Genomic DNA, 54,795 nt, shown 5'->3' on the forward strand with positions numbered 1-54,795 from the left:
TAGACCATCGTGTAGCCGAAGCGGCGGTGCAGTTGCTTCAATTGCGAGCGCAGCACCCACTTCATGTGCGGATCGATAACCGTCAGCGGTTCGTCGAACAGGATGGCATTGACATCCGAGCGCACCAGGCCGCGGCCGAGCGAGATCTTCTGCTTCTGGTCGGCGGTCAGGCCCCTCGCCTTCTTCTTCGCCCACGACGCCAGGTCGATCATCTCCAGCGTCTCGCGCACCTTACGGTCGACATCGGCCTCCGGCACGCCGCGATTGCGCAGCGGGAAGGCAAGATTGTCGTAAACGGTCATGGTGTCGTAGATGACCGGGAACTGGAACACCTGCGCGATGTTGCGCTCCTGCGTCGACAGATTGGTGACGTCCTTGCCGTTGAACAGCAACTCACCGTGCGAGGGGTGCAGAAGTCCCGAAATGATGTTGAGCAGCGTGGTCTTGCCGCAACCCGAAGGCCCCAGCAGCGCGTAGGCGCCGCCATCCTCGAATGTGTGGTGCACTTCCCTCAGCGCAAAATCGGCATCCTTCTGCGGGTTGGGCAGGTAGGAGTGCCTGACATGGTTGACGTCGATGCGCGCCATCTCTTCCCTCCTCAGGCCGCAAGCTTCGGCGCGGCGACGGCGCTGCCGTTGCTGTCGAAGACCATGATGTGGCGCGGATCGATAAACACCTCGATCTCGGCGTCCGGCTCGAAATCGCGGATGCCGTGGGTCAGCATGACCCAACGCGCATCGGCAAAATCGAGGTGGATGAAGCTTTCCGAGCCGGTGATCTCGGTGATCGTCACCTTGGCGCGCACCGGCACCGCGGCAGCGTTGGGCCGCTCGAGCGACAGATGATGCGGCTGAAAGCCGATCGTGTAATTGGCGTCGGCAATGCCGGCGAGTTCGGCCGGCACCGGCAGCTTGACGCCGCCCTCGAGCAGGAAATCCGGGCCCTTCTTGGCCAGCACGATGGTGTTGAGCGGCGGATCGGCAAAGGTTTTCGCCGTCACCAGGTCGATCGGCTTGCGGAAGACGTCGATGGTCGGCCCGAATTGGGTGATCCGCCCCTCGGACAGCGTCGCCGTATTGCCGCCGAGCAGCAAGGCTTCATGCGGCTCGGTCGTGGCGTAGACGAAAATAGTGCCGGCGGCGGCAAATATCTTGGGCAGTTCGGCGCGCAGCTCCTCGCGCAATTTGTAGTCGAGATTGGCGAGCGGCTCGTCGAGCAGCACCAGGCTGGCATTCTTGACGATGGCGCGAGCCAGCGCCGTACGCTGCTGCTGGCCGCCGGACAGGCTGAGCGGCGTGCGGTCGAGATAGGGTGTGAGCTTCAAAAGCCCTGCCGCGTTGCGGACTTCCTTGTCGATCTTGGCCTGGTCGGTGCCGGCGACGCGCAATGGCGAGGCGATGTTCTCGTAGACGGTCATCGCGGGGTAGTTGATGAACTGCTGATAGACCATGGCGATCTTGCGCTGCTGCACCGGCATGCCGGTGACATTCTGGCCGTCGAACCAGACTGAACCGGTGGTCGGCACGTCGAGTCCGGCCATCAGCCGCATCAGGCTGGTCTTGCCCGACAGTGTCGGCCCGAGCAAAACGTTGAGCGAGCCGTGCTGAAGCGTCAGCGACACGTCGCGGATATGCTCCACCGCGCCGACCATCTTCGTCACGTTTCTCAGTTCCAGCATGATGCCTCCTCCCAGGCTTTGTGCATCAATCGCCTTCCCTATTCCGCTGCCGCGACATGGCGCCGGCTGATGCCGCGCATGAATTCGTCAAGCGCCGAGGCCTGTTCGCGGCTGAGATGCAGACCGCGCTTGGTGCGACGCCACAATACATCTTCGGCGGTCAGCGCCCATTCGTTTTCGCTGAGGTAGCGTACCTCGGCCTCATAGAGATCGGCGCCGAAATTGCGGCCGAGATCGGCGTTCGACTTGGCGAGGCCGAGCAGCACTTGCGCGCGCGTGCCGTAAAGCCGGGTCAACCGACGCGCCAGGCGCTGGTCGATGAAAGGAAAGGCGCTCTTCAGCTTCGCCACCTGGACGTCGAAACCGGTGGCCGGGAAATCGCCGCCCGGCAAGGGCGCGTTCGCCGTCCACGGCTTGCCGCGCTTGCCGAGAAAACCTTCGACCTTTTCCAGCATCGATTCCGACAACCGGCGGTAGGTGGTGATCTTGCCGCCGAAAGCGTTGACGATCGGCGCCTTGCCCCCGCCGCCGTCGGCTTTCAGCACATAGTCGCGGGTCGCTTCCTGCGCCTTCGAAGCGCCGTCGTCGTAGAGCGGGCGCACGGCCGAATAGGTCCAGACGATGTCGGGGCGCGTCACGGCTTCAGCAAAATATTCGCTCGCCGCCGCGCAGAGATAGTCTATCTCGGTGTCGCTGATCTTCACGTCATGCGGATCGCCGGGATAGTCGCGATCGGTGGTGCCGATCAGCGTAAATTCTTCCTCGTAAGGGATGGCGAAGATGATGCGCCCGTCCTTGTTCTGGAAGAAATAGGCGCGCGGATCATCGAACTTCTTTTTGATGACGATATGACTGCCCTGCACCAGGCGCACATTGTGCACGTCGTTCTGGTCCACGGTGGTCGACAGGACGTGGTCGACCCATGGACCGGCGGCATTGACCAGCAGCCGGGCCTTGACCTCCTCGGCCTCTCCCGTCTGCACGTCTTCCACGCGGATCGCCCACAGATCGCCTTCGCGCCGCGCCCCGACGACTTTCGTGCGGGTGCGGATGGTGGCGCCGCGGTCGGCGGCGTCACGCGCATTCAACACCACCAACCGGGCATCGTTGACCCAGCCGTCCGAGTACTCGAAGGCCTTGTGAAACAGCGGCTTCAGCGGCTTGCCAGCTGGATCCTTGGACATGTCCAGTGTCCGGGTCGCCGGCAGCAATTTGCGGCCACCAATATGATCGTAGAGGAACAGGCCGAGCCGGATCAGCCAGGCCGGGCGCAGGCCCTTGGCATAGGGCAGCACGAAGCGCATCGGCCAGATGATGTGCGGCGCGTTCTTCCACAGAACCTCGCGCTCCATCAGCGCCTCGCGCACCAGCCGGAACTCGTAGAATTCGAGGTAGCGAAGACCGCCGTGGATCAGCTTGGTCGAGCCGGAGGAGGTTCCGCTGGCAAGATCGTTCATCTCGGCGAGAAATACCGAAAAGCCCCGCCCAACGGCGTCGCGGGCGATGCCGCAGCCATTGATGCCGCCACCGATGACGAAGATGTCACGGACTGCGTCCACAAAGCCCTCCCGCGATTTCGCATTGCAGCATTTTTAGGTTTTTACGAAACCGTAGCGGGATTATTTCGAAATAAGAACGAATGTCAAACGAAATATCACGGGGCTGTGATAGCGCCGCTATCCGAGCGACGTTTCAATCAATTGCACCTCGGCCTCTTCGCAGATCCGGCGCACCGACGGGATGTCGCAACGGTCGGTGATGAAGGTGTTTACCTGCGAGAGATGGCCGATGCGAACCGGCGCGGTGCGTTCGAACTTGGTCTGGTCGGACACCAGGATGACATGCCTGGCATTGGCGATGATGGCTTGCGCCACTTTCACTTCGCGAAAGTCGAAATCGAGCAACGCGCCGTCATGGTCGATGGCCGAGGCGCCGATCACCGCATAGTCGACCTTGAACTGCCTGATGAAATCGACCGCGGCCTCGCCGACAACGCCGCCGTCGGAGCCACGCACGACGCCGCCGGCGATTACCACCTCGATCGAAGGATAGATGCGCATCCTGTTGGCAACATTGATATTATTGGTGATGACCATCAGCCCGGTATGGTCGAGCAGCGCCTTGCTGACCGACTCGGTCGTGGTGCCGATATTGATGAACAGGGAGGCGTTGTCGGGTATCAGCCTGGCCGCCGCGCGGCCGATGGCCTCCTTCTCGTCGGCGGCAATCTTGCGGCGCGCCTCATACTCCATGTTCTCGATGCCGGACGGGAACAGGGCCCCGCCATGGATGCGCGTCAGCAGCCGCTGATCGCAGAGATCGTTGAGGTCCTTGCGGATGGTCTGTGGCGTCACGTTGAAATGCGTGGCGAGGTCATCGACCAGCACACGGCCATGGTCCTTCGCCATCTGGATGATTTCGGCATGGCGCGGCGACAAATACACTGAGAACCTCCCGTTTTCGTTTTTCTTGTTTGTAGCTGAAAACGAAAGCAATGAAAAGGGAGACGCCGGCTAATGAAATATCGATGATTGCAAAGGCGAACCGGGCAGATACGGCTCAGACCCGCTCCGCCACCTTGCGGGTGACAGCCGCGACTTTACCTGGCGAGCGGATCATCAGGAAATTGCCGGACCAGTATCCCGGGATTCGCCAAGTGCCTTTGATCTCGGTTGCATCACCGTTGATGATGCCGCTGTAGTGAATCGGGTGCGCCTTCAATTGGGCCTTGTCGTATGTCTTGGTAAAGGAGACGGCGTTGCCCTCTCGCTGCCCCTGCAGGCTTGCGTATCTTGCCGTGCTGGTCGCCGCCGGTTCGTGGGTCATCCCCGTCAAGCTGGTTGCCGTCTCGATCAGCGTTGCAACGAAGGAAACCGGCGGCAGTTCGCGCGGATAGAAATAGCGCCCGCTCCAGACGCCCGTCAGATTCTGGCTAACCCCTTCAGCCCTTCCGGCCATATGCTTGCTCGCAAGTCCTTGCTGGCTTGCCCCGGCGGCGGCAACCACCCGGGCAATCCCTGTCAGTCCTTCGGGGATCTTGCACACTCGCAGATGACAGTGAAGGCGGTATCGACATCGGCCGCGGTTGTCTCGAACTGGCCTGCCTGGAAGCGGATGGCGACCCGCCCATCGACACGCGTCTGCGTCAGGTAGATACGGCCGTCATTGTTGATGGCGTCGACCAGACGCAGATTGTGCTCGTCGCAGTCAGCGCCGGATGCGGCGCGATGCCGGAACGAGAACAGCGACAGCATCGGCTGGCTGGCGAGCTCGAAATCCTCCTCCTCGGCCAGGCGCGCTGCTATGCCTTCGCTCCAGGCGACGTGATTGCGGATCATGGTGCGCAGCGCCTCGAGGCCATGGGCGCGCAGCAGGAACCACAGCTTCAGCGCCCGGAAGCGACGGCCGAGAGGCACCGACCATTCGGAGTAGTTGATGATGCCGTCATGGCCGCGAGTTTTCAGATAGTCCGGCTTGATCGCCAGCGTGCGCACGAGATCCTCCGGCTGACGGACGAACTGGATCGAGCAGTCGAATTGCGCGCCCAGCCATTTGTGCGGGTTGAAGACGATCGAGTCCGCGCCCTCGACACCGGTCCAGAAATGCCGGTATTCCGGACAGATCATCGCCGATCCGGCCCAGGCGGCGTCGATATGCAGATAGAGCCCCTGGCGTTTGGCCACCGCGGCCACTTCAGCGATGTCGTCGGTGCCGCCGGTGCTGGTGCCGCCGACGCACGCGATGACGCCGGCCGGCAATAGGCCGGCCGCGCGGTCGGCAACAATCGCCGCTTCCAAAGCCGCGGTATCCATGGCGCGGTAGGTGCCGGCGACGGGAATGCGGACGACGTTTTCCTCGCCAATGCCGGCGACCCAGATGGCGCGGTCGATCGAGGTGTGCACCTGGTCGGAGGAATAGACGCGCAGCCTGCCCTGCCCGGAAAGACCCTTCTTGTTGCCCTGCCAGTCGAGCGTGCGCTCGCGCATGGTCAACACGGCGGCCAGCGTCGCCGATGATGCGGAGTCCTGGATCACGCCGGAAAAGCCTTCGGGCAGGCCGAGCGCCTGGCGCATCCAGTCGACGATGCGCGTCTCAAGCTCTGTCGCCGCCGGCGAAGTCTGCCACAGCATGCACTGCGCGGCCATCGCAGAGACCAGATATTCGGCCACCACCGAGACGGGTGCTGCATTGGCCGGGAAATAAGCAAAGAAACGCGGATGCTGCCAATGCGTCATGCCGGGCACGATCTTGGCTTCGAAATCGGCGAAGATCGTCTCCATCGATTCCGCGGCCTCCGGCGGAGAAGCTTCGATGCTCCTGAAGATCTCGCCCGGCGCTATGGCAGGTCGCACGGGCCGATCGCGAAGGCCGGCGCGGTAATCAGCGCCCCAGTCGGCGGCGCGCCTCGACCAGTCGCGGAATTGCTCGTTGTCCATGGATCCTCCCGACGCGCCGATCAGCCAGCCGCTTGAATTTTGATTAACATGTTAAATAGAGACAGGCAACCGCGACGAAGGTTCCCGCGCTACCCCGGAAAATCCGGCAGGCTGGCAAAGGCCGTCTTCAACGCGTTCGACCAGCCTTCGGAAATAGCACGATAATATCGATCGTCCTGGCCGATGCGCTTTTTCAAACCCACCATGAACGTGTCCTCCTCCAGGAACAGAAGGTCGAGAGGCAGGCCGACGGACAGGTTCGATTTCAGCGTCGAATCGAACGATACCAGCAAGAGCTTGACCGTTTCAGCCAGGCTCATCGTCCTTTCATAGGCACGGATGATGATCGGCTTGCCGTATTTGGTCTCGCCGATCTGGAAGAACGGCGTGTCGTCGGTCGATTCGATGAAATTGCCCTCGGGATAGATCATGAACAGCCGTGGCGGGCTGCCCTTGATCTGGCCGCCGAGGATGAAGGAGGCGTTGAAATAGGAATCCGCCTTTTCGCCGGCAGGCGACGAGCTGGCGATGACTTCCTTGACGGTGTCGCCGACCAGCCGCACCGTCTGGTACATGGATGGGGTTTCGAGCAGCGTCGCGTGGCGCTCGGCCACCGCCTTGGTGCGCTCGTCGAGCAGGCTGACCACGGCCTGCGTCGTGGCCAGATTGCCGGCCGACATCAGCACGATGACGCGCTCGCCTGGCTCTTCCCAGACATGCATCTTCTTGAAAGTGGAGATCGAATCCATCCCGGCATTGGTGCGCGTGTCCGACATGAACACGAGCCCACGATCGATCTTGAGGCCGACGCAATAAGTCATGGAATCTCTTCAGGCAGCAATCTTGCCGGAGACTACTGCTCTACCGTGACGGTGACTGCAAGCTGTTCCTCCGCCTGTCCCAGTCGAATTCCCGATACCGGCGAGGCGTCGCGATAATCACGGCCGGTGGCTACCCTGACATAGCGTTCATCGGGGGAAATGCCGTTTGCGGCGTCGAAGGCGACCCAGCCGAGACCCTGAACATGGGCTTCGGCCCAGGCATGGCTCGCCGCCTGCTCGATGGCCGCATCCATCATCAGATAGCCACTGACATAGCGAGCCGGAAAACCCATGACGCGGGCTGCGGTGACAAAGATGTGGCTGTGATCCTGGCAAACGCCGGTCTTCAGCGCCAATGCCTCTTCCGCCGGGGTCGTCACGCTGGTGGTGCCCGGCGTGTAAGCGACGCGCTCGACGATCAGCGCCATCAGCCGATGCAGCCTTTCGATGTCGGTACCTTTGCCGACCGCCGCGGCAAGCTCGCTTATGCCCTCACCCGGGATGGTCAAAGCTGTCTCCTGGCTGAACAGCCACAGCGGCGCAAAGCCGTGATGCGGACCCGAGACGCCCGCTGTGTCGCGCGTGACAACCTCGCCGGAGGCCTCGACGGTGATGAAGTCGCGCTCGCCCTCGACGCTCAACAGCCTGTTATCGTTGCCGAAATGGTCGTTAAAGCGGACTTCCTCGCGCGCGCCCTCGATCTTCAGCGCCCAGGACAGCACGGTCTGCGTCGGGCCACTGACCGGTAACAGGCGTAGCCGCTGCAACAGATAGTGCACCGGCGCGTCGTAGCGGTATTCGGTACGGTGGGTGATCTTGAGCCGCATGCCTATTTTCCGTTTGCAAGCATGATCTTATCCGAAAACCGGGTCTCACTTGTCGCTAGCGCGGTCCTCCGGTTCGCGATCATGCTCAATTGAACCGGTAATCTTGTGCGATCTCTTCGCCAAGCTTGGTGTTGTCTTGAATGAACCTGGCCAGGAATTCGTGCAGGCCGGTGTCGAATATGTCCTTGATCGACCCTGCCTGCAGCATCGCCTGTGTCCTGTCGACGGTGGCGTGGCAGGCATGGCGGTCGCCATAGTCGTCGCCGAGGAACTTCAGATGCTCGGCAAGAAAACGATAACAGAAGGTCAGCGAACGCGGCATGCGCACATTGAGGATCAGATAGTCGGCAATGTTGGTGGGTTTGTAGTCGGCCTCATAGACCCAGCGATAGGAACGGTGCGCCGACACCGAGCGCAGGATCGATTCCCATTGGTAGTTGTCGAGGCTCGAGCCGACCCAGGAGATCGACGGCAGCAGCACGTAGTATTTCACGTCGAGGATGCGTGCCGTGTTGTCGGCCCGCTCGACATAGGTGCCGAGCTGCGAGAAGTCGAAGATTTCGTTGCGCAGCATGGTGCCATAGAACGAGCCCCGGATCAGCGCCGTCTCGCGCTTGATGGCGTCGAGCACACTCGGCAGGTCGCGCTCGTCGATCGGCTTTGCCAGCATGCGCTTCAGCGCCATCCAGGCTTCGTTGATGCTCTCCCAGGTCTCGCGCGTCAGCGCGGTGCGCACCATGCGGGCATTGTTGCGAGCGGTCTCGATCGCCGACATCGTGCTCGACGGGTTCGAGGTGTCGCGCAGCAGGAAGTCGGCGACGTTGGCGGCGGTATAGTCCTTGTATTTCTGCGTGAAGGTGACGTCGGAGCCGGCGCTGAGCAGCACCGAATTCCACTCTTCCGACGCGCTCTGGGTGCGGGTCAGCGCCATGCGAAGGCCGGCATCGACCAGACGCGCCATGTTTTCCGCCCGCTCGATATAGCGGTTCATCCAGTAGAGCCCGTTGGCGGTGCGGCCGAGAAGCATGTGAAGTGGCCTTCGGGCTAGTGAGTAGGGAATAGTGAGTAGGGATTAGTAAGCATTTGAATCTCTGTGGAATATGGCATTTCTTGTCCCTCTACTGCCTACTGCCTACTGCCTACTGCCCTATTCCCTACCTAATCGTCCAACACCCACGTATCCTTCGTGCCGCCGCCTTGCGACGAATTCACGACCAACGACCCCTCCTTCAGCGCCACCCGCGTCAAGCCGCCGGGAACGATCTGGATTCGGTCGGAGACCAGAACATAGGGCCTGAGATCGACATGGCGCGGCGACAGGCCTTTTTCTGTCAGGATCGGGCAAGTCGACAGCGCCAGCGTCGGCTGGGCGATGTAGTTGGAGGGCTTCGCCTGCAGCTTCTTGGCGAAATCCTGGCATTCCTTCTTGGTCGCAGCCGGGCCGACCAGCATGCCGTAGCCGCCGGAGCCGTGCACTTCCTTGATGACCAGCTCATGGATGTGTTCGAGCACGTATTTCAGGCTGTCGGGCTCCGAGCAGCGCCAGGTCGGGATGTTGCCGAGGATGGCTTTGCGGCCGGTGTAGAACTCGACGATGTCGGGCATGTAGGAATAAATCGCCTTGTCGTCGGCGATGCCGGTTCCCGGCGCGTTGGCGATGGTGATGTTGCCGGCGCGGTAGACGTCCATGATGCCGGGCACGCCAAGGGCCGAGTCCGGCCGGAAGGTCAGCGGATCGAGGAAGGAATCGTCGACGCGCCGGTAAAGCACGTCGATCTGCTTGTAGCCTTCGGTCGTGCGCATGGCGACGTGGCCGTCTACAACGCGCAGATCCTGGCCTTCGACCAGTTGCACGCCCATCTGGTCGGCGAGGAAGGCATGTTCGAAATAGGCGGAGTTGAAGCTGCCCGGCGTCAGCACGGCAATGGTCGGTGCGCCCTTGGTGCTTTGCGGCCGCACTGCCGCCAGCGACTGGCGCAGCAATTGCGGATAATTCTCCACCGGCCGCACCTTGATCTGCTGGAACAGCTCGGGAAAGAGCTGCATCATCGTCTCGCGGTTCTCCAGCATGTAGGAGACCCCCGACGGCGTGCGCGCATTGTCCTCCAGCACGTAGAACTCGTTCTCCGAGATCCGGACGATATCGACGCCGATAATGTGGGTGTAGACGCCGGCCGGTGGCCGCACTCCGATCATTTCCGGCAGGAACGCCTCGTTCCTGGCGATCAGCTCCCTCGGCACGCGGCCGGCGCGCAGGATTTCCTGGCGGTGGTAAATGTCGTCGAGGAAAGCGTTCAGCGCCTGCACGCGCTGCTCGATGCCTTGCGTCAGCCTTCGCCATTCATTGCCGGAGATGATGCGCGGCACGATGTCGAAGGGGATCAGCCGCTCGGAGGCTTCCTGCTCGCCATAGACGGCGAAGGTAATGCCGGTCTTGCGGAAGACGCGCTCGGCGTCCTGCATCTTTTCGGTAAGCCTGGCCGGGTCCTGCTCCTTCAGCCAGCGGTCGTAAGCCGTATACGGTTGTCTAAGCCCGGAAACTTCCGGAAGCATTTCATCGAACGCTGCCAATCGCATGCTCCCCTGTGACGCCATTTCACTGGCGTCGCGGGAGAAAATCAAGCGCAATCGGTGATTTGGAGGATATCGGCGATCAGTATGTTCCGACTGCCCAAAATTCGGGCAGTCGGAACAGGACCTTAATCAGGCTCTGCCTTGTCGCCGGGCAAGTGCCTGATGCGGCTCTAGCAGTTCACCGGGCAAGTGCCTGATGCGGCCATAGCAGTTCACCGTTTCATGGAAACGGCGACCTGCCATGGCTTTTTGCTTTGCCGCAATTCCGGACGGAAAACCGCTTCACACTTTTCCTGGAATTGCTTTAGAATGCGCGGAAAGTGACGACCGTGAAGGTGTCCTTGATTCCGGGAATAATCTGCACTTTCTCGTTGACGAAGTGGCCGACATCTTCCTCGTCGTCGACGTAGAATTTGGCAAGCAAGTCGTAATTGCCGGCGGTCGAGTAGATCTCCGAGGCGATTTCGGCATCGGCGAGCGCGCTGGCGACCTCATAGGACTTGCCCAGATCGCACTTTATCTGCATGAAAAACGTCTTCATTGCCGGTCCCGATCAAGCTTCAGCACTCAAGCGGCCCTTGTGGCAGACTGCCGCCCGGCTTTCAAGCATCAGGCGGAGCGGGCCTTGGCGACGGCTTGTCTCAGTTCGGACACGGGCATGCCGCGCCGGTACAGGTTGCCGCCGATGACCAGGGCTGGCGTGCCGCGCAGCTTGAAAGCCGTCGCCTGGGCTTCGGTGCGGACAAGGGCAGCGTCGATGTCGGGTTCACGGATGGCGAGGTCGGCACGCACCATCGCCACATCGACACCGACGGAAGAAAGGATGTCGTTGGTGCGGCGTTCCGAAAGGCCGCGCTGGTTGGTCATCAGCGCATCGACCGCCGCGCCATAGTGTTCGCCGCTCAGCAGCGTCACCCGCGCCGCGTCGCGCGACACGTCGCCGAAGATCGGCCAGTCCTTCATCACAAGCCGGACGCCGTTGTCCTCTTCCATCAACTTCTTCAGTTCGACGAAGACGAGCTTGCAGATCGGGCATTGATAGTCGACGAATTCGGCGATGGTGACGTCGCCATCGGGGTTGCCGAGCGCTGGAATGGCGGGATCGAAGGCGACTTCCGTGACAGTCGGCCCGGTGCTTGCCCAGGCGGGCAAGGGAGCCAAAACTGCGAGGCTTGCCGCGCCCTTCAGCAAAAGGCGCCGGTCGATCGGCTGCTTGAACATGGTCGTCCCCTGGTTGCGCGAACGGGTCCCCACCCGTCCCTACGATGCGCGCCCCGCGTTAAAGGAGGCTTAAGCATGATCATGTGGCACTTGCGTGGCGAATATTGCGGTTGCTGAAACCGTGAGGCTCCGCAAACCGTATGGTATGATGCGTCCCGGGACAGGTTTTGTTGGGGGACAATGGAGACAGGCCATGCGCCGCACCGCATTCGCAGTTGTTTCATTGCTGTTCGCGTTGTTCGTGTCGGCAGCCCTTGCCGGCGACGCCGAAGTCAAGGCCGGCCAGGCCGTCATCGATGGTCAGTTGAAGGCGCTCATCGCCAATGATGGCGCCAAGGCGTACAGTTTCGCCGCTCCAAATGTGAAGCGCATCTTTCCGACCGTCGACACCTTCATGAACATGGTGACCAACGGCTATCCGCCGGTGCGCCAGCCGCAGAGCTATTCCTTCGGCAAGGTCGAGCAGATGGGGCCAACTTCGCTAATCCAGCAAGTGCTGATCGTTGGGCCCGACGGCAAGGACTATGAGGCGGTCTACACGCTGGAACAGCAGCCCGACGGCAGCTTTCAAATCACCGGCTGCAGCTTGCGCGCAGCGAATTCGCTCAGCACCTAGATGTGCTTATAGCACCGGAATATCGCCCCTCGCCCATCCCTCTGAAATGTCTGATGTGTGCGCCTCGAAGGCCTTTGCCTCGATCGCGGCGCGAATGTCCTGCATCAGCTTCTGATAGTAAGACAGGTTGTTCCAGGTCAGAAGCATCGCGCCCAGCGCCTCCTGCGAGCGCACGAGATGATGCAGATAGGCGCGTGAATAGTCGCGTGCCGCCGGGCAGTCACTCTCCTCGTCCAGCGGCCGCGGATCGTCCGCATGGCGGGCATTCCTGAGATTGACCTTGCCGCGCCTGGTATAGGCCAGGCCATGGCGGCCGGCGCGGGTCGGCATCACGCAGTCGAACATGTCGATGCCGCGCGCCACCGATTTCACGATGTCGTCCGGCGTGCCGACGCCCATGAGATATCGAGGCTTGTTGTCAGGCAATTCCGGACAGGTGATCTCCAGCATATCCAGCATCACCGCTTGCGGCTCGCCGACGGCCAGGCCGCCGACGGCATAGCCCTTCAGCTCCATCGCGCTCAGCGCCTGCGCCGAGCGCACCCTGAGTGCTGCGTTGTCGCCACCCTGGACGATGCCGAACATGGCCTTGCCGGGCTGGTCGCCGAACGCTGTCTTGCAGCGCTCGGCCCAGCGCAGCGACAGCTCCATCGCGCGCTCGATCTGCTTGAGGTCGGCCGGCAGCGCTGTGCATTCGTCGAGCTGCATCTGGATGTCGGAATCGAGCAGGCCCTGGATCTCGATCGAGCGCTCCGGCGACATCTCGTAGGCAGCGCCGTCAATGTGCGAGCGAAAGGTGACGCCCTTCTCGGTCAATTTTCTGAGCTTCGACAGCGACATGACCTGAAAACCCCCACTGTCGGTCAGGATCGGCTGTGGCCAGCGGGCGAACTCATGCAGGCCGCCAAGCCGCGCCACGCGCTCGGCGCCTGGCCGCAGCATAAGATGATAGGTATTGCCCAGAATGACGTCGGCGCCGACGCCGCGCACCTGGTCCATATACATGGCCTTGACCGTGCCGCCGGTGCCGACCGGCATGAAGGCCGGCGTGCGGATTTCGCCGCGCGGCATCTCGATGACACCGCGCCGCGCCTTGCCGTCGGTGGCGAGAATCTTGAAGGTGAATGTCTCAGCCATTGAATTCCTTGTCATGGACAGGCGCGCCTGGCGCCTGCCTGTCGAGCGACTGCCGGTATTGGATGCAGCCGCGCATGAATTTCGGCCATGGCGGCACAGCAATCGATGGATCGGTCTCTTCCGGCAGCAGGTCCCACAGGTTGGGATGATGCCAGCATAAATCATGGCCGGTAGAATCTCGGTGCTGGCGAATGCCGGCACGCAATTTCTTCACTTCGGCGATCAGGCTTTCGCGATCAAAGGCCTGCAGGTCATCGTCCATCGCTCATCTCCGCTCGATAAAGCAGGCTTGCATCTCCGTAGGAATAGAACCTGTAATCGTTCCCGATGGCATGAGCATAGGCCGCACGCATCGTATCTAGGCCGCTGAAGGCCGAAACCAGCATGAACAGCGTCGAACGCGGCAGATGGAAATTGGTCATCAGCAGGTCGGCGGTCTTGAACCGATAGCCCGGCGTGATGAAGATGTCGGTCGGGCCGGACCAGGCGGTCAGCGAGCCATCAGGCCGTGCCGCGCTCTCCAGCAGGCGCAGCGAGGTCGTGCCGACAGCGATGATGCGCCCGCCCCGCGCCTTGGCGCCATTCAGAGCGTCGGCTGTTGCTTCGCTGACCGAGCCGGTCTCGGCATGCATCTTGTGGTCAGCGGTGTCGTCCGCCTTGACCGGCAGGAAGGTGCCGGCGCCGACATGCAAGGTGACGAAGCGGCGTTCGATGCCTTTAGCGTCGAGTGCTGCAAACAGTTCCGGCGTGAAATGCAGGCCGGCGGTGGGCGCTGCCACAGCACCTTCCTCTTTGGCATAGATGGTCTGGTAGTCGGTCAGGTCGCGCGCGTCGTCGTCGCGCTTCGACGCGATATAGGGCGGCAGCGGGATGTGGCCGACGGCATGCAGCGCCTCGTCGAGAAACGGCCCCGACAGGTCGAAACCGAGCAGCACCTCGCCGGCCTCGCCCTTCTCGATCACCGTGGCGTCGAGTTGCCCGAGAAAACAGGAATTGCCGTCATGGCCGAAATGGATGCGGTCGCCGGCGGCGATGCGCTTGCCCGGCCGCATGAAGGCCAGCCAGCGGTCCGGCGCCATGCGCATATGCAGCGTGGCGTCGACCTGCGCCTGCGCTTCGCCGCGCCGCCTGATGCCTCTCAACTGGGCAGGAATGACCTTGGTGTCGTTGAAGACCAGCACGTCGCCCGTTCTGAGCAAGGACGGAAGGTCGCGCACCGCGCGGTCCGCAAAGTCTTCGCCTGGCCTGACCACCAGCATTCTGGCGCTGTCGCGCGGCTCGGCCGGGCGCAGCGCGATGCGCTCCTCCGGCAGGTCGAAGTCGAAGAGGTCGACGCGCATCAGTAGAGCCGGACGAGCAGCGCTCCGGCCAACAGCAGCACCGCGCCGGCGATGCGGCCGACCGAAATCTCGCGCACCGCCACGCCGAGAAAGCCGACGCGATCGATCAGCATGCCGGCGAAGAGCTGGCCGGCAACCAGGAACGCCATCAACGCGGCTGCACCGATGCGCGGCGTAAGAATGGTCGACAGGGTGACATAGAAACCGCCGAGCATGCCGCCGGCGATGAACAGCCAAGGTGCCGGCGCCTTCCAGTCGAGCGAGATGTCCTGCAGCCGCACAACGGCAATGGAGATGATACCAAGCACGATCGCGCCCGACAGGAACGAGAAGGCAGCAGCCGCGACCGGGAGCCCCAGGCCGCGCGCCAGCTGCGAGTTGATCGGCGCCTGGACGGCGATGAAGGCGCCTGACAGGATGCCGAGCAGCGACCAGACCACGCCCATCATCGTCGTTTGTCCTTACTTGACGTCGGCCGCGACCTTCAGCGACACGATCCTGTCGGGATCGACCACCGGCTCGCCGCGCTTGATCTTATCGACATTGTCCATGCCTTCGATGACCTGGCCCCAGACCGTGTACTGGCGGTTGAGGAAGGCGGCATCGTCGAAGCAGATGAAGAACTGCGAATTGGCCGAGTTCGGGTTCTGCGAACGGGCCATCGAGCAGGTGCCGCGGCCATGGTTGGCGTTGGAGAACTCAGCCTTCAGGTCCGGCTTTTCCGAGCCGCCCATGCCCGCACGCGAAGGCGCGAAGGTCGGCTTCGACGAATTGCCGAACTTCACGTCGCCGGTCTGCGCCATGAAGCCTTCGATGACGCGGTGGAAGACCACGCCGTCATAGGCGCCTTCGCGGGCCAGTTCCTTGATGCGGGCGACGTGGCCGGGAGCCAAATCGGGGAACAGTTCGATGACGACCTTGCCCTTGGTCGTTTCCAGGATGAGCGCGTTCTCGCGGTCCTTGATCTCAGCCATGTCGTATATCCTTTATCTCAGAAAACAGATTGATTTGATTGGTTTACTTGTCGGCGGCGATGCGTACCTTGATCATGCGGTCGGGCTCGCTGACCGTGCCGTTGTCGGCCTCGTCGCCCTTCTTGATCTTGTCCACCAGCTCCATGCCGCTGACGACACTGCCAACGATGGTGTACTGGCCATCGAGGTTCGGCGCCGGCGCGAACATGATGAAGAACTGCGAATTGGCGGAGTTCGGGTCCTGCGAGCGGGCCATGCCGAGCGTGCCGCGCTTGAAATGTTCGCTCTGCGAGAATTCGGCCGGCAGGTCGGGCAGGTCTGAACCGCCAGTGCCGACGGCCTCGGGGCTGAACCCCTTCTTCATGTTGCCGAACTTGACGTCGCCGGTCTGCGCCATAAAGCCGTTGATGACCCGGTGGAATGCGACATCGTTATAAGCGCCTTCACGCACCAGCTTCTTGATCTGCGCGACATGCTTGGGTGCCAGGTCGGGGCGTAGCGCGATGGTGACGTCGCCGTTCTTCAAGGTGATGACAATGGTGTTTTCCGGTTCGGCGGCGAAGGCCGAAACGGATGCGGTCACGAGACCGGCAAGCACGACGAGGAACGAGGCGAGCTTTTTCAGCTGCATAAGGGATCTCCGAAGGTCTTTGTTAGGGTGCATGTCGTTGCCCCAAAAACCGGCATCCACTTTGGGGCGACATGCACTATTTCGCGAATTTGGCGGTGAGCGCACCGGCAACGGCGGCCGGTACGAAGGGACGGATGTCTCCGCCCATCGAGGCTATCTGGCGCACAAGTGTGGCAGTAATGGTGCGTACCGATGGGCTGGCGGGCAGAAAAACCGTCTGCAGTTCCGGCGCCATGGTCTCGTTCATGCCGGCCATCTGCATCTCGTAATCGAGATCGGTGCCGTCGCGCAGGCCGCGGATCATGATCGAGGCGCCATGCTTGCGGGCCGCGTCGATGACCAGCCCGTCAAAGGCGACGACCTTGATCCGGTCGCCGTCGCGGCCAAATTCGGCCTTGGTCGCGGCCTCGATCAGCTTCACCCGTTCGTCGAAGGAAAACAGCGGCGTCTTGCCGGGGTGGGTGCCGATCGCCGCATAAACCGTGTCGGCGACAGCCAGCGATGCCTTCAGGACATCGAGATGGCCGTTGGTCAGCGGGTCGAAGGAGCCGGCATAAAGGGCGATGCGATCGGTCATGGGAGGTGCTTCTAGCGGGGCATTGGGCGGAAGGCAAATGCGATTGGGAACATCTGCGTGAACCTTTTCGCAGACATGAACGACAGATGAATGCCTTGATCACGAAGACTTCACGCCGCGTTCGCTAGTTTGCACTTCGGAAAATGAAACCAAAACCCGATCTAACCGTTGGATAGGCGCAGGAGAACACGCACATGCTGATCTACATGCTCGCCACCGCAATGACCGTCGCCATGCTGATCGCCACCGCATTCGGATTGCATAGCGAGGCAGAGCGCGTCCGTGTCCGCACAAAGCGGTTCGAAGGTTTCGGCGCTCGCTGGCCCCACCGTCGCCCCTGATTTATTGCTAGTTCTTGTTTGCGCCGGCCCATCGGGCCGGCGTTGTTGCTCAAACCTATTCGGTGCTGTCCGGTACGGCATCTCCGGCGCCGGCCTCAATGACACCCTCTTCGACATCCTCGTCGGCCTGCGGCTCCGAAATCCGTTCGACCGAAACCACCTTCTCGCCTTCGGCGGTGTTGAAGATGGTCACGCCCTTGGTGGCGCGGCTGGCGAAACGGATACCGTTGACCGGCACCCGGATGACCGTGCCGCCATCCGAAACCAGCATGATCTGGTCGTCATTGCCGACCGGGAAAGTCGCCACCAGCTGGCCGATCTCGGCCACCTTCGACACGTCGGTGGCGCGGATGCCTTTGCCGCCGCGTCCGGTCAGGCGGAAATCGTAGGATGACGAGCGCTTGCCGTAGCCATATTCGGTCACCGTCAGCACATACTGCTCATGCGCCTTGAGCTCTTCGTAACGGCTGTCGGAAAGCTCGGTCTCCTCGCCAATCTCCTCATTGGTGAGTGCAATCTCTTCTTCCTCGCCGGTCACCTCGGCGGCAAGCCGCCGCTCCAGTGCTGCCCGCTTGAGGTAGGCGGAGCGTTCCGCCGGCGAAGCATCGACATGCTCGATCACCGACATGGAGATGATGCGGTCGGTCTCGGCCATGCTTATGCCGCGCACGCCGACCGAATTGCGGCTCTGGAAGACGCGCACATCGCCAACGCGGAAGCGGATGCACTGGCCGGAACTGGCGGTCAAAAGCACATCGTCATTGTCTGTGCAGGTCTCGACGCCGAGAATCTCGTCGCACTCCTCCTCCAGCTTCATGGCGATCTTGCCATTGCGGTTGACCTGGACGAATTCGGACAGCTTGTTACGGCGCACGGTGCCGCGCGTGGTGGCGAACATGACGTCGAGTTCGCCCCAGCTGGTCTCGTCCTCGGGCAGCGGCATGATGGTGGTGATGCGCTCGCCCTGCTCCAGCGGCAGCATGTTGATCAGCGCCTTGCCGCGCGACTGCGGATTGCCGATTGGCAGCCGCCAGACCTTTTCCTTGTAGACGATGCCGCGCGAGGAGAAGAACAGCACCGGCGTATGCGTGTTGGCGACGAACAGCCGGGTGACGAAATCCTCTTCCTTGGTCGACATACCGGAGCGGCCCTTGCCGCCGCGGCGTTGCGCCCGGTAGAGCGACAGCGGCACGCGCTTGATGTAGCCGGAATGGCTGACGGTGACGACCATGTCCTCGCGCTGGATCAGGTCCTCGTCTTCCATGTCGGCGCCGCCGTCGGTGAGCTCGGTGCGGCGCGGCGTGCCGAACTCGTCGCGCACGGCGGCAAGCTCGTCCTTGACGATCTGTTGGATGCGGGCGCGGGACGACAGAATGTCGAGGTAATCCTTGATCTCGTCGCCGATGGTGTTCAGCTCGTCGGCGATTTCGTCACGGCCGAGCGCGGTCAGGCGCTGCAGGCGCAGTTCGAGGATTGCGCGCGCCTGTTCCTCGGAGAGGTTGTAGGTGCCATCCTCATTGATGCGATGGCGCGGATCGTCGATAAGCAGAATCAATGACTCCACGTCCCCGGAGGGCCAGCGTCGCTCCATCAACTGCTCGCGCGCCGTCTGCGGATCGGGCGCGGTGCGGATCAGCTTGATCACTTCGTCGATGTTGGCGACGGCGATGGCGAGGCCGACCAGCACGTGGGCGCGGTCGCGCGCCTTGCGCAGCAGGAATTTCGTGCGCCGGCTAATCACCTCTTCGCGGAAGCTGACAAACGCCTTCAGCATGTCGGTCAGGTTCATCACTTCCGGCTTGCCGCCGTTCAGCGCCACCATATTGGCGCCGAAGGAGGTCTGCAGCGGCGTGAAGCGGTAAAGCTGGTTGAGAATGACGTCGGCGACAGCGTCGCGCTTCAGCTCGATGACGACGCGGTAGCCCTGGCGGTCGCTTTCGTCGCGAATGTCGGAAATGCCTTCGATGCGCTTGTCGCGCACCAGCTCGGCCATTTTCTCGATCATCGAGGCCTTGTTCACCTGGTACGGGACTTCCGTGATGATGATCGATTCACGGTCGTTTCCGCGCTGTTCGACATTGACCTTGCCGCGCATGACGATGGAGCCACGGCCAGTCGCATAGGCGCTGTAGATGCCGGAACGGCCGAGCACGATGCCGCCGGTCGGGAAATCGGGACCCGGAATGATCTCCATCAGCGCCGGCAAATCGATCGCCGGATTGTCGATGATGGCGATGGCGCCGTTGCAGATCTCGGCCAGATTGTGCGGCGGGATGTTGGTGGCCATGCCGACGGCGATGCCGCCGGAACCGTTGACCAGAAGATTGGGGAAGCGGGCCGGCAGCACCTTCGGTTCGGTGTCGGATGCGTCATAAGTCTCCTGGAAATCGACGGTTTCCTTGTCGATGTCCTCCAAGAGTTCATGCGCGACCTTGGTCAGCCGCGATTCGGTGTAGCGCATCGCCGCCGGCGGATCGCCGTCGATGGAGCCGAAATTACCCTGCCCGTCGATCAGCGGAACGCGCAGCGACCAGTCCTGCGCCATGCGCACCAAGGCGTCGTAGATCGAGGCGTCGCCATGCGGATGGTATTTACCCATCACGTCGGCGACCGGGCGGGCCGACTTCACATATTTGCGGTTCCAGTGGTAACCGCTCTCATGCGCCGCATAGAGAATGCGGCGGTGAACCGGCTTCAGGCCGTCGCGTACATCGGGCAGCGCACGGCTGACGATGACGCTCATGGCATAAGAGAGGTAGGAGCTCTGCATCTCCTCGATGATGGAGATGGGCTCGATGCCGGTAGGGCCGCCGTCGGCGCCGCGCGGGGGTTTTTGGTCGGTCAAATCGGATCACAATCTAATCAGGAATCACTGACCGCTTATATAGGAAGCACGGCCGAAACTCCAATATTCGTGGTGCTTTTCCAATGAGGATTTCAGTGGTAAATTCAAATGGATACCTCTGATTGCGACGATTTGGCCATAACGCATTCGCCGCCGCCAGGGGCAAAAGCCTGCGAAGGACAGTTTTCCAAGCCAAGAGCTTATCTGGAGGCAGACAGACGCGTCAGCGGGTAGCCACCCGCCGGGCGCGATAGTGGCCAGGCGTCTCACCCATGACGCGCCGGAAACGGCGGTTGAACGTCGACAAATCGTTGAAACCGGCCTCGAAGGCGATTGCCGAGATGGCATCGCCTGACATGCGCAGCCGCACCGCCGCGCGGTGCAGCCGGGTTCTCAGCAGAAACTGATAGGGCGTCATGCCGGCGACCTGCCGGAAGGTGCGCAGGAAATGATACGGGCTGGTCGCCGTCGCGCAGGCAAGCTCGGAAAGCGAGACCGGCCTGTCGGCATTGAGCTCGATCTGCCGCACCGCCTCGGCAACCCGTTTCTGGTCGCGGCGGCTCGGCGGTCGAACGCCAGGCACCGCATCGCTGGCCACAGGCAGTGCTGCGCCGGCAACTGCTAGTGCTGCGCCGGCAATTCGCAGGCCAAGCTCTTCAAAGGCGTCGATGTCGACCATCTCGCGCGCCGCTTCCGCCTCGGCCAGCAGCGATGCCAGCGCCGGCAAGGGCGGCATATGCGGCACGCCGAAGGCGAGCTTGCTCGCGCCGGGCACGTCGCTGGCGATGCGGTCGAGATAGGCCGGAGCGAAGTGGAAGGACAGGCAACGGTCGCCGGCGCCATGCGCATGCCCGCATTCATAGCAGGCGCCGACATTGCCGAGCAGGATCGCGCCCGGCGCCAGCATGGCGGCGCCTTGCCTGGTGCGGTAGCGGAAGGTGCCGCTGGTGACAGCGGCAACGCAGAAGGTGTCGTGCGCCTCTTCGAACGGGCGGTCGCCGGCGCCGGCCGTGCACAGCACGTCGGACACATGCCAGCCCTGCCCCGATGCCAGGTTTTGTTCGCTCGTCGTCATGGCTTGAAAGATAGCAATTTTTCCCAAGCGCGACACCCGGTCGGGGCCTATCGCTTGCAGCCTCCTGACACAACGAAGGCAGCAAGTATGATCGGTACATCCTCCTTTGCCGAAGCGCTCCACAGCGACGGCCCCAACCCCGGTCTGGCTGAAAAGCTTGATCTCTACGGCCGCTTCGTCGGCGCCTGGACATTCGATGCCACGCGCCATCTCGAGGACGGCACGGTTCTCACCGGACGCGGCGAGGTGCATTTCGGCTGGGTCCTGGAAGGCAGGGCGATCCAGGATGTATGGATCCTGCCCGCGCGGGATGCCGGCCCCTCGCCTTCTCTCGGCAAATGGACTTTCTATGGCACAACGCTGCGGGCCTATGATCCCGGCTCGGATGCCTGGCACATCTTCTGGAGCGACCCGCGCAACCAATACTACAGCCGCCAGCTTGGTCGCGCCGAAGGCGACACGATTGTGCAGGTCGGCGCCGACGGCACTGGTTCCTCGGTCCGCTGGAGCTTTTCGTGCATCACCAAAGACAGCTTCCGCTGGCTCGGCGAGCGTTCGCACGACGATGGCAAGACATGGCGTCTCGAAGTCGAGTTCCTGGCGCGCCGCGTCGCCCACGACTGATGACGCAACATATTGCAAAAAGGTGACCAAAAGCATGCTTGACCATGTCTCGATCGGCGTCCGCGACACCAATTTTTCGAAGCCCTTCTACGATGCCGCGCTAAAGCCGCTCGGTTATTCCTGCCTCAGCCAGTCGCCAGGCTCACTGGGTTATGGTGCGCAAGCCGTCGCGCTGTGGGTGAACGACGCGGAGCGGCCAGTGCCATCGGACGAGAAGTCCGGTCTGCATTTCTGCTTTGCCGCGCCGACGAGGCAGAGTGTCGTCGCCTTCCATGCCGCCGCCTTGCGTGCAGGCGGCAGCGACAATGGCGCGCCGGGCCTGCGCGCCGACTATGGCGAGGACTATTACGTTGCCTTCATCGTCGATCCCGACGGCTATCGCCTGGAGGCCTATTGCAACGCTGCCGCCTAACACTGCCGGCGTCTCCGGTATCGCCATGTCAGACGGTTCCCACCGGTCGGGCTTTGCTCTACCACTATGGTGGCGCAGGGGTCCGGCCCGGCGGGAGGGGTCAGCGATGCCGAGTTTCGACAGCCTGTTCAACGCCTTCGTCACCATTCTGGTGACCATCGACCCGCCAGGTCTCGCGCCGCTCTTCCTCGCGGTGACACGCGGCATGAACCGCGAGGAACGTCAGCAGGTTTCGGTGCGCGCCTCGATCATCGGCTTCCTGGTGATGGCGCTGTTTGCGGTGGCCGGGGCGTCCATCCTGTCGGTGTTCGGCATCACGCTGCCGGCTTTCCGCGTCGCCGGCGGGTTTTTGCTGTTCTTCATCGCGTTCGAAATGGTGTTTGAGCGCCGCCAGGACCGCAAGGAGAAGATCGGCGACGTCGCCATCACCAAGGACATGATCCACAACATCGCGGCCTTCCCGCTGGCGATCCCGCTGATAGCCGGCCCCGGTGCGATTTCGGCGACTGTGCTACTGTCGGGCTCTTTTCAGGGTTTTGCAGCACAAGCGGCGCTGGTCGGCATCATCTTCGTCTGCCTTGCCATCACCTATCTGGTGTTCGTGCTGTCGGAGCGCATCGACCGCATCCTCGGCCAGACCGGCCGCTCGATCCTCACCCGCCTGCTCGGCGTCATCCTGGCCGCGCTTGCGGTTCAGTTCGTCGCGGATGGCATCAAGGCGCTGATGGCGGGGTAAGCGGCAGCCCCTGCTCCCTGCTCCCTACTCCACCGCCGTATCGACGACCTCGAAATCGTGGGTGATGACAGCCGTCTTGGCCAGCATGGCCGAGGCCGAGCAGTATTTCTCGATCGACAGGTTGACGGCGCGCTGGACCTTGTCGTGCGACAGCGCGTGGCCCGTGACGATGAAATGCATGTGGATGCGGGTGAAGACTTTCGGGTCGGTTTCGGCCCGGTCGGCGTCGAGTTCGACAACACAGTCCTCAATCGCCTCGCGGCCTTTTTCGAGGATGTGGACGACATCATAGGCCGAGCAGCCGCCGGTGCCGATCAGCACCAATTCCATCGGGCTCGGACCCGGCGTCTTGCCTTCCGGCCCGGGGGCGGTCCCCAGCACCAGTTTGTGGCCGCTGCCGGACTCGCCGACGAAGGTGCGCTCCTCGACCCATTTGATCCGCGCTTTCACGGCAATCTTCCTTTCAGAAAGCGTCACTGGCCGAAGACGACCGTGTGCATGATCCGCCCCGGCAGCAGCGTGAACACGCCGGCGCCGATCAGGGCGAAAACATACAGCGATATCATGACCCTGCGATGTTTGGCGACCCGATGCATATGCGCGTGCCAGACCGCCAGCGGCACGGCGATCAACACTAAAATCGACAAGAGATGGATCGGGCTGAACGGACCGACGAGGCGTATCTGCTGGATCCAGAAACTGGAGATGGCGACGACCAGCATCAGCGCCGCCCAAGTATAGCCGACGACACGATGGCGCGTCGTGCCTTTCGGCAGTGCCAGTTGCGTAGCGCCAATGGCCAGCGCGGCAAGGGCCGCGAAGGCGTGCCATGGAATGGGAGGGCGCGCCGACAGAAGCGGTCCGAGCGACATCGCGCCCTCTCCTCAGATATCGCTGACTATCGTCAGCTCAGAACGGGATTTCGTCGTCCAGTTCGCGCGACGAGCCGCCGCCACCGCCGCCCTTGGAACCGCCGCCACCGCTGTTGCCGCCGCGATTGAAGCTCTCATTGGGGCCAGACTGGCCGAAATCCGAGCCACGGCTCGCGCCGCCGCCGCCGGCATAGTTGCCGACCTGACCGCCGCCCTCGCCGCGAGAATCGAGCATCTGCAGCTCGCCGCGGAATTTCTGCAACACGACTTCGGTCGTGTACTTGTCGGCGCCGGTCTGGTCCTGCCATTTGCGTGTCTGCAGCTGGCCTTCGACGTAAACCTTCATGCCCTTCTTCAGGTACTGCTCGGCGACCTTGGCGATCTGGTCATTGAAAATGACCACGTTGTGCCATTCGGTCTTTTCCTTGCGCTCGCCGGAGTTCTTGTCGCGCCAGCTTTCCGACGTGGCGATGCGGATGTTGACGACCGGGTCACCAGAATTCAGGCGGCGGATTTCAGGGTCCGCGCCGAGGTTACCGACCAGAATGACCTTGTTGACGCTACCCGCCATGACACTTCTCCGCGCTCATCCGAAACAAATTTCAAGTCGTTCACCTTACAGGCCGCGGACAATCCTGGCTTGCCGCGGCTGGCTTTTCCCACAAGGTTTTTGTTCCCTTTTCGTTCCTATACTGTTAACCACGGATTGTCAAGGAATGGCAGCAATCGCCGACGCGGGCGCGTGGATTTAGCTGACACGCAGCGGCGAGAAGCGGTGTCGTCAGCGCCGTTTTTTAGCTGGTCGCAACGGACCGAAAAAGCCGCTCCACTCCATGCCCATGGCATGGGCGCGCTGTGCGATCACGGTTGGTGCCGACATCAGCCCGACTGCAGGTTCAGATTTCAGAGCCGGGTCATTCAGCAATTTCCCGATCGCGCGCCCGTGCCACCAGACCTGAGCGACGAGCGCCGCTACCACCGCGATCAGGCCCCAGGTCCCCAATCCTTCGCCGAAGATGTAAATCCCGTATGGCGGCGATAGCGCCGTACCCAGCTTGGCCAACAAGATCACGGCCACGAAACCGATGACGGCGATGGCGCCTATACCGAGGACGAGGCGGCGATAGAGCCTCAGAGCCTCGTTGAGGTTCTCGGCGGACGAAAGATCGACGTTGGAATTCATAAATACTACTCCTGCCTCGCGATGATCGGCCCATCTTGTTCCCCGTGGATTAGAGGCCCGGCAGGATCCAATCAATACCGGGCATTCAAAACACCCCTTGCCAAATCGATAAGTATCGACTTATGCTTTTGCCATGATCGAAGCAGAGATTTTTCGCGCCCTGGCCGACCCGACGCGACGCGCCGTCTACGAGCGGCTGACTTCCGGCGAGATGAGCGTGTCGGAGTTGCGCACTGGCATGAGCGTGTCGCAGCCGGCGGTGTCGCAGCACCTTGCCGTGCTGCGCGGCGCCGGCCTGGTCAGCGAAAGGCGGGCCGGCCGCAACGCCTACTATCGCGCCGATCCGCAAGGGCTCGAGCCGCTGCTCGGCTGGATCGAACGCTACCGCGCATTCTGGCCGGAGCGCATCGAAAGACTGAAGGCCGTTTTGAAGGACATGGACCAATGACCGACGAAAAGCAGACGCAGACCGCCAAGGATGCCCTCGCCTTCGAATGCGATCTGCCGGACGCACCGGAAAAAGTGTGGCGGGCGCTGACCGTGCCGGAGCTTTTGGCGGAATGGATGATGCCGAACGACATCAAGCCGGAAACCGGCAGCCGCTTTGCCTTTGCCGGGCCTGAGAAGCCGATCGAGTGCGAAGTGCTCGATGCCGAACCGGGGCGCCTGCTGCGCTATTCCTGGCGCGAGCGTTCTGAAACCGGCGATGCCAATGGGCTGGACAGTATCGTGACCTTCACGCTTGCCCGCACTGTTTCCGGTGGCACGCATTTGCGCATTGTTCATGACGGGTTTGCCGCGGCGGCAACGCCTGCGGTGGCGATGGCGGGCGCCGCCTGCCGGCTCTCGCTGCGCGCATACAAGCCCAAGCCGCCAGTCGCCGCCAACGCGCCGCGCCTGTTGCTGCGCGCTGCCTGAACCGGAAAAATCAAAACGGAGACAATGAGATGAGCGGCTTTGCCAATCTGGTGCCGATGGTGATCGAGCAATCGAGCCGCGGCGAACGCGCCTTCGACATTTTCTCGCGGCTGCTGCGCGAGCGCATCATCTTCGTCAATGGCGAGATCAATGACGGCATGTCGGCGCTGGTCTGCGCCCAGCTCCTGTCGCTGGAATCGGACAATCCCGACAAGGAGATCTCGCTCTACATCAACTCGCCGGGCGGCGTGGTGACCAGCGGTTTCGCCATCTACGACACGATGCAATATGTCAGCTGCCCGGTGTCGACCGTGTGCATGGGCTTTGCCGCGTCGATGGCCTCCTTCCTGCTGATGGCGGGAACGCCGGGGCGGCGCATCGCGCTCCCCAATGCCAGCATCGTGCTGCACCAGCCTTTGGGCGGCTTCCAGGGCCAGGCCTCCGACATCCAGCGCCATGCCGAAGGCATTTTGCGCACCAAACGGCACATGACGGAACTGTATGCGCAGCATTGCGGCCGCACCTATGAAGAGGTCGAACGCACGCTCGACCGTGATTTCTTCATGACCGCCAAGGAGGCCAAGGAGTGGGGCCTCGTCGACCATGTGTTCGACACCCGCAAAAAGGCGGCGGCCTGATCGGCGGATTGAATGCAGGCCGGTGTTCCCTCATTTCAACACCGCTGGTCTGGCCTCGCCTTGAGCGCGGCACTATAGTCTTGCCATGCGCTACCACCTGAACAGACTGACCATAGCCATTGCCATCACGGCGGCGACATCGAGCATGGCATTTGCCGGGGACAGCAGCAGCACGTCGCCGAAAGGCGCCCTGCCCGGCGTGGCCGGCGACTACCGCATCGCCAAGCCCGCGCCGCAGCCGGAGCCGGACGACGCGCTGCCTGCCGGCGAGAACGGCACGTTCAAGATCGGCGACACCGATGTCAGGATTTCCGGCAACATCACTGTCGATGTCGGCACGGGTGGGATCAAGCCGCCGCACCGGTAGCCCCTTCTCCCAGTTATTATACGGGAGAGAAACCCTGCGCCGACGACTTCCTCACAAAAGAACAGCCCCGCCGTTGCTTCCGCTAACGGTCGGGGCTTTTTTTGGATTCCAAATCCAAACTGGCCGGTAGTGTTATACCGACTTTGATTTCGGATGCTTCGCGGCGTTCAGCCGACGATCCGACTAGCCGTCTCTGATTTTTGTGGGATTCGGCAGGTCACGGTTTGTCGGGTGGTTTGTTGGATTGTCGCGATGCGTCCATTTGGACACATACACTTCAATGCCTCGAAACTACCTGGCACTTATGCCCGCCGCGGCTCCACTAGCAGGTGGAGCCTCAAGGGACTATCCGGTGGCGTCATGCTCCGCTCCTATGTCCGTTGCGACAGGTGTCAATCCGAAGCACAAATCGCAAAAACCTGCGGCGTCTCGCAGGCCGCTATGGGCGGCGAGGCCATCAAAGACGGCCGGCTCCGTTGACTCCGGCAGAGTGCGCCCCCGATTCGACGACGTCAACCTTGAATAGCCGGTTACGGAAAATGTGATCGCCGGGAGCTTGCGTCACGGTCAGTTTCTGAAACACCCTTGTCAGTTTCTGCACAGCTTTGTCAGGAGCGTGTTCGGCCTTTGTTCTTTCCGCTTGCCCCTTCGCGCGAAAGACGGTTAAACGGCCTTGGTCGAGAAGTGTGGCGTCTCTCGACGTGGCGGCAAAAATACCTACATAGGGAATGGCCGGGAAAACCCGCCGATCCCACTGACACCAGACCTGAGGCGGCGACCGGCGATGGCCGACCATAAATACCTTTCCATTCGCGGGGCACGCGAACACAACCTGAAGAATGTCGATCTCGACCTGCCGCGTGACAGCCTGATCGTCATGACCGGCCTGTCGGGCTCCGGCAAATCGTCGCTTGCTTTCGACACCATCTATGCCGAGGGCCAGCGCCGTTACGTCGAGAGCCTGTCGGCTTATGCGCGCCAGTTCCTCGAAATGATGCAGAAGCCGGATGTCGACCAGATCGACGGGCTGTCGCCGGCCATCTCGATCGAGCAGAAGACCACGTCGAAGAACCCACGCTCGACAGTCGGCACCGTCACCGAGATCTACGACTACATGCGCCTGCTGTTCGCGCGCGTCGGCATCCCCTATTCGCCGGCGACCGGCCTGCCGATCGAAAGCCAGACGGTCAGCCAGATGGTCGACCGGGTGCTGGCTGTCGAGGAAGGCACGCGCCTTTTCCTGCTGGCGCCGATCGTGCGCGGCCGCAAGGGCGAATATCGCAAGGAACTGCTGGAGCTGCAGAAGAAGGGCTTTCAGCGCGTCAAGGTCGACGGCGTCTTCTACGAGATCGCCGACGTGCCGGCGCTGGACAAGAAGTACAAGCACGACATCGACGTCGTCGTCGACCGCATCGTCGTGCGCGGCGACCTGGCGACACGGCTTGCCGATTCCATCGAAACGGCGCTGAAGCTCGCCGAAGGGCTGGCGGTGGCCGAGTTCGCCGACCGGCCGCTCGACGCCAGCCAGACCGGCGAGGACTCGGTCAACAAATCGAAGAACGAGACGCATGAGCGCATCCTGTTCTCGGAAAAATTCGCCTGCCCGGTTTCCGGCTTCACCATTCCGGAGATCGAGCCCAGGCTGTTCTCGTTCAACAACCCGTTCGGCGCCTGCCCGACCTGCGACGGCCTCGGCAACCAGCGCGCCATCGACGCCAGCCTGATCGTGCCGGACGAAAACGTCTCGCTGCGCGACGGCGCCGTCAGCCCGTGGGCGAAGTCGACCTCACCCTATTACGCCCAGACGCTGGAAGCGCTGGGCAAAGCCTATGGCTTCAAGCTCGGCGACAAGTTCAAAGACCTGACCGAAGAGGCCAAGGAAGCCGTCCTGCGCGGCACCGGCGAGCGCGAGGTCACCTTCCAATATGATGACGGCCTGCGCTCCTACAAGACCACCAAGACGTTCGAGGGCGTCATTCCCAATCTCGAACGGCGGTGGAAGGAAACCGAATCCGCCTGGATGCGCGAGGAGATCGAGCGCTTCATGTCGGCGACGCCCTGCCCGGTCTGCAAGGGATACCGGCTGAAGCCGGAAGCGCTGGCGGTGAAGATCGCCGGCAAGCATATCGGCGAAGTCACAGAGCTGTCGATCCGCAAGGCCGACCAGTGGATCACCGAACTGCCGCCACATCTCAACGACCAGCAGAACGAGATCGCGGTGCGCGTTCTCAAGGAAATCCGTGACCGCCTGCGCTTCCTCAACGATGTCGGCCTCGACTATCTGACGCTGTCGCGCAATTCCGGCACGCTGTCGGGCGGCGAGAGCCAGCGCATAAGGCTGGCGTCGCAGATCGGCTCCGGCCTCACCGGCGTGCTCTATGTGCTGGACGAGCCGTCGATCGGCCTGCACCAGCGCGACAATGCCCGCCTGCTCGACACGCTCAAGCATCTGCGCGACATCGGCAACACGGTGATCGTCGTCGAGCATGACGAGGACGCCATCCTGCATGCCGATTATGTCGTCGACATGGGTCCGGCCGCCGGCATTCATGGCGGCGAGATCATCGCCCAGGGCACGCCGCAGCAGGTGATGGCCAATCCCAACTCGATCACCGGTAAATATCTGTCGGGCGCGCTCGAAGTCGCCACGCCCGGTGTCAGGCGCGAGGCCAAGAAAAACCGCCGGCTGAGGATCGTCGGCGCGCGCGGCAACAATCTCAAGAACGTCACTGCCGAAATCCCGCTCGGCACTTTTACCGCCGTCACCGGCGTGTCTGGCGGCGGCAAATCGACCTTCCTGATCGAGACGCTGTTCAAGGCGGCGTCGCGCCGCATCATGGGCTCGCGCGAGCATCCGGCCGATCACGACCGCATCGAGGGCCTCGAATTCCTCGACAAGGTCATCGACATCGACCAGTCGCCGATCGGCCGCACACCGCGTTCGAACCCGGCCACCTACACCGGCGCCTTCACACCGATCCGCGACTGGTTCGCCGGTCTGCCCGAAGCCAAGGCCCGCGGCTACCAGCCGGGGCGCTTCTCCTTCAACGTCAAGGGCGGCCGCTGCGAAGCCTGCCAGGGCGACGGCGTCATCAAGATCGAGATGCACTTCCTGCCCGACGTCTACGTCACGTGCGACGTCTGCCACGGCAAGCGCTACAACCGCGAGACGCTCGACGTCCTGTTCAAGGGCAAGTCGATCGCCGACGTCCTGGACATGACGGTCGAGGAAGGCGTCGATTTCTTTGCCGCCGTGCCCGGGGTGCGCGACAAGCTGGAGACGCTGAAGCAGGTCGGCCTCGGCTACATCCATATCGGCCAGCAGGCGACGACGCTGTCGGGCGGCGAGGCGCAGCGCATCAAGCTCGCCAAGGAATTGTCGCGCAAGGCGACCGGCAAGACGCTCTACATCCTCGACGAGCCGACCACCGGCCTGCACTTCCACGACGTCGCCAAGTTGCTGGAAGTGCTTCACGAACTGGTCGACCAGGGCAACACGGTGGTGGTCATCGAGCACAATCTCGAAGTCATCAAGACCGCCGACTGGGTGCTCGACCTCGGCCCCGAAGGCGGCGATGGCGGTGGCGAACTGGTGGCACAGGGCACACCGGAAGCCATCGTGCGCGAAAAGCGCAGCTACACCGGCCAGTTCCTGAAGGAGCTTTTGGAGCGGCGGCCCGGAGGCAAGCGCGAAGCGGCGGAGTAACTGACAGACCGGTCGGGCGCCTGGAGAGCTTTGAATGACAGTCCGACAGGCGCTTGCCGGTGATCTCGACGCAGTCGTCTCGCTGACGCAGACCGCCTATGAGCACTACACGCCCCTGTTAGGCGCGCCGCCGCTCCCAGTCACCGAGGACTATGCGCCACGCATCGAGCGTGGCGAGGTCTGGCTCTTGGAGAGCGGCGCGGAACTCGCCGGGCTGATCGTTATTGAGCGCCATCCCGATCATGCGATGATCTTCAGCGTCGCGGTCTCCCCCGCTTTCCAGGGCAGGAAACTCGGCACCGCGCTGCTCGACTTCGCCCAGGAACAGGCGCGGCTATGGGGGGTGCCGGAGGTGCGGCTCTACACCAATTCGCGCATGGAGCGGAACATCGAGATCTATACGGCCTATGGCTTCCACGAAACGGGCCGCCGAGCCAATCCCCACCGTCCCGGATGGACCGTGGTCGACATGATCAAACCGGTTGGAAAAATAGCCTGACCGCATTTTTAGAACTGGGAGGAAGACGATGATCAGCCAAGGAACAATCCGCGCCGGGATGGGCGGCTGGACTTTCGAACCCTGGGATACGTCCTTCTACCCGGACAAGCTTTCCAAGGCCAAACAGCTGAGTTACGCCACCCGCCAGGTACCGAGCATCGAGGTCAACGGCACCTACTATTCCAGCTTCAAGGAGCCGACCTTCGTCAAATGGGCGGGCGAGGCGCCGGACGGTTTCGTCTATTCGCTGAAGGGCAATCGCTTCGTCACCAACCGCCGCGTGCTTGGCGAAGCCGGCGAGTCCATGACGCGCTTCCTCGGCTCCGGCATTGCCGCGCTGGGCGACAAGCTGGGCCCGATCCTGTGGCAGTTCGCGCCGACGAAAAAGTTCGACGCCGACGATTTCGAGGCCTTCCTGAAGCTGCTGCCGGAAAAGCAGGATGGCGTGGCGCTGCGCCATGCGCTGGAAGTGCGCAACGACAGTTTCAGCGTGCCGGAATTTGTGGGCCTGGCGCGCAAATACAAGGCGGCAATCGTCTATGCCGACCATGCCAAATATCCTGGTATCGCCGACATCACCGGCGATTTTATCTATGCGCGGCTGCAGACCGGCAGCGACGACAATCCGGATTGCTATACGCCGAATGGCCTGGACGAATGGGCAGCGCGGGTGAAGACCTGGGCGCAAGGCAAGCAGCCGGCCGATCTGCGGCGCGCCGATCCGACTTTCGACGCGCCGGTGAAACCGCGCGATGTGTTCGTCTATTTCATCACCGAGGGCAAGGTGCGCGCGCCGTTCGGCGCCATGGCGCTGATGAAGCGGGTGAGCTGATCGGTTAAAGCGCGTCGCGCTGAAACGGATTCATACGACGCGATTTAAGTCTTTGATGCATGCCGTTGTCCCAGAACCGCGGCACACTTCTGGGCGACATGCATTAGGAGCAATTCCAGGAAAAGTGCGGACCGGTTTTCCCGGAAAACCGGGTAGCGCTTTCCCTTGAAAAGGGTTTCAACCCAGAATTGCTACGATCAACCGAAGCGTGATAGCTTATGCGCATCGTAACCTTATCGATACCTCCATCCTGCATAAATCCGGTGCGGGTCCTTTCTAGAGGCCGGCCGCCGCGCGCAAGGACGAGGGCATGTCGCTCGACTACAGTTCCCTTCTGTTGGCTGTTGGGTTTTCCGCCGCTTGCCTCGGCCTGACGCTGTTCGGCATCTGGCTTACCGCGCGCTCGGAAAAATTCCTGCTGACCTGGGCGGTCAGCGTGCTTCTGATCGTCGCCGACGTCTTCGCCTACCAGGCCTATATCGACGCGCCCGGACGCCTGCTCGGCCTCGCCAGCTTCACGTTCCTGCTGCTCGGCTTCGCGACCATGCTGGGCGCGGCCCATCAGTTCACGACCGGCCGCTCGCCATTGCCGCGCATCGCTGTCGGCGCCGGCGTCTCGCTGGCAGTCGCCTTGCCGCCGATGGCGCTTGGCTATGACGGGCTGGGCTTCATGCTGGAGAATGCCTTCGCCGCGCTGCTTTTGTTTGCGACGGCCTATGAATACTGGAAGGGTCGTACGGAATTCCCGGCCCCGATCCTCGGCATTGCAGGGCTCTACACCGCCACCGCAATTTCCTTCGTGCTGTGCTCCGGTGCACTTGTCTGGGATGGCAGGCTGGTGCTTGGCCATGCGCCGAGCAACTGGGCCGAGGATTTCAGCCTCATCGTCGTCATCGCCTGCATGACCGGCATCGGCGCGCTCTCGCTGGCGCTCAACCAGGGACGCCTGGCGCAGCATCATCGCCGCGAAGCGCTGACCGATCCGCTGACCGGACTGCTCAACCGGCGCGCTTTGTTCGACCTGCACGGCAAAACACCGGTCCGGTCCTTCACCGCCGTGATCGTGTTCGACCTCGACGGCTTCAAGGCCATAAATGACGAGTTCGGCCATGCCACCGGCGACGAGGTGCTGAAACTGTTCGCCAAGGATTTGACCGCCAATCTCCAGCCGGGCGATGTCGCCGCGCGCATGGGCGGAGAGGAATTTGCATTGGTGCTCGATCGCACCTTGCCTGAAAAGGTGGAATTCATAGCCGAGCGGATCCGGGCCAGTTTTGCCATGCGCCGGATCGATACCGAGACCCGCCTGCTGTCCTGCACCGTCAGCGCCGGCTACGCCTTCGGCAGCGAGGGCGGCACCAAATTCGACAAGGTGCTCAGCGCCGCCGACAAGGCGCTTTACGGCGCCAAGCGCGGCGGCCGCAACCGTGTGCTCGCCTTCCGGCGCGCCGGGTAGGCTGGGCTGATATTCAGCCGGCCTGAACCTCACCACACGTAAAACAACACCCCAAAGCGCGTCGCATGAGGCCGTTCAGGCGCGACGCGCTTTTAGGCCGCTATGACGATCTCGTTGTAAGTGTCGAGGTCGACGTAGAAAACCTTGGTGATTTCGCCGATCAGCTCATCCTGCTGGTAGCCTTGCGAGCGCAGAATGTTGATGGCGGTGATGATGTCGACACGCTCTGTCAGCCGTCGTTTCTGGTGGTCCTCGACGAACCGTTCCATAGCCCTATTCTCCTGGCAAGATTATCTGAACGCATTGACCGACAATCAGAACTGCGAGGGAAGCTAGGGTGGCTTGCTTGCGTGGAACTTGCAGGCTGAGCCAGCATATTCCCTCGATCTGCTACAGAACCAGACTGATACGGAAGCGGCCGACTCACCGAGGCCTAGGAAAGACTAGCATGCAGTATTCGGCGTGCCAGAGGTGGCGACCTCGGACGAAAGTCCGACGCAACGGCGCGCGGACCTTCGCGACTTCATCATCCTTGGGCGTAGCGACGCGAAGCGGAGCGAAGACCCAGGGATCCATGCCGGGACGAAGAAGCGTCATTAACGGTGCAGAATGTGGAATGGCCAATGTGCCGCAGAAGCGATCTTGTTCTGCATCGCGGCACTCTTTGGCTGATGTCGCGGCATGGATTCTGGGGTCTGCGCGCGTCGCTCCGCTCCTTGGCTCCGCCCTAGAATGACGAAGTGATTGTGGGCATTTCAGCCAATCTTCGACGTGTACGATCCGTGCAGCCGTCGACCTGCGTTAAACCGTCAGAAACTTCCTGACGTCCGCCCGGTCGAGATCTTCGGCCGGGCCGGTGTGGACGATCTGGCCGCGGTCCATGATGTTGACCTCGTCGGCGAGCTCGCGGCAGAAATCGAGATATTGCTCGACCAGAAGCACCGCAATGCCGGCCTGATCGCGCAAATAGCGGATGGCGCGGCCGATGTCCTTGATGATCGAGGGCTGGATGCCTTCGGTCGGCTCGTCGAGCACCAGCAGTTTCGGCCGCATGACGAGCGCCCGGCCGATGGCGAGCTGCTGCTGCTGGCCGCCTGAGAGATCGCCGCCGCGCCGCCCCAGCATCTGCTTCAGCACCGGAAACAGTTCGAAGACATGCGCCGGCACGTTGCGGTCGGCGCGCTTCAACGGCGCAAGGCCGGACTCCAGGTTTTCGCGCACCGTCAGCAGCGGAAAGATCTCCCTGCCCTGCGGTACGAATGCGATGCCCGACCGGGCGCGATCATACGCCGCGCTCCGGTCGAGCGCCTTCCCCTCGAAGGCAACGCTTCCGCTCGTCAGCCGGTGGTGGCCGACGATCGATCTCATCAAACTGGTCTTGCCGACGCCGTTGCGGCCGAGCACGCAGGTGATCTTGCCGGCACCCGCCGTCAGCGACACACCGCGCAGCGCCTGAGCAGCGCCGTAATGGAGCGTGGCGTTGGAAACTTCGAGCATGTCAGCGCCTTCTCCAGAAGCGGAGGAACGGAAAGTCGAAGCGATGGAATTGCACCCGCCAGACCATGCTCATCTCCCGAGATAAACTTCGACGACCCGCTCGTCGGCCGAGACGAAATCGAGCGAGCCTTCCGACAGCACCGAGCCCTCATGCAGGCAGGTGACCTTGACGCCGAGTTCGCGCACGAAATGCATGTCGTGCTCGACGACGATGACCGAATGCTCGCGCGCTATGTCCTTGAGCAGCCGCGCGGTTTCCTCGGTCTCGGCATCGGTCATCCCTGCGACCGGCTCGTCAACCAAAAGCAGCTTCGGGTCCTGCGCCAGCAGCATACCGATCTCCAGCCACTGTTTCTGGCCATGGCTGAGATTGGCTGCCAGATCGTGGCGCTTGTCGCCCAGCCGGATGATGCCGAGGATGTCGTCGATCTGTCTGGCTTCGGCGGCCGAGCGGCGATGGAACAGCGCCGGAAAGATCGAGCGCGGGCCCTTCAGCGCCAGCATCAGATTGTCTTCGACGCTGTGGCTTTCGAAGACGGTCGGCTTCTGGAATTTGCGGCCGATGCCCATCATGGCGATCTCCGCCTCGTCGTGCCGGGTCAGATCGACCTGGCCGTCGAAGAACACTTCGCCCTCGTCGGGCCGGGTCTTGCCGGTGACGATGTCCATCATCGTCGTCTTGCCGGCGCCGTTGGGACCGATGATGGCGCGCATCTCGCCCTTGTCGAGCACCAGCGACAGATTGTTGATGGCGCGGAAACCGTCGAAGGAGACCGAGACGCCGTCGAGATAGAGGATGGTGTTGGACTTCGACATCGCTCTATTCCGCCGGCTGCGGTTCAGGCCCGGACGCGGACCAGGCACCGGGCGTTGTTGCTGCGCTGCGCACGATCTTCGATGGCGGCGGGGCATCAGGGTCTGTGCCCGCTTCCTCTGCAATCGCTGCAGCCCGCATCGCCCGAGCGTTACCGCGCCAGGAATCCCACATGCCGACGATGCCCTTGGGCAGGAACAGGGTTACGGCAACGAACAGGCCGCCGAGCGCAAACAGCCAGAATTCCGGCAGCAGGCCGGTGAACCAGGATTTGCCGGCATTGACGAGCAGCGCACCGACGATCGGGCCGACAATGGTGCCGCGCCCACCGACGGCTGCCCAGATCACGACTTCGATGGAATTGGACGGCTCGAATTCGCCGGGATTGATGATGCCTACCTGGGGCACATAGAGCGCGCCGGCGATGCCGGCCATGACAGCCGAGACGGTAAAGGCAAACAGCTTCACGTTCTCCGCCCGCCAGCCGAGGAAGCGGGTGCGGCTCTCGGCGTCGCGCACCGCCATCAGCAGCTTGCCGTATTTGGAGCCGACGATCGCCCAGGTGATGAAGACGGCGAGCGCGAGTATGATGGCGCTGGCGGCAAACAGGGCGGAGCGGGTGGCGTCGGCCTGCACGTTGAAGCCCAGAATATCCTTGAAATCGGTCAAGCCGTTGTTGCCGCCGAAACCCATGTCGTTGCGGAAGAAGGCGAGCAGCAGCGCGTAGGTCATCGCCTGGGTGATGATGGAGAGATAGACGCCGGTGACGCGGCTGCGGAAGGCGAACCAGCCGAAGACGAAGGCGAGCAGGCCGGGCACCGCCAGCACCATGATGGCGGCGAACCAGAAGTGGTCGAAACCGGTCCAGAACCAGGGCAATTCCTTGTAGTTCAGGAACACCATGAAATCGGGCAGGATCGGATTGCCGTAAACGCCGCGCGAGCCGATCTGGCGCATGAGGTACATGCCCATCGCATAGCCGCCGAGGGCGAAGAAGGCGCCATGGCCGAGCGAGAGGATGCCGCAATAGCCCCAGACGAGATCGAGCGCCAAGGCAAGCAATGCATAGCAGAGGTACTTGCCCGTCAACGCGACGATGTAGGACGGAATATAGAACGCGCTTTGCGGCGACACTGCGAGGTTGAGCAGCGGCACGATAATGGCGGCCGTCAGCAGGATGAAAATAGTGATGGCGATGCGACGGTCGGCACCCGCGGCGAAGAAGCGTCCCGTGATCATGTTTCCACCGCCCTGCCCTTGAGCGCGAACAGGCCGCGCGGGCGCTTCTGGATGAACAGGATGATCAGCACCAGCACGACGATCTTGCCGAGCACCGCGCCAGCATAGGGTTCGAGAACCTTGTTGACGATGCCGAGCGAGAAGGCGCCGACCAGCGTGCCCCAGAGATTGCCGACGCCGCCGAAGACCACGACCATGAAGCTGTCGATGATGTAGCCGCGGCCGAGATTGGGCGAGACATTGTCGATCTGGCTGAGCGCGACGCCGGCAATGCCGGCAATGCCGGAGCCGAGCGCAAAGGTCAGCGCATCGACCCAAGGCGTCCTGATGCCCATCGAGGCGGCCATGCGGCGGTTGGCGGTGACGGCGCGCATCTGAAGGCCCCAGGGCGTGCGCTTCATAACAAAGAGCAGCACGCCGAAGACGGTGAGCGCGAAGACCAGGATCCAGAGGCGGTTCCAGGTGACGGCGAGTTGGCCGACATCGAACGATCCCGACATCCAGGAGGGGTTGCCGACCTCCTGGTTGGTCGGTCCGAAGATCGAGCGCACCGCCTGCTGCAGGACAAGCGAGACGCCCCAGGTTGCGAGCAGCGTTTCCAGCGGCCGGCCGTAGAGGAAACGGATGACGCCGCGCTCGATGATCAGGCCGACGGAAGCGGCAACCAGGAAGGCGAGCGGCAACGCGATCACCAGCGACCAGTCGAACAGGCCGGGGAACGAGGTTCGGATCACCTGCTGGACGACGAAGGTGGTGTAGGCGCCGAGCATCACCATCTCGCCATGCGCCATGTTGATGACGCCCATGACGCCGAAGGTGATGGCGAGGCCGATGGCGGCCAGCAGCAGCACCGAGCCAAGCGAGATGCCGTACCATATGTTCTGGCCGGCATCCCACAGCGCCAGGCTCGAATTGATGCTGGCGATTGCCGCCGTCGCGGCATCCTTGACCGCGCCTTGCGCATTGGCCTCGACCGCGGTGAGCAGCGAGACCGCGTCGCGGTCGCCGCGCGCGCCGATCAGGGCAATGGCGGCAAGCTTGTCGGCCTCCGGCTTGTCGGAGACCAGCACCGATGCCGCGCGCGCCTGTTCGAACAATGCCTTGACCTTGGCGTCGGTCTCGGCGGCGATGGCTGCATCGAGCGGCTCGATATTGGCGGCATCGGGGGTCTTGAACATGGTGTCGGCGGCGGCGATGCGGACAGAAGGATCTTTCGCGCGCAACGTCAGCGTTCCCAGTGCATCTCGGATGACACGACGCAGCGTGTTGTTGACCTTGATCTTCGTGATGTCGGCCTTGGGGGCGTCGCCGGCTTTCTCGCCACTCAGCGGGTCGAGCAGCGTGACGCTGTCGGCGGCCTCACTGCCGACGAAGACGGCTGAATCGGCTTTACGGATGTAAAGGTTGCCTTCGGCGAGCGCTGCAAGCGGGCGCTCGACCAGCGGATCGCCGGTGGCGGCAAGTTCGCGCACGACGGCCTCAGTGGCGGCAAAGCCCGTGCCCGTGGCGAATTTGGCGACGATGGCGCGCAGATCGGCTTCGGCTGCGTTCGACGGCAATAGGCTTGCCACCAGGAACACCAGCATGAGGCCGAGAGTGCGCAACAGGATCATCCGTTCAGATACTCTTCTGTGGGGAAATTCCGCGTCCGGGCGGGCTGAAGCGCCCGGACGCTTGGCGGTACCGATCGTGGACGCGTCCACGATCGGTCGGTCCCGGGAGGGATCAGTTCGTGCCCTTGCCGCCGCATTTGCCGGTGGCAACGTTGAAGTTGCCGCAGGACAGAGGCGCGCGCCAATCCGAAATCAGGTCCTTGGAATCGGGCAGATAGTCGGACCATTCGTCGCCCATCACGAGGCCGGGCGTCTGCGACACGGTCTCGAACTGGCCGTCGGCCTGGATCTCGCCGATCAGCACCGGCTTGGTGATGTGATGGTTCGGCATCATGGTCGAATAGCCGCCGGTGAGGTTCGGCACGGACACGCCGACCATGGCGTCGATGACCTTGTCGGGATCGGTGGTGCCGGCCTTTTCGACCGCCTTCACCCACATGTTGAAGCCGATATAGTGAGCTTCCATCGGGTCGTTGGTGGTGCGCTTGTCATTCTTGATGAACTTGTGCCAGTCGGCGATGAACTTCTTGTTTTCGGGTGTGTCGACGCTCTCGAAATAGTTCCAGGCAGCGAGATGGCCGACCAGCGGCGCGGTATCGAGACCGGCCAGTTCTTCCTCACCGACCGAAAAGGCCATGACCGGGATGTCCTCGGCCTTGATGCCCTGGTTGCCGAGTTCCTTGTAGAACGGAACGTTGGCGTCGCCATTGACGGTCGAGACGACGGCGGTCTTCTTGCCGGCCGAGCCGAATTTCTTGATTGCGGAGACTTCGGTCTGCCAGTCGGAGAAGCCGAACGGCGTGTAGTTGACCATGATGTCTTCGGCGGCGACGCCCTTGGCCTTCAGATAGGCCTCGAGGATTTTGTTGGTGGTTCGGGGATAGACGTAGTCGGTGCCTTCCAGCACCCAGCGCTTCACCGAGCCACCGTCCTCGCTCATGAGATAATCGACAGCGGGAATCGCCTGCTGGTTCGGGGCGGCGCCTGTGTAGAACACGTTGCGCTCGCTTTCCTCGCCCTCATACTGGACGGGGTAGAACAGGATGTTGTCGAGTTCCGAGAACACCGGCAACACCGATTTGCGCGACACCGAGGTCCAGCAGCCGAACACGGCGGCGACCTTGTCCTTCGAGATCAGCTCGCGCGCCTTTTCGGCAAAGAGCGGCCAGTTGGAGGCCGGATCGACAACGACCGCCTCGAGCTTCTTGCCGAGCAGACCGCCCTTGGCATTCTGCTCTTCGATGAGCATCAGCATGGCGTCTTTCAGCGTCGTCTCCGAAATCGCCATGGTCCCCGATAGCGAATGCAGAATGCCGACCTTGATCGTGTCTTCGGCGGCCTGGGCCGGAGACGACATCGACAGGCCGGCGGCGACCACGCCGGCCGAAAACATTTTTGTTATTGTGGAGAAATTACCCCTCATACCGAAGACTCCCAAGCTGTTTGATTGCACCGCGATAATGCAATGCAACTGCCGTGCCAAACGCAAAGGCGCCGCTCACGAAGATGGAATAGCCGAGCGTTATCAGCCGGTTGGTATATTAGCCTCGAGAAAACAGTGGTAGCCGGCGAAAATTGATTGAGGCAAATTTGCGCAGCGCACATGGCTTTTGCCTAATTTTTGCCCAATTGAGACAAATGCCTAGTTTTTGATCTCCGGCCGTGTGTTCCGGGCTAACAATGTTGCGGTACCGCGCAAAAATAGGGCAAGCTCGCCTTCAAAAGAGTGACGTCATGACATCTCGCACCTCATGCATTTCCGGCATCCTGCTGCTGATGGCAACGAGCGGCGCCGCGCGCGCCGATTTCAGCGAGGGCAAGCTTCCGGACGGCACCTATCATTGCGAGGTCTATTTGCTCGGCGCCTTCCTCAACCTCGGCGACATCACTATCAAGGGCAATGTCTATAGTGGTCCGGTGACATTCGGCACCGCGACGCAAGGCTACAACTATCAGATGAATGCCAATGGCGAGATCACCTGGCTCGGGCCGCTGGGCGGCTATACCACCGGTGGCAACTCCGTCTCCATGACACAGGCAACACTGGACGGCGAGACCGCCCCGTCATTCGACATCATTCTGAAGCAGCCCGACGGCGCCTTCACCGCCTCGACCTGCACCAAGGGCTGAGCGATGCGTAGTGCCGCGCCCAGTTGCGGCAAAACCTTCCTCTTATGTCATGTGAATGTTGCCTAGGCAGACTAGGGCAACGGTGCGCCGTAACATCCACCCTGAGAGGCAGACACCATGGCCAATGCACCGTCTTCATCCTCCCCCGTCATCCGCGAAATCATTGCCGAGCGCGTCTCGCGCCGGTCTCTTTTGAAAGGCAGCCTCGCCTCCGGCGCGCTGATTGCCGGCGGCAGCTTTGTCGGCTCCTTGTTTGCCGGCGAAACGCATGCCGCCACAGCGCAGTCGACGCTCGGCTTTCCCGAGCTGAAACGGGTCTACGGCAAGACCCATGCCGCCGCCGAAGGCTATGAGACGACCATCGTCGCGCGCTGGGGCGACCCGCTTGCAGCCGGCCTCGCCGAATTCGACGGCAACAAGGTCGCGGCGGAGGAACAGGAAAAGCGCTTCGGCTACAATTGCGACTACATCGCCTTCATGCCGCTGCCCAAGGGCACGGTGAATTCCGATCATGGCCTGCTCTGCGTCAACAACGAATACATCTCGCCCAATGTGATGTTTCCGGGGATGACCGAGGGCGATGCCGGCAAGACGATGACCAGGGAACAGGTCGATCTCGGCATGGCCGCGATGGGCCATTCGATCGTCGAGGTGCAATTGAAGGACGGCAAGTGGGCAAGCGTGGCGGACAGCCCGCTCAACCGCCGCATCACCGCCAACACCGAAATGACCGTTTCCGGACCGGTTGCCGGCCATGCGCTGATGAAAACTTCGGCCGACCCGACTGGCACGAAAGTGCTCGGCACCAGCTATAATTGCAGCGGCGGTTTCACCCCCTGGGGTACGGTGCTGACCTGCGAGGAAGGCGTGTCCGACATTTTCGGCGGCGACCCGAAAAAGGCGCCGACTGCCGACCTGCTCGACCGTTACGGCTTCGACGGCTCCGACATCTATGGCCGCGGCCGCTTCCATGACCGCTTCAACCTCGACAAGGAACCGAACGAGGCCAACCGCTTCGACTGGGTGGTCGAGATCGACCCTTACGATCCTCAGTCCAGGCCGGTGAAGCGCACGGCACTTGGCCGCATGTCGCATGAGGCCTCGACCGTGGTCCTCAACAAGGACGGCCGCGTTGTCGTCTATATGGGTGACGACGACTATTTCGAATATATGTACCGCTTCGTCTCGGCCAAGGCCTATGACAAGGCCAACCCGGCCTCCGGCGCCGATCTGCTCGACGATGGCGTGCTGTCGGTCGCCCGCTTCGATGCCGATGGCTCGATGACGTGGCTGCCGTTGGTGCACGGCCAGGGCAAGCTTACCGTCGAGAACGGTTTTGCCGACCAGGCCGAGGTGCTGTTGAAGACGCGGTTTGCGGCAGATGCGCTCGGCGCCACGCCGATGGACCGGCCCGAGGACATCGAGACCAATCCGGTGACCGGCCGCGTCTATGCGGTGATGACCAAGAACAAGAAGCGCGACCAGTCAAAGGTCAATCCGGCCAACACGCGGCCGGAAAATCTCTGGGGCCATATTGTCGAACTGATCCCGCCCGGCGGCCGCGGCGCGGACGCCGACCACACGGCCGAAAACTATGCCTGGGACCTGTTCGTGCTCTGCGGCAATCCCAGGGATGCCAAGGTCGGCGCCACCTTCCATCCGGATACGTCGGACAATGGCTGGTTCGTCTGCCCCGACAACATCACCTTCGATCCGGCCGGGCGGCTGTGGGTGGCGACGGACGGCGCCAATGATTTCGACCTGCCGGACGGCGTCTATGGCGTCGACACCGAAGGTGCGGCGCGCGGCCTGCCGAAGCTGCTGTTCACCTGCCCGCACGGCGCCGAAGCGACCGGCCCGTGCTTCACGCCGGACGGCTCGACTTTGTTCCTGTCGGTGCAGCACCCTGCGGAAGATGCAGAGACGCTCGACAAGGCGCAGACGCTGTGGCCCGACTTCAGGGATGGCCAATTGCCGCGGCCGTCCGTCGTCGCCATCCGCCGCAAGGACGGACAGCCGGTCGGCGCATAGTGTCCTAGGGAAAAGGGCGGAACGCGCCATGCGCGTTCCGCGTAGCGATCCGGGAGGACGGCTCAGATCGTCTTGGCCGACATTTGCGAAGCGATGTATTCGGCCTGGCGGATAGCCAGCGACACGATCGTCAGCGTCGGATTTTCAGCCGCACCGGTGGTGAACTGGCTGCCGTCCGACACGAACAGGTTTTTGATGTCGTGCGCCTGGCCGTGCTTGTTGACGACGCCGTCTTCCGCCTTTTCACTCATCCGGTTGGTGCCGAGATTGTGGGTTGAGGGATAGGGCGGCGTCGGGAAGGAGCGCGTCGCGCCGACCGCATCATAAAGCGCTGTGGCCTGCTTGTAGGCATGGTTGCGCATCGCCGTGTCGTTGGGATGATCATCGAAATGCACGTCGGCGATCGGCATGCCGTGCGCGTCCTTCTCGTCCTTGTGCAGCGTGACGCGGTTTTCCGCGCGCGGCATGTCCTCGCCGACGATCCACAGGCCAGCCATGTGATCATAGTGGTCGAGCGCGGTGGTGAAGGAACGGCCCCAGCCGCCGGGATTGAGGAAGGCGGCCATGAAGGGCAAGCCGAGCGACAGCGTCTCGAATTCATAGCCGCCGACAAAGCCGCGTGAGGGATCGTGCCGCGCCTCGTCGCGGATAATGCCGGCCATGGTGGTGCCGCGATACATATGCACCGGTTGGTCGAAGATGGCGTAGACCGAACCGGTGGTGTGGCGCATGTAGTTCTTGCCGACCTGCCCCGACGAATTGGCAAGCCCTTGCGGAAACTTCGCTGACTCGGAGTTTAGCAGCAGGCGCGGGCTTTCGATCGAGTTGCCGGCGACGGCGACAATGCGGGCCTTCTGTTCCTGCAGCTTGCCGTCCTTGTCGGCATAGACGACGCCGGTCACCTTGCCTGAGGCGTCGTGGTTGATCTTGATCGCCATGGCATTCGGCCGGACTTCGAGATGGCCGGAGGCCTCGCCCTTGGGGATCTCGGTATAGAGCGTCGACCATTTGGCGCCCCATTTGCAGCCCTGGAAGCAGAAGCCGGTCTGTTGGCAGGAGTTCCGGTCATCACGCTCGACCGAATTGATTGCCATGTTGCCGGTATGACATTCCTTGTAGCCGAGCTTGTCGGCGCCGGCCTTGAGCACCTTGAAATTGTTGTTGCCGGGCAGCCGCGGCCAGCCATTGGTGCCGGTGACGCCCATCTTGGCTTCCGCCTTGGCGTAGTACGGCTCCATCTCGGCCAATGTGACCGGCCAGTCCAGCAGGTTGGCGCCTTCCAGCTTGCCGTAGGTCGAGAGCGTCTTGAACTCATGCTCCTGGAAGCGCAGCGAGGCGCCGGCCCAGTGCGTGGTCGAGCCGCCGACCGATTTGACTATCCAGGCCGGCAAATTGGGGAAATCCTTCGACACCCGCCAGTCGCCGGACGTCGTGCGCTTGTCCGTCCAGGCGAGTTGGCTGAAGGAACCCCACTCATCATTGATGAAATCCTCGTATTCGTGGCGCGCGCCGGCCTCGAGGATGACGACATCGACGCCTTTCTGGGCGAGTTCGTTGCCGAGCGTGCCGCCGCCGGCGCCGGAGCCGACGATCACGACCACGCCATCGTTGTTGAGATCAAATGAAGCTGCCATGGTTTCCTCCCATGAATTCCTGTTTGCCGGGTTTCAGAACGACGGAAGGGCTCAGAGCCACTCTATGTCGTCGAAACCGCGCGCGATGTAGCCGCCCTTGGAGTAGGATTCGCCCTCGTAGCCGAAGATCGGCCACACCTCCTGCTGGTTGTAGAGGCTGACGACGAGGCCGCCGCGGATGGACTGGAAGAACGGCGTCGCGTCGATCTGCTGCAGCACGGCGACGCGCTGCTCCTCCCAGCCGAGGCCGCGATAGCCGCCCTCGCCCGACTTCTTGTCGAGGTCGGCGATGCCGTCTTCGATCATCGTCTTGTAGGCAGCGTCCTTGCCGGCCTGCTCGTCATGGCCTTTTACGGCGATGGCGTAGTATTTGTCGGGCACCTGATCGTGCGGATAGATGTCGCGCGCCATCTGGATCAGCGTCGCCATGGTTTCGGGCTTGAGCGCCGATGTCTCGAGCCCCCAGGCATTTTCAGGGCTGATGACGGCGCTGCCGGAAATGACGAGCAACGCGCCGATGCCGCCGCGTTTGAGAAGTTCACGACGTGAGAGCCTCGCGTCATAGATCGTGACCATTTGTTCCTCCCTGCTTGCTGTTTGCGCCCTTGAACAGCGCCGTTGCTGGCGCCGCGCGGCTGAATGCGGCTGATAATCCCCTACTGGAAGCGCCCTCCACGCTGCAGAACCTCGATCTTGTAGCCGTCGGGGTCCTCGATGAAGAAAAAGCGGGCGATCAGCGATCCGTCGCGGTTGAATTCGACGATCTTCTTGGGGTTGAGGCCGAGCGCGCCGATCCGGTCGTGTTCGCTGTCGAGATCGGACACCGAGACCGCCAGATGGCCGTAACCGTCGCCAAGCCCATAAGGCTCGGTGCGGCCCTTGTTCACGGTGAGTTCGAGCTCGAACCCCGTTTCGGCGTTGGCAAGGTAAATCAGCGTGAATGTCTCGAAATCCAGCCTGTCGGCGACGTCGAGCCCGAAAGCGTTTCTGTAGAAATCGACGGATCTGGCCTCTTGGAGAACCCGGATCATGGAATGGATTGCCTTCGCCAAATCAGTCTCCGCCGCTGCATGTTGGAGGCGATTATGGGCGGCACGCGCGAAAGGTGGTGGCAGCCGGTTACCACGGCTAAATTTGCAATCGCTGCTATGCCAGCGCCTAAAGACGAAAGTCCGATTGCCGATTCGGCCCACAAGGCCGAACATGCAGGGACAACGACAACTTGAAGGCGCGACACGCTGCGCCCAAACCCAACAATATCGGGAGGTAAGGATGTGCAGGGTTTTTGCCGGGCAGGATCCGGAAGGCTATCGACAGATCAACCGGTCGATCCGCATCGACGGTCACTCTACGAGTATCCAGCTTGAAGGAACGTTCTGGGCGCTGCTTGACGAAATTGCCGACAGCCAAGGCCTGACGACGCCGAAGTTCATCTCAAAACTCTATGACGAGGCGATCGAGATCAACGGCGCCATTCCCAACTTCGCGTCGATGCTGCGTACCACCTGCGCGCTCTATCTGCGCGGTCACCGGCCAGACATGGATGAGCTGACGCCGAAGCGCGAAGCGGCCTGAGGAAGCTAGCCTTCCGCCGCAACGTCGAGCCCGAGCCGCGCCATATCGGTGAACAGCGCCTGACGTTCGGAATAGGCAGTCTGTTCGCCGGTCACGATGTTGTCGACGACGGTCAGCAGCGACAGCGCGCGGACGCCGAAATGCGCCGCGATTCGGTAGAGTGCGCTGGTTTCCATATCGACAGCGAGAGCGCCAAGCGCCTGCGCTTCGGCAAAGCGGTCGCGCCCTTCAGGGTGGTAGAAGACATCGCTGCAGATGGTCAGCCCGGCCTGGTGGTCGATGCCGAGCTGGGCGGCGCAGGCCAAAGCGTGGGCGAACAGGCCGGGATCGGGCCCGGCGGCAGCATCGTAGAGGCCGAAGACCTGGCCGCTTTGGTCGCTTTCGGCGCGCACCGACTGCGAGATCACCAAGGAGCGCAGCGGCACGCGGGGTGTCAGGCCGCCGCAGGTGCCTGTGCGGATCAGCGTTTTTACGCCGTGAACATCCAGGAGTTCATGCGCATAGACCAGGAAGGACGGGACACCGATGCCGGTGGCCTGGATGCTGATGGGACGGCCGCGATAGAGACCGGTGAAGCCGAGTGCGCCCCGGCGGCGGTTGACGCAGCGCGGCGCCTCAAGAAATGTCTTTGCCATCCACTCGGCGCGTTGCGGATCGCCCGGCAACAGCACCGTTGCGGCATAGTCGCCCCTGGCAGCCTCGTTGTGCGGCGTCACGACATGCTCCCCAAAACCCGCCGCCCGTTTCGCCTGCAATCATGGCAGTGTCACGTCATTGCGCAAGCTTTGAATTAGGGCGCCCTAGGACTCCAATACATCCTTGACCACGGTGGCCAGTTGCTTGAGGGAGAACGGCTTCGGCAGGAAGCCGAATTGCGCGTCCGGCGGCAGGTTTCTGGCGAAAGCGTCTTCGGCATAGCCAGACACGAAGACGAACTTGATGTCGGGCTGGCGCTTGCGCAGTTCGCCGAGCAGCGTCGGTCCGTCCATTTCCGGCATCACCACGTCGGACACGACGATATCGACTTTGCCGCCGAGCGCCTCGAAGACTTCCAGCGCCTCGACGCCCGAGGAGGCCTCATGGACGGTATAGCCGCGCGAGGTCAGCGCCCGCGAGCCGCCCATGCGCACGGCGTCTTCGTCCTCGACGAGGAGCACAGTGGCCGAGCCCGACAGGTCCTTGGCGCTGTCGGCGGCTTTGACGGGCGCAACCGGCGCCTCGCTGACGTCGCCGGGCTTCTTCGCCTCCACGATATGGCGCGGCAGGAAGATGCGGAAGGTCGAGCCCTTGCCGACTTCGGAATCGCAGAAGATGAAACCGCCGGTCTGCTTGATGATGCCATAAACCATCGACAGGCCAAGGCCGGTGCCTTTGCCGACTTCCTTGGTGGTGAAGAACGGCTCAAAAATCTTCTTCAGCACGTCCGGGGCAATGCCCGAGCCGCTATCCTCGACCTCGACCACGACATAGTCGGCAGGCGTGAGCTCGCGGTAGGAGAAGCTCTTGCATTGTTCGGCGGTGACGTTGCGGGTGCGTACGGTGAGGTCGCCGCCGGCCGGCATGGCGTCGCGCGCGTTGACGGCCAGGTTGACCACCACCTGCTCGAACTGGCCGATATCGACCTTGACCGGCCACAAATCGCGGCCGTGGTCGACCTTCAGCTTGATCTCGTTGCCAACCAGGCGGGCAAGCAGCATCCGGAGATCGGCAAGCACGTCGGTCAGGTTCAGCACTTCCGGCCGCAATGTCTGCTTGCGCGAGAAGGCGAGCAACTGCCGCACCAGCGAGGCCGCCCGGTTGGCATTCTGCTTGATGTTCATGATGTCGGGGAAGGACGGGTCCGACGGCCGGTGATTGGTCAGCAAAAGATCCGACGCCATGATGATGGCGGTCAGCACATTGTTGAAGTCGTGGGCGATGCCGCCGGCGAGCTGTCCGACCGCCTGCATCTTCTGGCTCTGCGCCATCTGGCCCTCGAGCGCCTTCTGCTCGGTGGTCTCGACGGCATAGACGATAGCCGATTCCTCGGCGCCCTCGCCGGTGCCGTCGGCGACGGCGTTGACGTAGAAGCGGATGTGACGCTCCTCATTGCCGGGCAGCAGCGTGTCGATCGGGTCGATGTCGGCCTGCCTCAGCCGCGCCTTCTCGAAGGCGGCGGCAAAGGCCGGCCGGTCGCGCTCGTGGATCACGGTGTCCAGCCGCACGCGGCGGTCGACCGCGTCGCCGTCGACGACGGAGGAAAACAGCGACAGGAACGGCGCATTGGTGCGCAGGATGCGGCCGCCATTGTCGACGGCGGCAATGGCCATCGGCGTCGAATTGAAGAAGCGAGTGAAGCGTACCTCCGAAGCCCGAAGATCGGCCGATGCGTCCTCGCCCTGCGTGCGGTTGAGCACGATGGTGCGGGTGGGACCGTTGGTCCCCTCGCGGCTGGCCGAGACCCGATGCATGAAGCGCACCGGCAGCGCCTCGCCGGTCGTCGTCGTAAGATCGAGATCGATGACGGCGTTGCGGGTGGTGCCGGGATCGGCCTTGACCGAGCGCACCAGCGCCATGCCGTCGCCGGCGACGATTTCCGGGAGTGTCACGGCGCCAGGGGTGAAGCTCGCCAGATCGATGCCCAGCCATTCGGCGAGCGTGGCGTTGATGTAGGTGACACGGCCTTCCTGGTCGGCCGAGAAGAAACCGGCCGGCGCATGGTCGAGATGGTCGATGGCCTTCTGCAAGTCGAGGAAGAAACGCTCCTGCTCGGCCCGTTCCTGCGAGATATCGGCAAGCTGCCAGGCAAGCATCGGCAGGCGCTGACCGGGAACGCTGAAGGTCCGGGCCCGCGCCCGGTACCAGCGCGCGCCGGGCTCGGCGCCCGGCCGGATCGACTGTGCTAGCCGGAACTCACCGTCGCCGGCCTGGCCATCGCGCAAGCCCGAGGCCAGCCGGTATATGGTCACCGAAGCTTCGGGGACATCGGAAAGCAGGCCTTCGACCGTCTTCAGATCGGCGGCCGACGCAGCACCGGTCATCTCGGCGTAGGCCCGGTTGGCGTAGACGACGCGGCCCTTGGTGTCGGTGACGATCAGGCCCTGCGACATCGAATCGACGAAGGCCTTCGACAGTTCGTCCCCGGTCGAACGCGGCGCGATCTGCACGAAGCCGATGGCCGTGGCGAACAGGAAGCCGACGCCGATCATGGCAAGCACGCCCAGCATGCCGAGCAGGAACGGATCGCCAAGACGCTCGCGGAAAATGCCGAAAACGATCGCGGCCCCAGTCAGGACGATGATGAACACGATGAGCCGGGTAACCGCGCCTGGCCGCGTGTTCTGATCGACGATCGGTACCGGATAGAAATCGCCGCGCGTTTCCCTGGCCATATGCCCCCTGCTCGTGAGTTGTCCGACACCGCCCCCGGCCGGTTGAATCACATTCTCCTAATCCGGAAAAGGCCTTGGCGGCAAATGTCGGATAAAAATGACGCGTCGGTGTTTTCAAGCTGTTCACGAAGCGTGAAGGCAACTTGCGGTGGCTGGCCGCAACGGTCTAGTGTCCCTCCACTTCAAAAGCCGATTGGGGGCACCGATGCAGTGGCTGGATAATGTGGCGGGTCCCGGATATGCCGCAGCGCTGCTGTGGACGTTTGCTGCCCTTGTCCTGCTGGTCATCGTGCTCATCATCATCAGGCTGATCCGCAACCTGACCTTCGGCACCTTCGTTGCCGGCGGCAGGAACCGCAAGACACGGCTGGCGGTCATGGACGCCACGGCAGTCGACAGCCACCGCCGGCTGGTGCTCATCCGTCGCGACGACATCGAACACCTGCTTTTGATCGGCGGCCCAACCGACGTTGTCGTCGAGCGCGATATCAGGCTTGCAGCGCCACGCCGTCCGGCATTGACCGGCGATGGCGGTGTTGGCCAGCAGCAACAGGCGCCGCGTCCGCGCGCAGCACAACCCGCTCCGGCCACGCCCGCAAGGCAGGCGCCGCCGCCGCAACCGGTAAGGGCTGCTCCGGCCGCCGTTCCGCCGCGCCAGGCCGCGCCGGCGCCGAAACCGGCTCAAATCTACCAGGCGAGCAATGTGACACCGCTGCCGGCCTATGGCTCCGCCGCCAATACTGCCCGGCAGGCCCCGCCACCGAAGCATGAGTCCATCGACGATACCCTGATGCGGGAGCTCGAGGTCTCGCTCGACGATTCGCACCCCAAACCGGCAAGCAAGCCGGCTGCGAAGGCACCGCAGTCTCTCGACGACGAGATGACCAAGCTGCTCGGCGAACTCGCCAGCCAGAAACGATAAAGCCCGGCGAACCGTCACATCTTGCCGATTCCCGATCGAACGCCGCTTAAGCGTGTCGCACAAATCCGTTCAGCGCGACGCGCTTTAACTTCGTGCGATTAAACCCTTCGCTAAAAACACAAATGGCCGGGAAACCCGGCCATTTCGATGAAACAGTCCTGCCTGACGGCAGCGGCTCAATCGTCGCGATAGACCTTCTCGCGGCGTTCGTGGCGCTCCTGCGCTTCGATCGACAAGGTCGCGATCGGACGCGCGTCGAGACGCTTCAGCGCGATCGGCTCGCCGGTTTCCTCGCAATAGCCGTATGTGCCTTCATCGATGCGCTGCAGCGCCGAATCGATCTTTGAAATGAGCTTGCGCTGGCGGTCGCGGGCCCGAAGCTCGATGGCGCGGTCGGTTTCCGAGGAAGCACGATCGGCGAGATCGGGATGGTTGGCGTTTTCCTGCTGCAGGATTTCGAGAGTTTCGCGCGCTTCGCGCAGTATGTCGGTCTTCCAGGTGACGAGCTTCAGGCGAAAGTAGGATTTCTGCCGTTCGTTCATGAACGGCTCGTCTTCGGAGGGTACGTAATTGGCTGTAACGATATCGTTCATTCGACTCACCCAACAACCCCAAATTTGGCGCCTATATATTCGTGCAGAGAAGGCTGCACAAGCGTAATCCGCGCGCGTTTCACGCAATTGTTAATGCCGTGCGGGCGATCCGTAGCAAAGCCTTCCACAGCAAGGGCGCGGGCGAATTCGCACATGATTCGCTGCGCTTGGGCGTCGCCGCCCATTGTGCCTCAGGCCTTTCTCGTGGCTAATCCAGTTGTGTCATTGGTGGGCAGCACACCATTGGGGGTCCGGTGAGCAGACTGTATCTGTTGAGGCATGCAAAGGCTGGCTGGGCCCTGCCCGGCGTGCGCGACTTCGATCGCCCGCTCGACGCATCCGGCATTGCCGATGCCGAAATGATGGGGACGGCGATGCGTGCCCGCAACTACATCCCCGATATCACGCTCTGCTCCAACGCCAAGCGGGCGCGCCAGACGCTGGAAGGCATCGCCGGCCACACCGATACCGGCCGGGTGCTGTTCTTCGACACGCTCTACAGCGAGGATGCCGCCGGCTACCTCGCCATCATCCGCAGCAATGGCGGCCCCGGCTCGCTGCTGGTCATCGGCCACAATCCGATGACGGAAGACCTTGCCATGGCGGTCTCGGGCGACGGCGACGAGGCTGCTCGGGCCATCATGAACCATGGTTTCCCGACCTCCGGCCTTGCGGTCGTGCGCTTCGAGGGCACCCTCACGGAGGCTGCGCAAGGCGCGGGCTACCTCGAAGCCTTCCTGACGCCCGTCGATCTCTGAGCCGAGCCGGCCGAGGCCGGGCGCCATTTCAAACTTGAACCGCAAAGCCTATATCGGGCGCAAGAGCACGCCTGAGAGAACAGATTTTGGCATCATCGCTGACCACTTTCACCGACGAAGCGAGAATTGCCCTGGATACGCTGTCGGGGCGTGCGAGCGGGCTTTTTTCGCCGTCGCTTCGGCTGGGCGTCACCGGCCTGTCCCGGGCCGGCAAGACGGTGTTCATCTCGGCTCTCGTCCACAATCTCATCCATGGCGGGCGCCTGCCGCTGTTCGAGGCGCAGAAGTCGGGACGGATCGCGCGCGCCTTCCTCGAGGAACAGCCGGACGATGCCGTGCCGCGTTTTCAGTACGAGGACCATATCTCCGCCCTGGTCAACGACCGCACCTGGCCGGACTCGACGCGCGCCATTTCGGAACTCAGGCTCACCATCGAATATGAGTCTGCCTCCGGTTGGAACCGGATGTTTTCCAGCGGCCGATTGTCGGTCGACATCGTCGACTACCCCGGCGAATGGCTGCTCGACCTGCCGCTGCTCGGCAAATCCTTCGCAGATTTTTCGCGCGAGGCGTTCGAGATGGCGATGCTGCCGGTGCGGGCCGACGTGTCGCAGGACTGGCGGACGCTGTCGGCGAGGATCGAACCCATTGCCGACGCCGACGAGATGACGGCGCGGCGCCTCGCCGAGAGTTTTGCCGCCTACCTCAAGGCCTGCAAGCTCGACGAGCGGGCGCTTTCGACCTTGCCGCCCGGCCGTTTCCTGATGCCTGGCGACCTCGAGGGATCGCCGGCGCTGACCTTCGCGCCCTTGCTGCTCAAGGGTGAGAAACGGCCGCGGTCCGGCTCGCTGCAAGCGATGATGGAGCGCCGCTACGAGGCCTACAAGACGCATGTGGTGAAACCGTTCTTCCGCGAACACATCACCCGCCTCGACCGCCAGATCGTGGTGATCGACGCCATGCAGGCGCTGAACGCCGGCCCCGGCGCGATGGCCGACCTGGAACGCGCGGTGACCGAAATCCTCTCCTGTTTCCGTCCTGGCCGAGGCAATTTCCTCACCGACCTGTTTTCACGCCGCATCGACCGCATCCTGGTTGCCGCGACCAAGGCCGACCATTTGCATCACGAAAGCCATGACCGGCTGCAGGCAATCGTGCGGCGGCTTGCCGACCGCGCCGTGGCGCGGGCAAATTTCACCGGCGCCGATGTCGACGTGGTCGCCATGGCGGCGGTGCGCGCGACGCGCGAAGGCACGGTCAAGCAAGGCCGCGAAACCCTGCCGGTGATCATCGGCACGCCGCTGAAGGGCGAGAAGATCAACGGCGAAACCTTTGATGGTAAAGCCGAAACCGCCATATTTCCCGGGGACTTGCCGGAGAAAATTGACGCGGTTTTCGACGTTTCCGAAGCCGACCACCGGCAGAGCAGCGACGATCCGGCGATCCGTTTCGTGCGCTTTCGCCCGCCAAAGCTCGAACGCACCGCCGAAGGCGTCACGCTGTCGCTGCCGCATATCAGGCTCGACCGCGCCTTGCAGTTCCTGATCGGAGACCATCTGGCATGACCGCGCCCCGCAGACCGGCAGCTTTCCGCATCGAGCCGGAGGCCGAACCGAAGCAGGAAACGCGCCGCCCCCATGCCGAGCCGCCGGCACGCAAGTCGCGCGCCGTCGTCGTGCCGGCCGAGATCGATGTCTTCGACGAACCCGACATTGTCGCCGCCGAACCGCCGCCGGCGACCGCGCCGCGCAGGCGCTCGCTGTTTGCCAGCCTGTTTTTCGGCGCGGTCGGCGTGCTGGTTTCGCTCGCCGTCGGCCTGTGGACCGACCAACTCATCCGCGACCTGTTCGAGCGCGCAGAGTGGCTGGGGTGGCTGGCAGCGGGAATGGCCGCAATTGCCGTGTTGGCGCTCGCTGTCGTGCTGGTGCGGGAATTCCTGGCTATTGCCCGGCTGGCCGAGGTCGAAAAACTGCAAAAGCGGGCGCTCGATGCCGTGGCGCGCGACGATCCGAAGGCTGCAAGGGCCGTCGTCGAAGAGCTTTCGGCCTTTGTCGCTGCGAAACCCGAAACCGCGGCCGGCAGGCGCTCCCTGGCCGAATTGCGCGGCGAGATCATCGACGGCGGCAATCTGGTGCGACTGGCCGAGACCGAGATTCTCGGGCCGCTCGATGCGAGAGCCAAGGTGATGATCCTCGAAGCAGCCAAACGCGTGTCGCTGGTCACCGCCGTCAGCCCCCGCGCACTCGTAGACGTTGCCTATGTCGTGTTCGAGGCCGGGCGCCTGATCCGCCGCTTGTCCGAACTCTACGGCGGCAGGCCGGGCACGCTGGGCTTTTTCCGGCTGGCGCGCAGCGTTCTTGCCCATCTGGCGGTGACCGGCTCGATCGCCGTCGGCGACAGCTTTGTCCAGCAGATCGTCGGGCATGGCCTTGCCGCACGGCTTTCGGCGAAACTCGGCGAAGGCGTGGTCAACGGCATGATGACGGCGCGTATCGGCATTGCTGCCATGGAGACGGCGCGGCCCCTGCCCTTCATTGCCGGCAGGCGGCCGGGTATGGGCGATTTCCTGTCGGCGCTGACCTCGTTTGCGGCCAAAAAAGAGAATGAAGCACCCGCCTCAAGCAAGTGAACGCCCTCTCGCGGTCACCAAGCATTAACCAATCTTGTTCATGGTCGTCCAACAACAGCCTCCTTGTTGCCGGGTGTCGTCTATGAAAAGCGTAATCTTGTCCTGCGTCCTGCCCCTGGTCGCGCTTGCAGCACCTCTGGGCCCGACCGGGAAAGCCTTTGCAGCCGAGCCCGACAAGCAGTTCTTCCGGACCGTTGAAGGCAAATGGGTCGGCCCGGGCGAAATCATCGCCGGCAAATACAAGGGCACGAAGTTCACCTGCAGCTTCGACGGCTCGACGCCGGACAACAAGACCGGCATGACGCTCGATGGCGACTGCCGCGTCGGTGTCTTCACCCAGAAAATGTCGGCGACCGTCGAGCGCAAGGGCCGCGACTACAAGGGCAATTTCATGGGCGGCGCCGCGGGGTCGGGCCTGGACATCATCGGCGGCAACGTGGTCGATGCCCGCAAAGTCGTCTTCACTATCAACCGCAACCAGCTGCGCGGCGTCATGCAGGCCCGCATTCCCGACGACAATTCGATGACGGTGACTATCGCCGTGCGCGTCGACCAGCAACTGGTGCCGGTCATCGGCATGAGCCTCAAGCGCGTCGACGCCGTCGAAGTCGGCTCCATCGCCAAAAACTGACTCTCAAGCGGTTCCCCGAAAA

59 protein-coding genes (1 of these 59 cut by a window edge) are annotated in these 54,795 nt (G+C 62.6%); 21 read left to right on the top strand and 38 right to left on the bottom strand.

From position 1 onward, the window contains the following. From NLY42_RS22590 to NLY42_RS22645, 12 genes are all read right to left on the bottom strand, one after another. Positions 1–587, bottom strand: partial view of an ABC transporter ATP-binding protein gene (locus NLY42_RS22590; RefSeq protein WP_023730147.1) — the 5' portion only. The gene continues 505 nt to the left of window position 1, outside the view; the window shows 587 of its 1,092 coding nt (coding positions 1–587); the start codon lies at positions 585–587; its stop codon lies off the left edge, out of view. 11 nt (positions 588–598) lie between these two features. Further along, positions 599–1,678, bottom strand: a complete 1,080-nt coding sequence (locus NLY42_RS22595) for an ABC transporter ATP-binding protein (protein ID WP_023684650.1) — start codon at positions 1,676–1,678, stop codon at positions 599–601. A 38-nt stretch (positions 1,679–1,716) separates the two neighbouring features. Further along, a complete protein-coding gene (gene glpD, locus NLY42_RS22600; RefSeq protein WP_023754894.1) occupies positions 1,717–3,237 on the bottom strand; it encodes a glycerol-3-phosphate dehydrogenase in 1,521 nt (506 codons plus the stop codon). Positions 3,238–3,354: 117 nt separating this feature from the next. Then, positions 3,355–4,122, bottom strand: a complete 768-nt coding sequence (locus NLY42_RS22605; protein ID WP_023742487.1) for a DeoR/GlpR family DNA-binding transcription regulator — start codon at positions 4,120–4,122, stop codon at positions 3,355–3,357. Positions 4,123–4,237: 115 nt separating this feature from the next. Beyond that, positions 4,238–4,684 carry a hypothetical protein gene (locus NLY42_RS22610; RefSeq protein ID WP_023754895.1) on the bottom strand — a complete coding sequence of 149 codons (447 nt, stop codon included), beginning with the start codon at positions 4,682–4,684 and terminating at the stop codon, positions 4,238–4,240. Between the two features lie 14 nt (positions 4,685–4,698). Continuing rightward, on the bottom strand, positions 4,699–6,114 hold the full coding sequence (locus NLY42_RS22615; RefSeq protein ID WP_023754896.1) for a pyridoxal phosphate-dependent decarboxylase family protein: 1,416 nt from the start codon (positions 6,112–6,114) through the stop codon (positions 4,699–4,701). A gap of 89 nt (positions 6,115–6,203) precedes the next feature. Continuing rightward, positions 6,204–6,935, bottom strand: coding sequence for a proteasome-type protease (locus NLY42_RS22620; RefSeq protein ID WP_023754897.1), 732 nt, complete (start codon positions 6,933–6,935; stop codon positions 6,204–6,206). A gap of 32 nt (positions 6,936–6,967) precedes the next feature. Next, the gene (locus tag NLY42_RS22625) at positions 6,968–7,762 is read right to left on the bottom strand and encodes a transglutaminase family protein (RefSeq protein ID WP_023670966.1); all 795 of its coding nucleotides are present in this window, start codon (positions 7,760–7,762) and stop codon (positions 6,968–6,970) included. A gap of 85 nt (positions 7,763–7,847) precedes the next feature. Beyond that, positions 7,848–8,789: an alpha-E domain-containing protein gene (locus NLY42_RS22630; protein ID WP_023670965.1), complete on the bottom strand. Its 942-nt coding sequence runs from the start codon at positions 8,787–8,789 to the stop codon at positions 7,848–7,850. A gap of 131 nt (positions 8,790–8,920) precedes the next feature. Continuing rightward, positions 8,921–10,333, bottom strand: a complete 1,413-nt coding sequence (locus tag NLY42_RS22635; RefSeq protein ID WP_023670964.1) for a circularly permuted type 2 ATP-grasp protein — start codon at positions 10,331–10,333, stop codon at positions 8,921–8,923. 307 nt (positions 10,334–10,640) lie between these two features. Next, positions 10,641–10,877, bottom strand: a complete 237-nt coding sequence (locus NLY42_RS22640) for an Lrp/AsnC family transcriptional regulator (protein ID WP_023670963.1) — start codon at positions 10,875–10,877, stop codon at positions 10,641–10,643. A gap of 68 nt (positions 10,878–10,945) precedes the next feature. After that, on the bottom strand, positions 10,946–11,557 hold the full coding sequence (locus NLY42_RS22645) for a DsbA family protein (protein WP_023693402.1): 612 nt from the start codon (positions 11,555–11,557) through the stop codon (positions 10,946–10,948). A gap of 193 nt (positions 11,558–11,750) precedes the next feature. Here NLY42_RS22645 and NLY42_RS22650 point away from each other — a divergent pair, with 193 nt between their 5' ends. Further along, positions 11,751–12,173 (top strand): DUF4864 domain-containing protein, encoded by a 423-nt coding sequence (locus NLY42_RS22650; RefSeq protein WP_023684643.1) that lies wholly within the window; start codon positions 11,751–11,753, stop codon positions 12,171–12,173. A gap of 6 nt (positions 12,174–12,179) precedes the next feature. On the opposite strand, the gene tgt is transcribed toward NLY42_RS22650, so the two are convergent. The 7 genes from tgt to coaD all read right to left on the bottom strand — a co-directional run bounded on the left by tgt (position 12,180) and on the right by coaD (position 16,832). Next, positions 12,180–13,310: a tRNA guanosine(34) transglycosylase Tgt gene (gene tgt, locus NLY42_RS22655; protein WP_023754898.1), complete on the bottom strand. Its 1,131-nt coding sequence runs from the start codon at positions 13,308–13,310 to the stop codon at positions 12,180–12,182. Then, complete coding sequence (locus NLY42_RS22660) at positions 13,303–13,572, bottom strand: hypothetical protein (RefSeq protein WP_023754899.1); 270 nt, start codon at positions 13,570–13,572, stop codon at positions 13,303–13,305. The genes tgt and NLY42_RS22660 overlap by 8 nt, the downstream gene beginning before the upstream one ends. After that, complete coding sequence (queA, locus tag NLY42_RS22665; RefSeq protein ID WP_023754900.1) at positions 13,562–14,650, bottom strand: tRNA preQ1(34) S-adenosylmethionine ribosyltransferase-isomerase QueA; 1,089 nt, start codon at positions 14,648–14,650, stop codon at positions 13,562–13,564. The genes NLY42_RS22660 and queA overlap by 11 nt, the downstream gene beginning before the upstream one ends. Further along, a complete protein-coding gene (locus NLY42_RS22670; RefSeq protein ID WP_023754901.1) occupies positions 14,650–15,099 on the bottom strand; it encodes a DMT family transporter in 450 nt (149 codons plus the stop codon). The genes queA and NLY42_RS22670 overlap by 1 nt, the downstream gene beginning before the upstream one ends. Positions 15,100–15,111: 12 nt before the next feature. Then, positions 15,112–15,624 carry a peptidylprolyl isomerase gene (locus NLY42_RS22675; RefSeq protein ID WP_023754902.1) on the bottom strand — a complete coding sequence of 171 codons (513 nt, stop codon included), beginning with the start codon at positions 15,622–15,624 and terminating at the stop codon, positions 15,112–15,114. A 43-nt stretch (positions 15,625–15,667) separates the two neighbouring features. Beyond that, the gene (locus NLY42_RS22680; RefSeq protein WP_023754903.1) at positions 15,668–16,255 is read right to left on the bottom strand and encodes a peptidylprolyl isomerase; all 588 of its coding nucleotides are present in this window, start codon (positions 16,253–16,255) and stop codon (positions 15,668–15,670) included. 76 nt (positions 16,256–16,331) lie between these two features. After that, on the bottom strand, positions 16,332–16,832 hold the full coding sequence (gene coaD / locus NLY42_RS22685; RefSeq protein ID WP_023670954.1) for a pantetheine-phosphate adenylyltransferase: 501 nt from the start codon (positions 16,830–16,832) through the stop codon (positions 16,332–16,334). A gap of 194 nt (positions 16,833–17,026) precedes the next feature. On the opposite strand from coaD, the gene NLY42_RS22690 reads away from it, so the two are divergent. Continuing rightward, positions 17,027–17,173 carry a hypothetical protein gene (locus NLY42_RS22690; RefSeq protein ID WP_023670953.1) on the top strand — a complete coding sequence of 49 codons (147 nt, stop codon included), beginning with the start codon at positions 17,027–17,029 and terminating at the stop codon, positions 17,171–17,173. 55 nt (positions 17,174–17,228) lie between these two features. Here NLY42_RS22690 and gyrA read toward each other — a convergent pair whose 3' ends face one another. Then, positions 17,229–20,018, bottom strand: coding sequence for a DNA gyrase subunit A (gyrA, locus tag NLY42_RS22695; RefSeq protein WP_286488816.1), 2,790 nt, complete (start codon positions 20,016–20,018; stop codon positions 17,229–17,231). Between the two features lie 223 nt (positions 20,019–20,241). Beyond that, positions 20,242–21,093: a helix-turn-helix transcriptional regulator gene (locus NLY42_RS22700; protein WP_023754904.1), complete on the bottom strand. Its 852-nt coding sequence runs from the start codon at positions 21,091–21,093 to the stop codon at positions 20,242–20,244. An 87-nt stretch (positions 21,094–21,180) separates the two neighbouring features. On the opposite strand from NLY42_RS22700, the gene NLY42_RS22705 reads away from it, so the two are divergent. The 3 genes from NLY42_RS22705 to NLY42_RS22715 all read left to right on the top strand — a co-directional run bounded on the left by NLY42_RS22705 (position 21,181) and on the right by NLY42_RS22715 (position 22,865). After that, positions 21,181–21,717 carry a hypothetical protein gene (locus NLY42_RS22705; protein ID WP_023754905.1) on the top strand — a complete coding sequence of 179 codons (537 nt, stop codon included), beginning with the start codon at positions 21,181–21,183 and terminating at the stop codon, positions 21,715–21,717. A gap of 34 nt (positions 21,718–21,751) precedes the next feature. Next, positions 21,752–22,129 (top strand): VOC family protein, encoded by a 378-nt coding sequence (locus NLY42_RS22710; protein ID WP_023754906.1) that lies wholly within the window; start codon positions 21,752–21,754, stop codon positions 22,127–22,129. Between the two features lie 106 nt (positions 22,130–22,235). Continuing rightward, on the top strand, positions 22,236–22,865 hold the full coding sequence (locus tag NLY42_RS22715; RefSeq protein WP_023670949.1) for a MarC family protein: 630 nt from the start codon (positions 22,236–22,238) through the stop codon (positions 22,863–22,865). 24 nt (positions 22,866–22,889) lie between these two features. On the opposite strand, the gene NLY42_RS22720 is transcribed toward NLY42_RS22715, so the two are convergent. The 4 genes from NLY42_RS22720 to NLY42_RS22735 all read right to left on the bottom strand — a co-directional run bounded on the left by NLY42_RS22720 (position 22,890) and on the right by NLY42_RS22735 (position 24,920). Further along, on the bottom strand, positions 22,890–23,315 hold the full coding sequence (locus tag NLY42_RS22720) for an OsmC family protein (protein WP_023754907.1): 426 nt from the start codon (positions 23,313–23,315) through the stop codon (positions 22,890–22,892). Between the two features lie 23 nt (positions 23,316–23,338). Next, positions 23,339–23,737: a DUF2306 domain-containing protein gene (locus NLY42_RS22725; protein ID WP_023752202.1), complete on the bottom strand. Its 399-nt coding sequence runs from the start codon at positions 23,735–23,737 to the stop codon at positions 23,339–23,341. 37 nt (positions 23,738–23,774) lie between these two features. Beyond that, positions 23,775–24,308: a single-stranded DNA-binding protein gene (gene ssb, locus NLY42_RS22730; protein ID WP_023670946.1), complete on the bottom strand. Its 534-nt coding sequence runs from the start codon at positions 24,306–24,308 to the stop codon at positions 23,775–23,777. 210 nt (positions 24,309–24,518) lie between these two features. After that, positions 24,519–24,920, bottom strand: a complete 402-nt coding sequence (locus tag NLY42_RS22735; protein ID WP_023670945.1) for a hypothetical protein — start codon at positions 24,918–24,920, stop codon at positions 24,519–24,521. A 133-nt stretch (positions 24,921–25,053) separates the two neighbouring features. On the opposite strand from NLY42_RS22735, the gene NLY42_RS22740 reads away from it, so the two are divergent. From NLY42_RS22740 to NLY42_RS22755, 4 genes are all read left to right on the top strand, one after another. Then, positions 25,054–25,368 (top strand): ArsR/SmtB family transcription factor, encoded by a 315-nt coding sequence (locus NLY42_RS22740; protein WP_023670944.1) that lies wholly within the window; start codon positions 25,054–25,056, stop codon positions 25,366–25,368. Continuing rightward, positions 25,365–25,838 carry an SRPBCC family protein gene (locus NLY42_RS22745; protein WP_023754908.1) on the top strand — a complete coding sequence of 158 codons (474 nt, stop codon included), beginning with the start codon at positions 25,365–25,367 and terminating at the stop codon, positions 25,836–25,838. Before NLY42_RS22740 ends, NLY42_RS22745 begins: the two co-directional genes overlap by 4 nt. 29 nt (positions 25,839–25,867) lie before the next feature. Next, positions 25,868–26,476 (top strand): ATP-dependent Clp protease proteolytic subunit, encoded by a 609-nt coding sequence (locus tag NLY42_RS22750; RefSeq protein WP_023712389.1) that lies wholly within the window; start codon positions 25,868–25,870, stop codon positions 26,474–26,476. Positions 26,477–26,561: 85 nt separating this feature from the next. Next, positions 26,562–26,843 carry a hypothetical protein gene (locus NLY42_RS22755; RefSeq protein WP_031199587.1) on the top strand — a complete coding sequence of 94 codons (282 nt, stop codon included), beginning with the start codon at positions 26,562–26,564 and terminating at the stop codon, positions 26,841–26,843. Positions 26,844–27,300: 457 nt separating this feature from the next. On the opposite strand, the gene NLY42_RS22760 is transcribed toward NLY42_RS22755, so the two are convergent. Then, on the bottom strand, positions 27,301–27,639 hold the full coding sequence (locus NLY42_RS22760; protein ID WP_155923317.1) for a hypothetical protein: 339 nt from the start codon (positions 27,637–27,639) through the stop codon (positions 27,301–27,303). Here NLY42_RS22760 and uvrA point away from each other — a divergent pair. The 4 genes from uvrA to NLY42_RS22780 all read left to right on the top strand — a co-directional run bounded on the left by uvrA (position 27,628) and on the right by NLY42_RS22780 (position 33,336). Beyond that, positions 27,628–30,549 (top strand): excinuclease ABC subunit UvrA, encoded by a 2,922-nt coding sequence (gene uvrA, locus NLY42_RS22765; RefSeq protein WP_023754909.1) that lies wholly within the window; start codon positions 27,628–27,630, stop codon positions 30,547–30,549. The genes NLY42_RS22760 and uvrA overlap by 12 nt on opposite strands. A gap of 34 nt (positions 30,550–30,583) precedes the next feature. Then, positions 30,584–31,048 (top strand): GNAT family N-acetyltransferase, encoded by a 465-nt coding sequence (locus NLY42_RS22770; RefSeq protein ID WP_023706185.1) that lies wholly within the window; start codon positions 30,584–30,586, stop codon positions 31,046–31,048. Positions 31,049–31,076: 28 nt separating this feature from the next. Further along, positions 31,077–31,880, top strand: coding sequence for a DUF72 domain-containing protein (locus NLY42_RS22775; protein WP_023693383.1), 804 nt, complete (start codon positions 31,077–31,079; stop codon positions 31,878–31,880). A gap of 310 nt (positions 31,881–32,190) precedes the next feature. Beyond that, entirely contained in the window at positions 32,191–33,336 is a 1,146-nt protein-coding gene (locus NLY42_RS22780; RefSeq protein WP_023670937.1) for a GGDEF domain-containing protein, read from the top strand. 92 nt (positions 33,337–33,428) lie between these two features. On the opposite strand, the gene NLY42_RS22785 is transcribed toward NLY42_RS22780, so the two are convergent. The 6 genes from NLY42_RS22785 to urtA form a co-directional block, all read right to left on the bottom strand. Continuing rightward, on the bottom strand, positions 33,429–33,605 hold the full coding sequence (locus tag NLY42_RS22785; protein WP_023670936.1) for a hypothetical protein: 177 nt from the start codon (positions 33,603–33,605) through the stop codon (positions 33,429–33,431). A gap of 532 nt (positions 33,606–34,137) precedes the next feature. Beyond that, entirely contained in the window at positions 34,138–34,833 is a 696-nt protein-coding gene (gene urtE, locus NLY42_RS22790; RefSeq protein ID WP_023754910.1) for an urea ABC transporter ATP-binding subunit UrtE, read from the bottom strand. 69 nt (positions 34,834–34,902) lie between these two features. Next, positions 34,903–35,649, bottom strand: a complete 747-nt coding sequence (urtD, locus tag NLY42_RS22795) for an urea ABC transporter ATP-binding protein UrtD (protein WP_023670934.1) — start codon at positions 35,647–35,649, stop codon at positions 34,903–34,905. Between the two features lie 4 nt (positions 35,650–35,653). Further along, positions 35,654–36,886: an urea ABC transporter permease subunit UrtC gene (urtC, locus tag NLY42_RS22800; protein WP_023670933.1), complete on the bottom strand. Its 1,233-nt coding sequence runs from the start codon at positions 36,884–36,886 to the stop codon at positions 35,654–35,656. Further along, entirely contained in the window at positions 36,883–38,499 is a 1,617-nt protein-coding gene (gene urtB / locus NLY42_RS22805; RefSeq protein ID WP_023684622.1) for an urea ABC transporter permease subunit UrtB, read from the bottom strand. The genes urtC and urtB overlap by 4 nt, the downstream gene beginning before the upstream one ends. Before the next feature lie 112 nt (positions 38,500–38,611). Further along, positions 38,612–39,922, bottom strand: a complete 1,311-nt coding sequence (urtA, locus tag NLY42_RS22810; protein WP_023688643.1) for an urea ABC transporter substrate-binding protein — start codon at positions 39,920–39,922, stop codon at positions 38,612–38,614. A gap of 311 nt (positions 39,923–40,233) precedes the next feature. Here urtA and NLY42_RS22815 point away from each other — a divergent pair, with 311 nt between their 5' ends. Together NLY42_RS22815 and NLY42_RS22820 are read left to right on the top strand one after the other, a co-directional pair. Continuing rightward, positions 40,234–40,629, top strand: a complete 396-nt coding sequence (locus NLY42_RS22815) for a hypothetical protein (protein ID WP_023688644.1) — start codon at positions 40,234–40,236, stop codon at positions 40,627–40,629. A gap of 117 nt (positions 40,630–40,746) precedes the next feature. Further along, positions 40,747–42,660 carry a PhoX family protein gene (locus NLY42_RS22820; RefSeq protein ID WP_023754911.1) on the top strand — a complete coding sequence of 638 codons (1,914 nt, stop codon included), beginning with the start codon at positions 40,747–40,749 and terminating at the stop codon, positions 42,658–42,660. A 62-nt stretch (positions 42,661–42,722) separates the two neighbouring features. On the opposite strand, the gene NLY42_RS22825 is transcribed toward NLY42_RS22820, so the two are convergent. The 3 genes from NLY42_RS22825 to NLY42_RS22835 all read right to left on the bottom strand — a co-directional run bounded on the left by NLY42_RS22825 (position 42,723) and on the right by NLY42_RS22835 (position 45,346). After that, positions 42,723–44,294 carry a GMC family oxidoreductase gene (locus NLY42_RS22825; RefSeq protein WP_023754912.1) on the bottom strand — a complete coding sequence of 524 codons (1,572 nt, stop codon included), beginning with the start codon at positions 44,292–44,294 and terminating at the stop codon, positions 42,723–42,725. A gap of 51 nt (positions 44,295–44,345) precedes the next feature. Further along, entirely contained in the window at positions 44,346–44,870 is a 525-nt protein-coding gene (locus tag NLY42_RS22830; protein WP_023688647.1) for a twin-arginine translocation pathway signal, read from the bottom strand. A gap of 80 nt (positions 44,871–44,950) precedes the next feature. Then, positions 44,951–45,346, bottom strand: a complete 396-nt coding sequence (locus tag NLY42_RS22835; protein ID WP_023684616.1) for a VOC family protein — start codon at positions 45,344–45,346, stop codon at positions 44,951–44,953. Between the two features lie 220 nt (positions 45,347–45,566). On the opposite strand from NLY42_RS22835, the gene NLY42_RS22840 reads away from it, so the two are divergent. After that, positions 45,567–45,869 (top strand): ribbon-helix-helix domain-containing protein, encoded by a 303-nt coding sequence (locus NLY42_RS22840; RefSeq protein WP_023670924.1) that lies wholly within the window; start codon positions 45,567–45,569, stop codon positions 45,867–45,869. Positions 45,870–45,874: 5 nt separating this feature from the next. On the opposite strand, the gene NLY42_RS22845 is transcribed toward NLY42_RS22840, so the two are convergent. Continuing rightward, positions 45,875–46,585, bottom strand: a complete 711-nt coding sequence (locus NLY42_RS22845; RefSeq protein WP_023754913.1) for a purine-nucleoside phosphorylase — start codon at positions 46,583–46,585, stop codon at positions 45,875–45,877. An 84-nt stretch (positions 46,586–46,669) separates the two neighbouring features. Continuing rightward, positions 46,670–49,240 carry a cell cycle histidine kinase CckA gene (gene cckA, locus NLY42_RS22850; protein ID WP_023754914.1) on the bottom strand — a complete coding sequence of 857 codons (2,571 nt, stop codon included), beginning with the start codon at positions 49,238–49,240 and terminating at the stop codon, positions 46,670–46,672. Between the two features lie 205 nt (positions 49,241–49,445). Here cckA and NLY42_RS22855 point away from each other — a divergent pair, with 205 nt between their 5' ends. Next, positions 49,446–50,162 carry a flagellar biosynthetic protein FliO gene (locus NLY42_RS22855; protein WP_023706175.1) on the top strand — a complete coding sequence of 239 codons (717 nt, stop codon included), beginning with the start codon at positions 49,446–49,448 and terminating at the stop codon, positions 50,160–50,162. A 176-nt stretch (positions 50,163–50,338) separates the two neighbouring features. Here NLY42_RS22855 and dksA read toward each other — a convergent pair whose 3' ends face one another. After that, entirely contained in the window at positions 50,339–50,755 is a 417-nt protein-coding gene (dksA, locus tag NLY42_RS22860; protein WP_023673491.1) for an RNA polymerase-binding protein DksA, read from the bottom strand. Positions 50,756–51,009: 254 nt separating this feature from the next. Between dksA and NLY42_RS22865 the strand changes: the two genes are divergently transcribed. The 4 genes from NLY42_RS22865 to NLY42_RS22880 all read left to right on the top strand — a co-directional run bounded on the left by NLY42_RS22865 (position 51,010) and on the right by NLY42_RS22880 (position 54,773). Beyond that, entirely contained in the window at positions 51,010–51,513 is a 504-nt protein-coding gene (locus NLY42_RS22865; RefSeq protein WP_023754915.1) for a SixA phosphatase family protein, read from the top strand. A gap of 86 nt (positions 51,514–51,599) precedes the next feature. After that, positions 51,600–53,078, top strand: coding sequence for a YcjX family GTP-binding protein (locus tag NLY42_RS22870; RefSeq protein ID WP_023754916.1), 1,479 nt, complete (start codon positions 51,600–51,602; stop codon positions 53,076–53,078). After that, entirely contained in the window at positions 53,075–54,142 is a 1,068-nt protein-coding gene (locus NLY42_RS22875) for a YcjF family protein (RefSeq protein ID WP_023754917.1), read from the top strand. Before NLY42_RS22870 ends, NLY42_RS22875 begins: the two co-directional genes overlap by 4 nt. An 82-nt stretch (positions 54,143–54,224) precedes the next feature. Beyond that, positions 54,225–54,773 (top strand): hypothetical protein, encoded by a 549-nt coding sequence (locus NLY42_RS22880; RefSeq protein WP_023673495.1) that lies wholly within the window; start codon positions 54,225–54,227, stop codon positions 54,771–54,773. Positions 54,774–54,795 lie beyond the last annotated feature (22 nt).

This window comes from Mesorhizobium sp. C372A, assembly GCF_030323245.1.
In the GTDB taxonomy this organism is placed as follows: domain Bacteria; phylum Pseudomonadota; class Alphaproteobacteria; order Rhizobiales; family Rhizobiaceae; genus Mesorhizobium.

What these genes read in the sequence shown, in the direction of transcription:
- NLY42_RS22595 (WP_023684650.1), bottom strand. Translation starts at nt 1,678, where the DNA reads ATGCTGGAACTGAGAAACGTGACGAAGATGGTCGGCGCGGTGGAGCAT.
- NLY42_RS22615 (WP_023754896.1), bottom strand. Translation starts at nt 6,114, where the DNA reads ATGGACAACGAGCAATTCCGCGACTGGTCGAGGCGCGCCGCCGACTGG.
- NLY42_RS22620 (WP_023754897.1), bottom strand. Translation starts at nt 6,935, where the DNA reads ATGACTTATTGCGTCGGCCTCAAGATCGATCGTGGGCTCGTGTTCATG.
- NLY42_RS22625 (WP_023670966.1), bottom strand. Translation starts at nt 7,762, where the DNA reads ATGCGGCTCAAGATCACCCACCGTACCGAATACCGCTACGACGCGCCG.
- NLY42_RS22630 (WP_023670965.1), bottom strand. Translation starts at nt 8,789, where the DNA reads ATGCTTCTCGGCCGCACCGCCAACGGGCTCTACTGGATGAACCGCTAT.
- NLY42_RS22640 (WP_023670963.1), bottom strand. Translation starts at nt 10,877, where the DNA reads ATGAAGACGTTTTTCATGCAGATAAAGTGCGATCTGGGCAAGTCCTAT.
- NLY42_RS22645 (WP_023693402.1), bottom strand. Translation starts at nt 11,557, where the DNA reads ATGTTCAAGCAGCCGATCGACCGGCGCCTTTTGCTGAAGGGCGCGGCA.
- NLY42_RS22650 (WP_023684643.1), top strand. Translation starts at nt 11,751, where the DNA reads ATGCGCCGCACCGCATTCGCAGTTGTTTCATTGCTGTTCGCGTTGTTC.
- tgt (WP_023754898.1), bottom strand. Translation starts at nt 13,310, where the DNA reads ATGGCTGAGACATTCACCTTCAAGATTCTCGCCACCGACGGCAAGGCG.
- NLY42_RS22660 (WP_023754899.1), bottom strand. Translation starts at nt 13,572, where the DNA reads ATGGACGATGACCTGCAGGCCTTTGATCGCGAAAGCCTGATCGCCGAA.
- queA (WP_023754900.1), bottom strand. Translation starts at nt 14,650, where the DNA reads ATGCGCGTCGACCTCTTCGACTTCGACCTGCCGGAGGAGCGCATCGCG.
- NLY42_RS22670 (WP_023754901.1), bottom strand. Translation starts at nt 15,099, where the DNA reads ATGATGGGCGTGGTCTGGTCGCTGCTCGGCATCCTGTCAGGCGCCTTC.
- NLY42_RS22675 (WP_023754902.1), bottom strand. Translation starts at nt 15,624, where the DNA reads ATGGCTGAGATCAAGGACCGCGAGAACGCGCTCATCCTGGAAACGACC.
- NLY42_RS22680 (WP_023754903.1), bottom strand. Translation starts at nt 16,255, where the DNA reads ATGCAGCTGAAAAAGCTCGCCTCGTTCCTCGTCGTGCTTGCCGGTCTC.
- coaD (WP_023670954.1), bottom strand. Translation starts at nt 16,832, where the DNA reads ATGACCGATCGCATCGCCCTTTATGCCGGCTCCTTCGACCCGCTGACC.
- NLY42_RS22690 (WP_023670953.1), top strand. Translation starts at nt 17,027, where the DNA reads ATGCTGATCTACATGCTCGCCACCGCAATGACCGTCGCCATGCTGATC.
- NLY42_RS22700 (WP_023754904.1), bottom strand. Translation starts at nt 21,093, where the DNA reads ATGACGACGAGCGAACAAAACCTGGCATCGGGGCAGGGCTGGCATGTG.
- NLY42_RS22705 (WP_023754905.1), top strand. Translation starts at nt 21,181, where the DNA reads ATGATCGGTACATCCTCCTTTGCCGAAGCGCTCCACAGCGACGGCCCC.
- NLY42_RS22710 (WP_023754906.1), top strand. Translation starts at nt 21,752, where the DNA reads ATGCTTGACCATGTCTCGATCGGCGTCCGCGACACCAATTTTTCGAAG.
- NLY42_RS22715 (WP_023670949.1), top strand. Translation starts at nt 22,236, where the DNA reads ATGCCGAGTTTCGACAGCCTGTTCAACGCCTTCGTCACCATTCTGGTG.
- NLY42_RS22725 (WP_023752202.1), bottom strand. Translation starts at nt 23,737, where the DNA reads ATGTCGCTCGGACCGCTTCTGTCGGCGCGCCCTCCCATTCCATGGCAC.
- ssb (WP_023670946.1), bottom strand. Translation starts at nt 24,308, where the DNA reads ATGGCGGGTAGCGTCAACAAGGTCATTCTGGTCGGTAACCTCGGCGCG.
- NLY42_RS22735 (WP_023670945.1), bottom strand. Translation starts at nt 24,920, where the DNA reads ATGAATTCCAACGTCGATCTTTCGTCCGCCGAGAACCTCAACGAGGCT.
- NLY42_RS22740 (WP_023670944.1), top strand. Translation starts at nt 25,054, where the DNA reads ATGATCGAAGCAGAGATTTTTCGCGCCCTGGCCGACCCGACGCGACGC.
- NLY42_RS22745 (WP_023754908.1), top strand. Translation starts at nt 25,365, where the DNA reads ATGACCGACGAAAAGCAGACGCAGACCGCCAAGGATGCCCTCGCCTTC.
- NLY42_RS22750 (WP_023712389.1), top strand. Translation starts at nt 25,868, where the DNA reads ATGAGCGGCTTTGCCAATCTGGTGCCGATGGTGATCGAGCAATCGAGC.
- NLY42_RS22755 (WP_031199587.1), top strand. Translation starts at nt 26,562, where the DNA reads ATGCGCTACCACCTGAACAGACTGACCATAGCCATTGCCATCACGGCG.
- uvrA (WP_023754909.1), top strand. Translation starts at nt 27,628, where the DNA reads ATGGCCGACCATAAATACCTTTCCATTCGCGGGGCACGCGAACACAAC.
- NLY42_RS22760 (WP_155923317.1), bottom strand. Translation starts at nt 27,639, where the DNA reads ATGGTCGGCCATCGCCGGTCGCCGCCTCAGGTCTGGTGTCAGTGGGAT.
- NLY42_RS22770 (WP_023706185.1), top strand. Translation starts at nt 30,584, where the DNA reads ATGACAGTCCGACAGGCGCTTGCCGGTGATCTCGACGCAGTCGTCTCG.
- NLY42_RS22775 (WP_023693383.1), top strand. Translation starts at nt 31,077, where the DNA reads ATGATCAGCCAAGGAACAATCCGCGCCGGGATGGGCGGCTGGACTTTC.
- NLY42_RS22780 (WP_023670937.1), top strand. Translation starts at nt 32,191, where the DNA reads ATGTCGCTCGACTACAGTTCCCTTCTGTTGGCTGTTGGGTTTTCCGCC.
- NLY42_RS22785 (WP_023670936.1), bottom strand. Translation starts at nt 33,605, where the DNA reads ATGGAACGGTTCGTCGAGGACCACCAGAAACGACGGCTGACAGAGCGT.
- urtE (WP_023754910.1), bottom strand. Translation starts at nt 34,833, where the DNA reads ATGCTCGAAGTTTCCAACGCCACGCTCCATTACGGCGCTGCTCAGGCG.
- urtD (WP_023670934.1), bottom strand. Translation starts at nt 35,649, where the DNA reads ATGTCGAAGTCCAACACCATCCTCTATCTCGACGGCGTCTCGGTCTCC.
- urtC (WP_023670933.1), bottom strand. Translation starts at nt 36,886, where the DNA reads ATGATCACGGGACGCTTCTTCGCCGCGGGTGCCGACCGTCGCATCGCC.
- urtB (WP_023684622.1), bottom strand. Translation starts at nt 38,499, where the DNA reads ATGATCCTGTTGCGCACTCTCGGCCTCATGCTGGTGTTCCTGGTGGCA.
- urtA (WP_023688643.1), bottom strand. Translation starts at nt 39,922, where the DNA reads ATGAGGGGTAATTTCTCCACAATAACAAAAATGTTTTCGGCCGGCGTG.
- NLY42_RS22815 (WP_023688644.1), top strand. Translation starts at nt 40,234, where the DNA reads ATGACATCTCGCACCTCATGCATTTCCGGCATCCTGCTGCTGATGGCA.
- NLY42_RS22820 (WP_023754911.1), top strand. Translation starts at nt 40,747, where the DNA reads ATGGCCAATGCACCGTCTTCATCCTCCCCCGTCATCCGCGAAATCATT.
- NLY42_RS22825 (WP_023754912.1), bottom strand. Translation starts at nt 44,294, where the DNA reads ATGGCAGCTTCATTTGATCTCAACAACGATGGCGTGGTCGTGATCGTC.
- NLY42_RS22830 (WP_023688647.1), bottom strand. Translation starts at nt 44,870, where the DNA reads ATGGTCACGATCTATGACGCGAGGCTCTCACGTCGTGAACTTCTCAAA.
- NLY42_RS22840 (WP_023670924.1), top strand. Translation starts at nt 45,567, where the DNA reads ATGTGCAGGGTTTTTGCCGGGCAGGATCCGGAAGGCTATCGACAGATC.
- cckA (WP_023754914.1), bottom strand. Translation starts at nt 49,240, where the DNA reads ATGGCCAGGGAAACGCGCGGCGATTTCTATCCGGTACCGATCGTCGAT.
- NLY42_RS22855 (WP_023706175.1), top strand. Translation starts at nt 49,446, where the DNA reads ATGCAGTGGCTGGATAATGTGGCGGGTCCCGGATATGCCGCAGCGCTG.
- dksA (WP_023673491.1), bottom strand. Translation starts at nt 50,755, where the DNA reads ATGAACGATATCGTTACAGCCAATTACGTACCCTCCGAAGACGAGCCG.
- NLY42_RS22875 (WP_023754917.1), top strand. Translation starts at nt 53,075, where the DNA reads ATGACCGCGCCCCGCAGACCGGCAGCTTTCCGCATCGAGCCGGAGGCC.
- NLY42_RS22880 (WP_023673495.1), top strand. Translation starts at nt 54,225, where the DNA reads ATGAAAAGCGTAATCTTGTCCTGCGTCCTGCCCCTGGTCGCGCTTGCA.